Source organism: Paraburkholderia sp. BR14374, from assembly GCF_040948685.1.
In the GTDB taxonomy this organism is placed as follows: Bacteria; Pseudomonadota; Gammaproteobacteria; order Burkholderiales; family Burkholderiaceae; genus Paraburkholderia; species Paraburkholderia youngii.
The window spans coordinates 1-56,194 of record NZ_JBFPKF010000026.1; the positions used below are offsets into that span (position 1 = coordinate 1).

The window sequence follows — 56,194 nt, forward strand, 5'->3', positions numbered from 1 at the left end:
CTTGCTCATGGTGGATGGTTTGTTGTTTGCTGGTTTCCGACTTCGACAATCAGATTCTCAGCTGAAACCTCCACCGCCTTCAATTCCCCGCCCCAGATCCCCCGTACACCACTTCCGACTTTAGCTCAGCGGAGTTCTTTTATCTCAACAAATTTGATAATCTTGACGAGCTGGAGGTCGGCATAAAGGACTATATCTGGTACTACAACCATGACCGTATCAAGCTAAAACTGCAGGGCATGAGCCCCGTAAAATATCGGACTCAATTCCGTCAGGCGTAGCCATCTAACCGTCCAACTTCTGGGAGTCAGTCCAAATTGGTGGACGCCTATGCTCCTCGCTCCTGGCGATCACTGCCAGACGCTAAAGATGGACCGCTTACGTTTAATCTGCTTCGGGTCCGGGTAGAGGAACCCATCCTGCTCGCCCATTCGTTTGAAACGGGGGGAACTCGGCCCGCTTGTCAAAGAAGTTGGTGTAGACGTGCTCAAGGTCCTTCAAGGCCTGCTGGAGCAGATGGACTGGCGCATCGTTGAGCCACGGTGCTTCCGCGCCGTTGCGCCACTCCGTGAGCAGCTTGCACAGGCCGGCGTAGCCGAGCTTCTTATCGCCGCCCTTGTGGCGTTCGACCTGCAACGCCAACGCCTCGTTATAGACGAACCGGCACGCGCCCGCCAACACGCGCATATTGCGTTGCGTTTCGCCGTTGGGCATCGGTTCGAACTTGAAGGCCTAGAGTCGTTGCATGGCTCAAGCGTATCAGAACCGAAGCGTTGTCAAGGACGCCTTTGGCGTCCGCGCTTTCCTTCCCCGCCGTGAACGACGAGGCTTCACGCGCATCTGGGCCAATTTCGTTCAATCTGCCAAGCCTTTAGAGAGCCCGCATCTGCGCAACAATGCGCCAACCGAAGCCCCGTTCGAATCGCCGCGACATATCGGTACCGAGCGCTTAATCAGTGCCTCGCGGTATGCCGCCCCACCCTCGCCTCCCTCCTCAATCCCTAACGCCCCCGACCGATTTCCCCGTTGGTCGCCACCATCAAGGCATTGACGCTTCGCGCATCCGCCGTATGCATGAATTCCACTAAGTTGGCGATCTCTCTGTGTCGGGCCCATGGGCGGCCTGCGAAGTGTCTTGTTTCGTCATACCGCCTTCCATCATTGACAGAAGTCCTCTCGGACAGCCAGCCGCGCAGAATCCGGCAAGCTACAAATTACGTAATGTTCACTACGTCCGACGCGTCCGTGCGGCGAAGGCCCCGTCCGAGCGACAGCTCTTAGTCTTTTTGCCGATCATATTGAGGACCCAGCCGTGAAACAATTGCGGTCAAAGCCGCAAGAGCGCTGACAGACGGGGCTTGGGAGCTGCCAGAAATTGTTCGGCAATGTTTCACAGAGGCGGCGCGCAATTCTGCCGCGGGAATTTCGAGTTTCCAACTAAGCCTCAGGCAACATGACGGCAACTCCTTAGTTATGCCAGGGATTTTGCTTTGCGCCGCCCGAGGGCACATTCTGCATCGACACCGAGAGTTCGCGAGAGTGGATGAGCGAGCGCGTCGACGAGATACTGCGTCTAGCGCGGCGTGCCGCCGCAGACCCACCATCTCGCGCTTACGAGCTCGTCTCGAGAACTGCTTGTACGTATTCGCCATCCTCCTTGGCCTGAAGGCCGGAGATTCCTGCGGCGCTACGCGTGACAAGCATCATGCGTCATCGCTTCGGCCGGGTTCCAGTTTCCCAGAGCGACCGGACTGCCGCATCTCTCTACAGATTAGCCGGGGCATGTCCAGCTCTTCGCTGCTGAAAGCGTTCCGCCGCGGCGCGGCATGTTGATTGTGTCAGCCATATCGACAGGGTTCCCTGTGGCCGTACGCAATACAAGCGGAATTTCGCCCATGTGTTGCGGTTATTTGCTGAGACGTGTCCGCCGGAGGGATGCGTCTCGCTTTTCTGCTCGGCACGGAAGCGAGCCAGCCACCCTCTCAGTCGTGCTTTTGCTCAAGTTGACGCGGAACGTCGCCCCAGTCCTACTCGAGAATCACTGTGTTCAGGACAGAGTTGGCCTGTATGTTCTGACCAAATACCCAAGCGTGCCCGCAGTCGACTTCGCCATGCTGCGCGTCTACAGGTCCTCCATAGCAAGCGCTGCGCAAGCGCGAGACGTCTCTAGTACCGCCTGATCCGTTGAGCGCCTCAAGACGCGAAACATCGGAGAACGCGGCAAACCGGTCAATGCCCAGTAAGCCGATGGTTGATGTCGCTTGCGGATCATGCCGCTCGAGTCGCGCGGCGTTTGGAACACCCAGTGGCTGACCGGAACGTTGCCCTGTGCACCTTCCATGATGCGACTCTTGGAACTCCGCGGCGCACCCTGAAATCGACCCGGCTCTGTTTTGGTGGGTAGGGGAAGCCGTCGTAGTGGCCGCGCTTCGTGATCTGCGTGAGCGCCACACTTCTCGCAGAAGCGGGCGCAACCACGCGCCTGATCATTCAGGCTCTGTTGCAGGGGTGAACGGGGCCTCGGCCGACGATGCCGCTTCTTCGCTATCGCGCCATGGGGCTAGTCCTTTGCACATCCCCGCGTGGCCAGCCTAGCGTCTGACCGGCTACATCAGCACGTCGTTATTGACGGACCGGCTAGGACCGGAAATGCGACAGAGGAAGCACTTGCGGCCACCTTTGGCATCAGTTCGATCGGTGCGCCTGAAGTTCGTTGCATGCAGGCAACCGTATCGGTGTTGACACAATGTCAAGACGCCTTTCGCGTCCGCGCTTTCTTCTCTCGCCGCAAACGGCGGGGCTTTGCCCGCGTCCGGCCAAACTGGATCTGTTGTCAGCGGCGAAGATCACGAATGGTGGCAACCGATGCAATGATGCTCGCCACCGTTCAGGAGCAGGCAAGAGCCGACGCTTAAGTCGCTTCCCGTTGCATCCAACGATCGCTTGCAGCGAAGGCAGCGTGGCTTATGCCCTCATGTGGGGCCTTCGCCCGGCGCGGTTATGCCGCGACGCGGGCCTTCGACCGCACATGCTGCGCTGTGTAAATCAATATTGACGGCGAGAGAGTGCCCGAAAAAACACGTGTCCCAACTTGGGACACTCGCTCGGCAAAAAGGATCGTCGCTGCCACCTTCAGTCCGCGACAAATAAAGTTCCGAATCTAGGGGATATGATCTCCCAAATTGCTGAGCCTTTCTACGACGGGGGACGCGTGTCCCAAGTTGGGACACGCGCACAGCCAGAAGTTGAGGAGGGATCGCCAAAAAAAGTGCCCTCTTGGGGCACCTTTATCTTACTCAGCACTGCTGTTGCTGCCCGAAAAAAGCTCAGCGATGAGCATCCGTATCTGCCTCTCTTTTTCGTCCGTAAGCATTCCGGCTCGAATCTTCACGGTAAATCCTACAGCATCTTTCGTAATCGACCCGGCCTGGTTCTTTCCCGCAAAAATTTTCTCGATGCTACGGTCACTGACACTACGCGATCCATTGTCACCGCTTTGGATGGCTTGCTTGATTGTTCTCGCCAGTTTCGATTGATCGAGTTCCCCAGCCACCACTCTTGCCCATACCTCTCGCGCCACTTCGACCGTTTTTGGGTTCTGGTCCCGCAAGACCGAAACGAGGCCCTCTGCGGCACTCGCCCCCAGGAGTCTCGGCTGTATATCTAGATCCTTGACCACAAAGTCTGGAAGATCCGAAAAAGCGAGGAAGCGATACAGCTCCGAACGAGATATACCCAGACCTTCCGCCATACGCTTCCGGTTGGGAAACTCTTTCTCGGTGCTACGAATAGAGCGAGCGATCTCATAGTCGGACAGGTCGTCGCGCACGACGTTTTCCACAAGGGCTAACATCGCCATCTCTTCATCCGAAAGATCGATGATGACAGCCTTGATCGTCTCTTTCCCGATCATCTTGTGGGCACGCCAACGCCTCTCGCCAGCAACAATCTGATGGCCGGGCGCCGCCCGTCGAACTACGATTGGTTGAACCAGCCCCGCTTCCCGAATCGATTCGGCGAGTTGCGCCATCTTGGCTTCGTTGAACACCTTCCGTGGCTGCCACGGGTTAGGAACGATGTCCGCAACGGCTACGTCCGACGCGGTGCCTGCCTTCTCAAGTTCGACTATTCGCTGTTGTGCCTGAGCTAACGCTCCTGCCATCCCAGGGGCGGTTCGCGGGCTGGTGGGTTTTTCTTGCTGCTGGTCAAGCTTGATGTCTTTCGCTGCCCGGACCTCAGCAGTCTTGCTCATCATGCGCTCACGCAAGTTGCTCATTGTCCGGCCCTCCATTGCGCAACATACTGATCATCGATCCACTTGCAGTAGTCCAGCAGCGGTTGCTTTACCCGGGCCAAAGTCTTCGCAACAGCATCAGAACGCGATAGGTCGAAGACCGTCGAGAAGGCTAACGCGCCGTTGCTCATAACGGAACTGGCCGGAACCTCCGTTGTATTAAGCCAGTCCCCATATGCACGTTGAGACCAGGAGCGGACAACCGGCGCTGATGATGTTGTTCCATAGTCGACTCGAGACAGGAGGACAGAGATGAAGTCGTACGTTTTATCGACCTCATGCTCCACGAACCCATGCGCGACTTCGGCGAACAGAGACCAGAAAGATACCGAGGAGATAAAGTCCAAGCTCTCCGGAACCAATGGCATAACCATCGAATCTGCCGCCATCAGGCCATTAAGGGTCATGTACGAAAGAGACGGGGCGGTGTCCAGAATGATGTAGTCGTATTGGGCCCGCAGCGGTTCAACTCCCTTGCGAAGAACAGACCAGAATTCGAAGCCTGGGTTTGTCTGTTGCGCCGTAGGAAGATGAAACTCCGCGTCATGAAGGTAATTGTGTGCAGGGATAACGTCGAGGCCATCCCAATATGTACTTTGAACCTTCGCGGCGAGTCCGCCTTCGATGTTCGGGTCGTAGATGAAAGGGAGGACCGTGTCCTCCCACGTCACGTCCTTTTCCGCATACAAGCCGCAGAGTTCCGAGAGGGACGCCTGCGGATCGAGGTCAATGACAAGGACTTTGCGACCGCGCAGGCTCAAACCTTGCGCCAGGCACATGGTCGTAGTGGTTTTACAGGAGCCCCCTTTGAAGTTCGCAGTGATCAACACGCGGCCACGATGCTCACGAGTGCCGGTGACGAGCGGAGTCTGGTAGATGTCAGATACTTGCTGTACCCACGTGCGAACATCTTTAAGAGAGAAGATGCGCGCCCTGCCTGTGCCGTGCGCCATGCCGGGCGGAAGCTCCCCACCTTCCTTAGTCGCCAGATAATTAATCTTCTGGCGGTCGATACCGCACAGCTCTGCCAACTCCCCAATCGTGAAGACGGGAGGGTTCTTGCGAGGTCGCGGAGCCAGAATCTGGTCGCGTAGTTCATTCGCCATGACTGACAGACGCTCAGCGAACTCACCGAGATTGGAGAGCTTCACGCGCCTGTCTATCCCAGGCAATTCGCTCAAGTTCATTTTGCAGTTCCTATGTTTTGTCTAGGTGAGCTGATTTCTTCACGCTCACCATCGATTTCTACGGTTATTGGTGGATCACGCGTCGAACCATAGAATACTCATCCCACTGCAGAATTGCCATTGAAATCTGACTGGAACAGCGAGTTCAATCGTCGCCAACGTTTATTTCCTTTTATTTCAACTACTTACCCGGTCTTATTAGCGGAAGACTGTAACGGAAAATCGCCAAAGGGAGAGACGACTAACGGGCCCGGAGTCGAAAAATAAAACCCGCCAACACAGAACGCCTCACCTTATCCGGACTCAAAAGCCGCCAAATTTCGGCCCTCATTTGTGCGCCACACAATTCGCCTCACCTTCGCTGAAGGCCACGCCGACGACGTTTTTGTCAAAGATCCCTAGTCTCTGCGTCAGCCCAATCCCACTTTCCCATTTACAAACGCAGACTGCATCGCTCCGCGGCAGCTTGTTCGTCGCGCACATTCGGCCCGCCGTGGTTAGTGTTTACAAAATAAACAAAAACCACAAACAACTAACGTAAAGCAGACTTTCTTTAAAAAACAGGGAGTTAGATACCCGAGGTGAGGCGAATTGTGTCAAAGGTGCTGTTAATTGAGAGCTAGGGTGAGGCGTTTACCACCCCAAGGTGAACCAAATTGAGCAGCAAGGTGAGGCGATTTGGCGCGAGGGTGAGGCGAATTGTGGCGAGGGGCGGGTGAAAGGTGAGGTGTTCTGTGTGGACCGCCGAGCAAGGTGAGGTGATCTGTGTTGACTTCGCACCTTCCCATCGGTACCGTACCGCTCCAGATATCCTTGACCGCAACCTTGGAGGCCGCATGACAACTGCAGGGCAAGTAGCCACATCTCGGCAACTGGCCTTGGCTTTGTTCGACGACGCAACCGGTCAGGATCTACCGGTCGACACAGCGCGATCCGATATTGGCTTCGCGCGAAAGAACGTCCTTATTCGAATTATCGATTTAGGCGTCGCAGCGCGACGTCTGATCGATGCGGCGTATTTCATCGTTGCTCAGGACGAACAGGTGCGTAGCCTCTATGACGTTGAGCTGGATTACTTCAAATGGCTTATGCGTTACTCGAGTCGCAACAACACCCATCTCGAGCAAGTCATCACAGAAGCCCAACGAGCATTGATCCAGGCGACCACTGCTCCGGACGCCGATGGCGAAAAGCCCTTTGGCTCAGTACAACTGATCGGACGCATCTCGTACTCTGGCGGCCGCTTCCAATTTCGAGTACCTCCGGATCTCATAGACATCATTCGTGGTCCAGGCAAGTCGCATTGGCTCAGCCTGCGTATTACGTCACTCTTCACCCTCAGCTACGCACGGGTCATGTACGACCACTTGCTTCCATACGCCGATGACGGAGAAACGGATTGGCTTACGCTCGATGAATTGCGTTTGTGGCAAGGGGCAATGGGTGCCAAGGCAAACGAGTTCAAGTACTTCAAACGAGACTGGCTAGTACCTGCTATTGAGCAGATCAACGAGGTCTCCGACCTGAGGCTTTCATACGAGACGCGCAACGAGCAGGGGTCTCGGAAAATCGGTCGCCTGAAGTTCCGCATTGAGCGCAAAGAGATGGCTGAGCGCATCCTTCATACTCACGAGCAGGCGCAAGCGATCTATCAAACGTTGAAGCAGGAGTTCGGGCTATCCAGCGCTCAACTCAACCAGATCGCGGCATCGCGCGACACCTACAACGATGAACGATTGGAGCAGGCAATCGAGCGCACGCGCTTCAGCTTGAAACTGGGTAAGGTGTCGAAGAGTCCGGCGGGATTCTTCATGAAGGCACTGAAGGAGGGGTGGATCATCTCCGACGCTGAGCGTCAGATGGTAGAGATCCAGGAAACGTTGGCGCTGACAGAACAACGCGAAGTCGAAGTGAAAGAAAAGGCTGTCAATCGGGCGGCGTTGCGGATCGCCGCCCAGGATGTGTATGCTCAGGACCGTAGAGTCGAAGAAGTCCGGCGCGGATGGGAAGCTTATGAAGCAGCGACACCTCGACAGCGAGAGGACTGGCGACGGACCTATAAGGTAACGCCCGCCGGCAAACTCACTTTGCGTCGACTGGGCATCGATCCAACCAGCGATTTGGCTGAACCGACGATCCAGAAGTACCCCGACCTAAAAGACGGATTCGCCGGCTACGTATTCAACAGGTCAAGGTCTGGCAAGTCTCGCTAGTCTCAGTTCGATACTTGTAACGCATGTTGGCCGCAGAACGTCCTGTGTTTCCGCCGGCGTCTTTCCTGTGCGAATTTTGCGGACATGCATTCCGACCAGGCGATGAAAACGACGAAGCTCAACGGACACGTCGTCCCCGACCGGCGGCCTATCAGATAAGTTGCAACACTCCAATCAAAACCGCGTTGATTGCCCTCTCAAGACGCGGAAGATCCGACGAAATGCTGGTCAACTGCGGCGAGTACAGCCTGATGTAACCTTCCTCTTTATGGCGTGTGAGCCTCACGACCTGTTGTCGGATCGGCGCCAGAAACCCAGTAGCCAGGCCCGCGAGTATCTCGTGCACCTTGAGGTCGGAACGGGCGCCAAAGCTCACGGCGCGCGCTATCAAGAGTATACGCCCAGTCCGCTTTTCAATCTTCGCGAGTGTTTCCACGGATTCAAAGGAAATGCGATGTGCGTCGCCAAAAGTGTGGATAACTTCGTCTGGGACTTTTGCTGCGCGCAGCAACCGACTGACGTGTGGTTTCGAAATGCCCAAGGCTGAAGCCAATTCAGACTGCGATCGCCAAATTTCCCGATTCAAAAACGAGCGGCAAAGCCGCCCGAACATGATGATCGATGTCTTCCGTTGGCGCAGGCTGTTGTATTGGGCGAGAGCCTCTCGCTGAAGAAGCGTAAGTGAATCTGTCTGCATAATGGATCTTTCCAAAATGAGTTCAGGCTAACCCGGACGCTCGAATGTCAAGGAACCTCAAGCATCAACCGGGCGATCACATGTCGCGATTGAGGAACTTGGCATTTTGAATTGGACGTCGCCAAAACTTCCGTCAGCCGGCTGACACCGAAAGCTCGACATTCTCGTTTTAAATCAATGACGTGACTGTGCGGTTCCATGTAACCCATGTAAACAGCCACGATCCTATTCGATACGCTCGCAGTCGTTGCCCCGAAAGCTACCCCAAAATCGTCATCATTTCGGCTTAAGCCCGTTAGCCGGCTGACGCGACCCATCGCCGAGCCCCACAGCCCAGAAAGCGCCCACAAATCGCACCTCTTTTGCATGAGTTGCTTCCCATGCGGACTGATTCAATGGAGTCGGTCCAAATGGAACGAGCGTCATGCCTCTTTTCCGCAGCAAAAAGCAGATAGCACTGTCTACCGCCCCTGGGGGCTATTCCGAAGATGATCCCGAGAAGATCATCTTCGATAACGGCTCGCGCCTGCGCGTTGAAGCGAACCACTGGAAGACCTTCTGCTTCATCCTCGTGTTCATTGCTGGCGGCGCAATCTACACCCGAAATCCAGCGCCGTCCGTCGTGAAGGCCTATGGTGTGGCGGGGGACGCGAACGGCCATGCTGTCGTTACCCAGCTGACGGCATACAAGCCAGACGATCAGGCTATCCGCACCTCGCTTCGTGAGACCGTCGAGCGATGGTTCACGATCGAGCCGGTCCTCACCGATGACATCCAGACCTCGCGCATGGCTCGCAACATCAACGGCGTGAAGGCCATGATGGTCGGCAATGCTCGCAACCAGTTCGGCGACTGGGTCAAGACGGATGCACCGTTCCAGCAGATCACGCTCAACCCGAAGCTGGTGCGTGAAGTGCGCGTGACCAACGTCGCGATGCTCGAAGACTCGACCGCGGTGGTGGAGTTCACAACAAGCACGACGCAATCGCCGACTGACAAGCCGGTGGTGCAGAAGTACGCGCTGACGTTCCGCTACCAGATCATTCCCCCGACTTCGGAAGACGCGCTCGGTACGAACCCGTTCGGCGTTTTCTATCCGTTGTTCTCCATCCAGAAAACGCAATGATGATCGACTCCCGCACGCTCGCCTCGTGGGTCGCGGCTCTTGCCTGCGTCACGGTGGTCTGCTCGCCAGTGTCTGCTGCAGGGAAGGGCAGCCCGGCTCCGTCCGCACCCTTCGATATCGCTACTGCGATTGGCGATCCCATGAGCCCGGTGAATCCCTATAACGCCGGTACCGACCCGATCACCATGCCGGGTGACGCCCGCATGGCGGTGTTCCCCTATAGCCGCGACCAGATCTACCGCATCATGACTGCGCCGCTCAAGACGACAACGATCGAGCTGGCGCGCGGAGAAGTGCTGGCGACTGAGCCCGCGCTTGGCGATTCAATCCGGTGGATCGTGGATACCGACGGGTCGAACCACGTATTCATCAAGCCGGTCAAGCCGGGTCTTGTCAACACGCTGCACCTCACGACCAACCAGCGCGAGTACGACATGACACTCGTCTCGTCGCCGATGGGTGGCCTCTTCTATCAGACCGTGCGGTTCAACTATCCCGGTTCACTGATGGCCAAGGTACGCGCGCGCGAGGATGGCAACGCTGACGCGACCGATGCGGGGCAGGGTGGACCCAATGCCAATGGTTCCGGTCCGCTTGGTGTATCGCCCGACAAGCTGAACTTCGACTACACGGTTTCGGGTTCGGCGCCGTTCCGGCCGGAGACGGTATTCGATGATGGCAAGTCGGTGTGGCTGCGCCTGCCTGCGAATGCGCCTTTTGCAGTGCCGATCGTGAAGGATCATGGAGACAACGTCAGCCCCAACTTCATCCGTCGTGGGCAATACATCGTCGTGCAGGAAGTGCCCGAGGAGATCGTCCTGCGCGCTGCGAACGACCAGGTCACGATCAGGCGCGGTCGTCCCGGCATCTTCGGCTTCTGAGAGCACGCGCACATGACAGGGCTAAACGGACAGCCGACGGGCGCGCAGGCGCAGATCGTCAAGGGGAAGTCGCCACGCAACGCGCTCATCAGCGCGGGCGCAGTCGCGGCCGTCGTCATTGCGGCACTGGGCTTTTACTATCAGGTCAAGGAGAGCGCGAAGGCCGACGACGAGGCGAAACTTGCAAAGAAGGCCAAACAGGCAGAAGTGGTCGACAGGTCGAACAGCACCCGGGACGTCGACAAGATCATTGAGGATCAGCAATCGGCTGCACGACGGATTGCGGCGTCCGAGGCGAGAGCCGCCGCGTTGCCGCGCGCTGCTTCGGCTGCAGCGCCCAGCCTCGCGCCAGGTCTGACCGCGGATAACTTCGTCGCTGACCAGCGCACCCGCGAACTCAAGACGCAGGCGGATACCGACGCAATTTACGCGTCGGCGATCTTCCGTCCCGGCGTCAAGGTCAAGGATTCCGGGACCACGCAGGCGACCTTGCCACCGGGCATCCTCACGCCGCAGCAGATTGCCGCGCGACAGGCATCCGCCCAGCAGGCTTCCACCGGTGCAGCCGGTGCACAGGTTGCCGCAGCGCTGGCGGCAGCGGGCATTGGTCCGGAGGCCGGGCGTGGCGCCGTTTCATCGACGCAGGACCGCGACACGGCGTTTATCAGGACCGCAGCAGGGCAATCCGGCAACGGCGAGGATTTTTCCCGCGGCGGCTTCGTTGGACAGGCGCACGGTTGCGTGCTTTCGCCGCCGCACCATATTCCCGTGCTCTCCATCGAGGGGCTGAATTCCGATCGTCCCGGCACCGCTGCGCTCATGGTGGAAAAGGACGTCTACGACAGCATTCGCGGTGACTGCCTGATGATCCCGAAGGGCACGATGATCACCGCGCCCTACAGTTCGGATATCCAGCCCGGCCAACAGACCATTCTTGTGGCGGCAACCGAAATGCGGCTGCCCAACGGCAAGCATGTGCCGCTCTACGGCGGGCAGGGTGCGGATGCCGATGGATCGGCAGGGTTCTCCGGTGGCGTCAACAGCCACTTCCTGAAGATCTTCGGCACGTCGTTCCTCACGGCGATCCTTCTGGGCGCATTCGACAAGGGCGGCACGTCGTCGACCACCACTGGCCCGCTCGGCGTCACGCAGGTAGGCACGACGGCCGGACAGGTCGCGGCGCAGACGTCGCAGTCTGTTCTCGATCGCTACAAGAACATCCCGCCCACGATCACGACGGGCCCGGGCGAGCGCCGCTTCATGATCAAGGTCAATCGCGACATCTACATGGAGCCGTACCGCGGTGACTAGGCGCCTCGTCATCCTCTCGCTGGCGGCGCTTTCGATAACAGGCCGCGCGGCGACCATCGAGAACGTCATCAGCCCGACGAGCGTCGTGCTGACGCAGGCAGGCGCACGCTCGGTCGCGAACTTCGATGGCAAACCCGTTTTCTACTGCGGGCCGAAAGCGTTCGAATCGTGGGCCGCACCACTCGTCGGCCAGCCGGTGCGCAGCAATCCCGAGACCGGTATGACGGTGTCTGTCGATGCGCGCGAGGTTCCGCTCGAGCGTCTGCTGGTGAAGAAGGGCTGGCTGCAACCTGTCGTGCTTGATGACGACGCACAGGCTGCGATCGCGGAAGGTCGCGGCGGCTGGGCGTGCGCAGGCGCGACGGCGCCGTTCGAGCTGATGCACGCGAGCGTCGATCCGAAGGTGCTGGCGGGCATCGCGCTCAATGAGTCCGCCTTCGATGGCCGGGCATGGCCATGGACCCTGAACGTCGCGGGGCAGGGCTATTTCTTCAGGTCCCGCGAGGACGCATACCGCGTGATCCAGTCGCTGATTGCCAGTGGACGGTGCGACTTCGACGTAGGCCTCATGCAGGTGAACTGGTGCTGGCATGCGCGGCGCTTCGCTTCGCCGTGGGAAGCCCTGGCGCCGGCGACCAGCATCCGTGTTGCTGAGGACATTCTCAACGAGAACTACAGCAAGACGCGGTCGGTTGCGAAAGCAATTGCGTATTACCACAGCGCCAATCCGGCTCCGGGGCAGGCGTATCTCGCGCGTTTCGCGCGGCACCTCAACCAGATCCAGGCCGGCCTATGAAGCTCAACGTTTCCCGAATTGCTCTTGCCTGTCTCGCGCTGTTCGGCGCTATCACGGCACATGCGGCGAACACTGACCCATTCGATTTCGATTACGAGATTGCAGGCGGTATCGCAGAACGTCCTGCGCTCATCTTCAACGACGGATCGAAGACCTACATCCAGCCTCGCGCGGGCCAGGTTATTTCCGCGGTCGGTGGCCACGCTGAAGGCCCCTATGTCGTGGTCGACGGCACGCCCGAAACGGTCACGTACACGGTGGCCGGCCGGCAGGCCAGCGCGCGCTGGACGAAGGCGAACACGTTCATCGGCGGCGGAGCGCGTGGCGCGCTCGCGGCTTTGCGTGACGATCAGCCCGCTGGTTTTGATGGCTTCACCAATCGCCTCGTCCTCATCGGCACGCATGGTGCGCTCGAACCGGTCCGCGCGCTCAAGGCAAGCATGCCCGTGGCCAGCTTCGTGAAGGCGTTGGCTCCGCAGGGCTGGACCGGGTCTGCACAGAAGGATGTGGACATCACGGATGCAAGCGCCTTTGCCACGCGTGCGGGCGAGAACTGGATGCAGGCGCTCGATCGCCTGATGACGCAAACCGGACTGTATGCGGACGTCGACTTCACGTCGCGACACATCCGCCTGCACCGCGATGCGCCGAAGTCAGGCGCGCTCAATTATGCCGCTGGCGAGAAACCGCAAGCCGATGCCGTTGTGCAGACGGTGGCTGCAAAACCAGAGGAAGCGGCACCGGCCGCTGCGCCCGCATCCCTGCTGGCCGAATACTTTGGCGCGCAGGCGATCCGCGACGGCGACGACACGCATACACAGATCCGCTTCGCGTCGAAGCCGACCGGGGAGCTGACGTTCCGAACGCCCGAAGGCCGTTCGCTGCATCCGAAGTGGGATGCCGGGACCAACGTGATGACCATCGAGCGCGCCGAGCGCATGGTCGCGTCGGACGGCACGAAGACGGTCGAGCTCGCGCGTTCCGCGGGGACTGTCTATGAATTCGACACCACCAGCCCGGCGCATCTCGAGGCCGTGTTCGACCGCGACGGCCAAACGTATTTCAAGTTCGCCGCGTCGGTAGTGCAGATCCATGTAACAGACGTGAAGCACCTGGGTTCCGGCGAGCAGAAGGGCCGGTACTACATGTTCAACGGTACGGCCGAGCAGTTCATCGTCACCGCGGATGGCAATACCGTGAATGTCACCCGTCGCCACGACGTGAAGTATTTCGAGCGTCCTGTGCCCGGTTCTCCTGCCGCGCCGACGGCGCCCGCAACGGCGGTGGCGAAATCGTGATGCACGGTGCGCGCATTTCCATTGTTTCCGTGGTCAGCGCGGTGCTGCTTGGCAGTGCCTCCGTTGCGCGGGCTGACTGCCTTGATGACGCTGCTGCCTACCGGCACGTCAGCGCACAACTGGTCCGCGCGATCGCACAGCACGAATCCGGCATGCGGCCGAACGCAGTGAACGTGAACAGCAACGGGACCGAAGACATCGGCCTCATGCAGATCAACTCATCGTGGCTACCCAGGCTTGCCCGGTATGGCATTCGCCGGGAGCACCTTTTCAACGCCTGCGTGAACGCCTACGTCGGTACGTGGATTCTGGCCTCGAACATCAAACAGTTCGGGCCGACCTGGAAGGCCGTGGGTGCCTATAACGCGGTTTCGACCCAGAAGCAGCTGATCTATGCCAACGCAATCTATCGCCGCCTGCAGCGGCAGGGGCAATAACGAATGAACGTGACCATCGAACGCAATGAACGGGTGCGCGTGATCGCGCGTATCCTGGCTGCACTGGCGCTAGTGGGCGCATCAGGCTGGAGCCACGCCGCAATCGACCCGGACCAGTCGCACGTCGCGGCCCCCGCCGGCGACGGATGGCAGATCCTCGCGGCAGTCCCGTCTACTCGCGCGACAGCTGCGATTTCTGCACCAGCACCCGCGCCCGCGCCGGCACTCGCACCAGCACCAGCACCAGCACCCGCAGTGGTTGCTGCACCCGTTGCGCGGACGGCATTGGATGCCTCGTCCTCACATACCGCAACAGGTGTTGCCTCGGTGGTTCTGCCGGGCACACCGACAGCACCGGCCGCCACGATGACGCTTTCGCTCTCGCCGCAGGACCTCAATCTGCGCAACGCGCTCGACCGCTGGTTGCAGACGCAGGGCTGGCAACTTGCGTGGAAGGTCGATGACGATCTGCCGCTCGAATTCAATGCGACTTTCTCTGGCGACTTCACGACCGTTCTCACGCAGGTCATGCAGGCGACCAATCACATGCGCGTGCCCACGCGCATCTGCCGTCACACGAACAACGTCATCCGCGTCATCGCGCGCGCGGCCAACTGCCAGGACTAACACCATGCGTCACGGATCCATTATCAAAACTGTCGTTGCCGTCGCCTGCTCGCTGACGATCGCGGGTTGCGCGGTCAATCAGAGCGACATCAACGCGTCCTACGACGCGGCTCATCGCACCGGGAGCGACGCGATGGCCAATCTGCCTGGTTCGATGGCGCTGGTGGAAGACGTGCAAACGGCGTTCCTCGGCGACCGGCTCGTGCCCGTCGCGTATGAAGCGACGCTGCCCGCCACCTTCCGCGAGAAGAAGGTGACGATGCCTGCGAACATCGGTATCAGGCAGATTTCGACGCTCATCTCCGGCGCAACGGGTTATCCCGTCCATCTGAGCCCCGACGTGTTCGTGCCGCGCAGTTCGCTGGTACCACGCGACACCGATTCTTCAGGCGGCAAGGGCAGCACGACAGGAAACGGCAATGGCTATGAAGAGCCTGTCTACGGCCAGGTTTTCACGGGCTATGCCGGCGCGTACCTGACCCGCATGACCCAGGACCTCGGTCTCGACTGGTCGTTCGACGGCTCGACCATCAACATCACGCGCTTTGTCACGCGCATGTACCAGATCGCCGCGATCCCGGGCAAGGTGTCGATCAAGTCGACCATGTCGAAGGGCATGGACACCTCGACGGGCAACCAGGCGAACGGTACCGGTGGATCGGGCGGCAATACGGGCTCATTCGCGGCCCAGACCTCAACGGGGCGGGAAGGGGATTTCGACCAGATCAAGGCAATCAAGGATGCGCTCGACAAGCTGCGCTCGCCAATGGGTCGCGTGACCGTAAATCCGCAGAGCCGTCTCGTGATGGTCTACGACACGCGTGAGGCGGCAGACCGCATGGGCAAACTGCTCGCGCAGGAAAACGCCGTCTCGACGCGTCAGGTGATGCTGCGCGTGCGCACGCTGCAGATCGCGCTGAACAACGGCAGTCAGGCGGGCGTGAATGCCGACGTGGTGTTCAACTATATCCAGGGTGGTCTTGCCAAGTATGCGGTCAGCTTCACGTCGCCCACATCGCTCTCATCGGGCGGCGGCACGGTCGGCCTGTCGGTGCTGCAAGCTAACGCGCCGTTCTCGGGCACGAACGCTGTCATCAATGCGCTGAACCAGTATGGCCGCACGGTGCAGGACAGCACGCAGACGAAGATGACGCTCAACGGCCTGCCCGTTTCGATCGCCTCGTTCCAGAGCGACGACTATCTGCGCTCGACATCGCCGTCTGCGGGGAGCCTCACGGCCACGTCCGGGGGCGTGCCGGGTCTCACGCCGGGGACCGTGACCACGGGTGACTTCGTCAACATCCTGCCAGCGGTCAACGACCACAACCAGATCATCCTCTCGTACTGGGCCGACAGTTCGAAGCTCAATGGCCCGTTCACGTCGGCGTCGGTCGGCTCTGGCCAGACGCTGCAACAGATCCAGCTGGCGCACACGACAGGCAGCAAGGAGGACCAGACGATCGCGCTGTCTGACGGCCAGACGGTGGTGCTGTACGGTCAGATGACCGACCTTGCGAACAGCACCACGAATGGTGGTATCGCGGGTATCACGGGTCTGTGGAACAAGTCGAAGACCTTCCAGGTGATCATGCTGACGGCTACGGTCGTCCCGTCGATGTGAGCACGGGCATGCACATTACCGATCCGCTGCCGCGCGAAAAGAACGCGCGTCTGGTCTTCGGACTGGACTGGCGCGCGTATCCGGCCAAACAGATGCGCGCCGAGCGCCGTCGTTACGCCGATGATTTCGGCGCGACGCACTACATCGAATACAAGGTCGGCAAGGACGCCATCGGTGGTTTCTGCGCACCTGAGACGGGTGAGATCAAGGGCGCGCGACTGTATTCGGGAGCGGCGCGGATCGCCCAGCACGAACGTGTGAAGGGAAGGGCTGCCGTACTCGTCATGCTGCAGGATGACCAGCGCGTGCACGTCGTCTTCGTGGTGCGGGGTGTCGTACGCAGCGACGAGGTTCTCACGGTACCGAAGGCGCACGAAAGGCGTCTGACGATCGAGCAGGAATGCCTGCGGTTGAATCTGGCGCTGACCACGCTCGGCTCCGGCCAGGCCGTGGGAGACGTGGACGAGAGCTTCGGCGCGGCCGCGCTGCTTGACGATCGCAAGACTGGCCGCATCGCGAAAGTACCGGTCAACCTGCCGACACTCGTGCCGGTGCTGGTGATTGCCGCGGCCGTTGTATTCGGTGGCATCCAGCTGCTGGACCTGCTCAATCCTCCTGCACCGCCTGCGCCAAAAGAGCCGTCGCTCGAAGATCGATATGAGGCGCTTGTGCGTCAGACCTTCGCGGCAAAGATGCCGCGCGCCAATCTGCTCGCGCCAGCGCTTCTTTCCACCCTTGGCAATAGCGAATCCGTCGTGGCGGGATGGGTCTTCGAGAAGGCCGTGTGCGCGACGCAGGGCTATTGCTCGTTGACCCTTCGCCGGTATGGCGGCAGTTTCGACGACCTCCGCCAGGCGGCGCCCGAAGCGATGCGTCCGCTGCGCTTTGACGCGGATGGTCTGCACGCCGGAGCGCGCGGTCCGCTGGTGCCGGGCGTCGCGTTCGTGACAGCCAGTGACAGGAAGGCATGGCCGACGGAGCAGGGACTGATCGACGCCCTGCAGACACCACCGCAGAAGCTTTCGACCAAACCATTCGAGCTGATCAGCTACGGTTACACGGTTCACATCGAACCTGCGAAGCCGTTACTCGCGATCCCGCCGGGCGCAACCGGCCCGCGGCCCACGCAGATGATTCGTGTCGGCACATGGGAGATCAACGGCTTTCGCTGGCAATCGCCGTTGCTCGCGAAGCTGCCATCGAACATGACGCTCGACTCCATGACGGTGGAGTTGAAGCTGAACGAACAGGGTGCAACAGGGAAGGCGAACGGCGGTGCAGGCGACCAGGGCGGAATCCATTTCACAGCGAAGGGCAAATACTATGTACTCGAATAAACGGCTGACGGCGATTGCCAGTGCATTGACGCTGATCACCGGTGCTGCGCAGGCGCAACAGACGAAGCCGGCTTCGCCGCACATGCAGACAGCGAGCGTGCGCGTACCGTCAGCCAATCTTGACATGGGTTCGCCCGCGTCGCCAGGCGCTGCTTCGGCCTCCGCGGCTTCTCAACCGGTTTCGCAACCCGTCTCGCAACCTGTTTCGCAACCGGCAGCGCAGACGTTACCTGCTCCCGCTGCGCCGCACCTGTCGATCGATGAGATCGACCAGATTACCCGTTCGAAAATTGCACGGCAGCTTGCCGGCGATGGCGGGCCGCAGGGTACTGCTGTCACGCTCAACGCGCCTGCGCCTGCGCCTGCGCCTTCGACAGCGCCAGTCACTGCGCAGGTCATCAGGGCGACACCGCCGGCTTCCCACACAGAACCGGTGCGATTCGTTGGCGCTTTCAGCGATACGAGCGGAACGTCGGTGCTGTACGACTACCGCAACGCCTCCTATCCCGCGCATGTTGGCGTGAAGCTGCTCAATGGCTGGACCGTGAAGCGGGTTGATGGATTCGTCGTCACTGTCACCGATGGCAAGCGTACCTGGACCGAAACCATCAGCGGCGGCACGGCCAATACGTCCGACAACGCGCAGCAGCCGGGCAGTCCGACGCGAACGCTGAGTGACTTGGGTGGTCCGCTGCCTTCCTCCTTTCCTCTTTCTGCGGTCGCACGATAAACGATGAGCCTCTTCAACGGTATTGAAAAAGACGAGCCGTCTTCGCGCGGCATTCTTGGACGGTTCCGCGCGCTGCGCGCCGGGTTCACTGACGAATCCCCGGCATCGATGCCTATCGCCGGTGCAGACCGCAAGGAGGACACGAATCGCGAGCCGCGATTCGTGCGAAAGGACAGGCCGCTCAAGGCAGAGCCAGTGGACGCGAAGCCGGGGCAGCCGATGACGCTCGGCATGAGGCTGAGAATGGCGGACGTCACCGACGTCGATGCCAATGACAGCAACGCGCACGAGGCGGTCGGTGTCGATCCTGCACAGCCGGAAGCACCCCCTCACGCGGCGCGAGTTGAACCGACGATTGACGACGCAGCGGAAGCGCAACAGACCTCTCAGAACGTCGCTGGAACGACACGGGACGTTGGTCCCGAATCAGCGATGGCGGCCGACATGATGGAGCGTCCCTTTGCTGAGCCCACCGGGCAGCGGACCGAAGGGCATGACGTTGCACCGCAGGCAATGCCGCCGACACAGCCCGCCGACGGGTTGCACGAGGTGCACGAACTCCATGCTCAAGCGGACGTGGTGTCGCAGCAGGCCGGGTTCCTGCCGTCGGGCCTGCCGCAACTCGTGGCCGCAGATGCACTGGCTTTCAAGCGCATCCTCAGCGAGCGCGGCCAGGATGCGACGCTGCGCATTACCGATGCGGCGCGCCGTGAATTTGTGGCGGTCGAAGTGCAGGCCGGCATGGCAATCGTCGTCACGACGCGAACGTTTCATGAGTCCGCGCTTTATCCGACGTATGTCATGGATCTCGAGCGCGCCGACATCAAGGTGCATGAGGAGATGATCGCAACGGACGCCGTGATCGCGGCGATCTACGCGAGAGAGCGCAACCGGTCAGCGGCCGTCCTCCCGGAGAGTTCGCGTGCGATCGGCACGTTCCGCGATGTGACCGAAGCCGCGCACGCGTATGGCGCCGGTGATATCCACTTCGAATACCGCGACTTCAACGACGATGTCGAAGTCCGGTTCCGCGTGAACGGCGACCTCTACACGTACCGCAAGCTGCCCAAGGCGCTGGTGCGTCGCGCGCTGTCTGCCGCCTACCAGGATCTCGTCGCGCGCAACACCAACTCCGGCGAGACGTTCCAGCCCACGGCGTCGCAGTCGGCAATGATCCCGCTCGTTGTGCAGTCCGACATCGTCAATATCCGCTGGCAGAGTTCACCGCTCGTTGGCGGTTTTGATGTGGGCCTGCGCCTGCTCGACGGTAATTTCCGCAATCTCAAGGTACTGATGCCGGAACAGATGGGGCTGCAGACGTCCCAGTTGCGCATCATCCAGGCGCTGGGCAACGTTAGCGGCGGGGTCACGGTCCTCACCGGTGAGACTGGCTCGGCCAAGTCCACGTTGCTGCGCGCGATGTCCTTCATGCTCGCGTCGCGCGACCTTCGCAAGCAGTTCGCAGTCAATGAGCCGTCCGAGTATCCGCAGCCGTGGCTCTCGGACGTTTCGATTCCGCGTCGTCCCGATGAGACCGACGAAGAAGCGAACCGCAAGTGCGCCGAGGTGATCCGCACGCTGATGCGTATGGACCCGGACGATGTGACGGTCGGGGAAATCCGGGACCGTGTCGTCGCCGGGCTGGTCGCGGAGCTCGCGCTCACCGGGCATCCGGTGCGGACCACGCTTCACGCGGACAGCGCGATCGGTGCCTTCATGCGTCTCGCCGGTGGGCGCCTGCAGTTGCCGATGGACGAAGTGTCCTCCGAGAAGTTCATCAATGCTGTGGCAAACCAGAAGCTGATCCCCCTGCTGTGTCCGCACTGCAAGGTGCCCGCACGTGACGTGATGCCCGCAGCGCAGATTGAAACGCTCGAACGCAAGTTTGGCCTGGACACCTCGAAGATGGCGTGCCGCGACGAAGGCGGTTGCGAACACTGCCGCCTGAAGGGACTCTTCACGCGCGCGGGCAAGGTAGCGGCCGGCACGAAGGGGCAGACTCTTGCAATGGAGATCTTCCGGCCAACGATGGAGTTTCTGGACCGCGTTGCCGAACGCGACTGGCGCGGCGCTGAGCGGGTATGGCGATCGGCGCGCACGACCGGCTTTGACAGCGACGACATGACGGGCAAGACGATCTACGAGCACGCGCTCTACAAGGCGTCGCAAGGGATCATCGATCCGCGCTTCATCGACACGGCGATGCGTCCGTTTGACGAATACCGGATTTTCGCTGACCGTGACGGGAGGCTGCCGTCATGATCCGGGGACTGATTCATACGCTCTTCATGGCGCTGCCGCAGAAGGAGCGCATGCGCATCGCCAGATGGCGCTTCCAGAAGGTGCGCGAGACCTTCTATCGAGAGACACGTCTGGACGTGGCGGCCAAGGGGCTGCGCAATCGCGAGACGCTGCTCGAGCGGCTGACAACCCTCGAAAAGCGTCATCGCTCGCGCAGGTGGCTAACGTGGCCGGTGTTCAATGCGGTGGCGAAGCGCATGGTCGCGGGCGACGACTTTGCCGCCGCGCTCAAGCCGTTCATTCCGAGCCAGGAACACGCGCTTCTCGATATCGCCGGTACGTCGACGCGCGAAGACGCCGCGGTGCGCGGCCTGGAGCTGGCAGAAATGGCTGCGCACGCCGAAGGTGTGCTCGCGTCGACGACGTCGCTGGAAATGGCCTATCCGGCATTCCTGATCGTCTATCTCTACATGTTCTGCATGCTGTTCGGCGGAGAAATCTTCCCGGCCGTTGCGGACACGAAGCCGGTCGATCAATGGCTGCCGGTAGGGCAGACGCTCTATGCGATCGACACATTCTGCTACGAGTACTGGTGGCTGAGCGCCGCAATCGCCGCGGGTCTGGTGTCGTTGTATTTCTGGACGCTCCAGCGCTGGACCGGACACTTCCGCAACCGCGTCGATGCATTGCCGCTGATGTGGCGCAACCGCCGCGACCTGCGTGCTGCGCTGCTCATCGTGTCGCTTGCCGGTCTCTTCGATTCGAACCTCGTGCTGCGGGCGGCGCTCGACCGGCTTGCGAAGACCGCCGACCCGTGGCTCAGGTGGCACATCGACCGCATGAGCCGGCGGCTCACGCAACGCCCCGATGAACCGATGCGGGCGCTCGACACCGGCATCTTCTCCGAGGTGGTGATCGACACCATCGCCGACGCTGCGGGGCGCGACCAGTTCGTCCAGGCCATCAAGAATCTGGGCCGAACATCGCTGGACCGCGTCGTCGCCACCGTGCGCCGCAATGCACGTATCACGCATTACGTGCTGCTCGGCTTCGCTGTCACGCTGTTTTTTGTGCTTGGCATCGGATCGTACGCTGCGACCGGCGCTGCGAGCTTCGATTCTTCCCCGACTACATCAGCTGTATCCAATTGACCGAGGCATGGAAAAAATGAACAAGAACCCGATCCACAATCAGACCCAGGAACAACGCAAGGCCGCGATCCTGCGCATGGGCCGTCGGCGCAAACAGTCCGGCGAGCTGTCGATCATCGAAGGCGCTGCCGTGATGGCGGGTGCCGCGCTGCTGGCACTCATCGTATATGAGGGTCGCAGCTTCGTGATGGATCGTATCCACGCCCATCAGTTCAAGAGCGAGTCGCAACTCTTCCGCAGCGGTATTCAGGACGCGACGGCGAGCGACACGGATTTTTCGGCCGAGTCGCTACTCACGCTGGCGCAGAATCACGCGTTCGATTCGGCAGGCAGCCGGGTGAACAAGACGGCCGGCACGCTGACCGGCATCTTCGGTGGCCCGGTGACAGCTGCGGTCGCCACCATTGCCACGACCGACGATGCGATGGTGCTCACCTATCCGGTTCCGGCGACGGTCTGTTCGCTCGCGGTGGGCGCCGTGGCAGGCGCCTATACCAAGGTGACCGTCAACGGGACGACCGTCTCCGATCCCAATACGACCTTTAGCCAGACGACTGCGGGGACGGCGTGCAGTTCAAGTGGCGCGACGGCAAGCATTGCGATGTACGCGACGCACAACAACTAAGGATAGTCGCCCATGTTCAGCATCGTTGAGATGGTGGTCGTGCTGGTGGCCGCTGCGCTGATGACGACCGTCGCGATCAAGGAAGACGCCGCGAAACGGCGCGCGCAGGTCATGACGGCCGAAGGCCAGAACGAGGCGGTCATTAACTCGGCGTTATCTGACTGGGTGACCAACAATTACGCGACGCTGATTGGAGGGGGGCCTGTCGCGGTGGTAGCCAACCCGCCGACGCTCAATGACCTCTTTACGCAGGGGAACCTGAAACAGCCCCACGCGCCAGGGCCGTTCTGGGGCGGGTCGTACGTGATCAGCATGAGTGTCGGGCCTGCAACCTGTACGGCGAGCGCCGGTGGTCGATCTCCTCGCGGGATATGTTCAGCACCTCGCTGAAGCCGCTGTCGTGCCGCAACATCAGCTTCAGGTGGTCGACCAGATTGAAGTTCGTCACCTGAATGACTTCGTTGAGCCAGTCCGGGACGTAGAGCCGCTCGACCGCGCGGTAGTTATCTTTGTTTTCCATCATTTATTTTTTTCTCTCTTGTATCCAGCGGCCGACAATCAGGCTGCGCGTGCAGCAGCCTGCAGCTCCCCGTGAAACTTGCCGACGAGATCGGCCAGCGCCGTGAACAGACCGGCGAAGGCCTTATGCGCGCCCTCTGCGGTGACCAGCAGCTGTGCGCTGTGGTAGTCCTGCATGAAATCGCCGAATTTCTGGAGGAGCTCGAGACGGCCTGTGCTGCGCACATGCTCTTCGATGTGCCGACGTGGTACTGCCTGAACATCGGTCTGCTGCGTCAGTTCGTTGTGCCGGAAGGTCTGGGTATTCGCGTCGTGCACATTTTTGTCGACTTCGACGCTGTCGATCCAAAGACCGGCAAATCTGTCGGCGTTGCAGGTGGCGTTGAGCTCGCGAAGCGTCTGAGAGCCGAAGGGTTCACGGCCATCGTTCACCGGCCGCGTGTACGCGGAACCGACTTCGCTGACGAGTGGGTTGCACGGTGCGCGAATGCGGTGCCGTCGACGGAGAACTGTTGCGGCGGTGTGAAGGCTGCTCAACTCGCAGCGGCATTGCAGTAAGCGCGGCTTTCGCCGCACCTCTTTTATCTTGCCCGGTGGGGATATTTCCCACCGGGGAATATCTCGTCGGGCTATTTTTCTGGAGAAGAAAATGCGCTCGTTTCAAGCACTTGTCGGTGGTTTTGCGATCGTTGCTACGAACGGTGCCGAAGGCGGCCGTCAGCCGGTCGTCAAGTCCGAGGCAGTGGCGTTCGATGTGATCGACCGGAAGGCCGCAGGAAAAACGCAATACGCCAGCCGCGATCAGACCTTTACCGAGGCGTGGGATTTCTGCACACGCCGTCTTGCTATCGTTGCAGCCAAGCGGCCGCATTGAATACAACCCCTGAAACGACGCGGCTCCCCAAAAGGGGAGCCGCTTTTTTTTCGCCTGCGCGTTTCGCCAATTTCAGGATTTCAGGATGGCCAGGCATACCACCACAACGATAGCGAAGACCTTCCACAGCCGCCAGATTTCGCTCGACCAGATCGCGCCAGCCGCACCCGTCATCAGCAGTATGACGCACAGGTTCATGTCCACCACGTGCTTGCTCGCGAGCATCGCGGCGAACCACCACAGCGCGACCGACGCAACAAATATGATCGCGCGGCGTGCGAAGAACGGCAGTCCCATGAACCTGCTGTAATACGAAGTCGGACGTTCGATCGGGTCCATTACTGAGCACCCTTCTTCCGGTTCGTGTACCAAACGAGCACATCGTAGCTGTACCAGCCTGCGATGCCCGTGGCCGCGGCCGTTGCGAAAAACAGCCATGTACGCAGCTCGCCGAGCGGCAGGCCGCCTCGGACGATTTCGATCAGTTCCAGCATACAACCTCCAGTTAATGTTGCACCGGTGCAAGGCGCGGCGCGCGATGAACACACCGATGCGATACGCAACCACTACGGCATCTAGGACATCCATTAACCCCGTGGGGCACGCCCCTCGGGGCATGCCTCGTCTATTTTTCGGACCTTGGGCATGAGCAAAAACGCCGCACAACGTAAGCACGATCTGACCGCGGATTCTTGCCAGAAAGAGCTGGTGAAACTGATCCAGTCGTTCTCATACGGGCATCATCTTCATACGGTGTTTTCCGACTTCGTCGAGTTGAGTGCGCTGGCGATCAGCAACAGTGTGGACCGTGCGCAGTTCGATGCCCGCGAGAAGCGCTACCTTGATATCGTCGGCAAGTACAAAAAGGAGGAAGTCGCGAAATTCCCGCAAATGCTTGGCCTTCTCGTTGAGTCGTTCGAGCTGCGTGTGGCGATGATCGGCAAGCCAACGTCAGGCGCTCAATTGATTGGCGGTGGCCTGACGGACGTTCTCGGCGAGACCTACATGATGCTGGGGCTCGGAAACGACAGGGCAGGCCAGTTCTTCACGCCTTACACCGTCTCCCGGATGATGTCGATGATGCTGATGGGCGATTGCGGTGCCGAAGTTCAACGGCGCGGCTTCATCCGGCTTCAGGAGCCCGCATGTGGCGCTGGTGGCATGGTGATCGCTGCGGCGGAATCGTTGCATGCTGCCGGCCACAACTATCAGCAGGTGATGCACGCGACCTGTATCGACATTGATCCGTGTTGCGTCCACATGGCCTATGTGCAACTCTCGCTGCTGCATATCCCCGCCACCGTGGTACATGGCAACGCGCTGTCGATGGAGGTATGGGGCACGTGGTACACGCCTGCGCACGTGCTGGGCGGCTGGACCTTCAGGCTGCGACGGAGGGTCGAGGCAGAACTGCTTCGCGATGCTGTCGCGCTCGAGCACGACGAGCCAGTCGAAGAGATCGCAGTAGCTGCCCGCCACGATGCGGGTGGCGATGCGGTCGCAACCGGAATGGATGAACCCGATGTCGCTGTACTGGAACGGGCAAACGGCAACGCCGCAGACATTTCTCCTGTTCGTGAGGCAACCTCTCTGGCGGAACTGTTCGAGCAGTCGCTTGCGAGTGGCACGCGCGAGCGCTCGGTGTTCGATACGATCGACCAGTTGACGCTCTTTTGAAACGAAGGCCCACCCGAGAACGGTGGGCCTTTTTTCTTAGCGATATGCAATTGTGAAGCTTTCCGCTGAAACGGCGGCGGATCGTGACGGTATCTTTGATGAACCTACCGCGTCTCTGACGCATCGACCCAGCCGGCTCGCCCGGCATCGTTCATCTTTGACCCCATCGGGAACCACTCCCGATAGGGAGCAGGTTCCCCTTTCTGGAGAACCTGCAATGCAACAACTTACTGCACCCCTGAAGCGCATCAAGCTTGGTCGTAACCCGCGTACGTACTTCGATCCGAAGGCGATGGCGGAACTGACCGAGTCGATTCGCGCGCATGGAGTCGACACGCCGATCATCGTTCGCCCCGTTGTCGAAGACGACTTCGACTTCGAGGTAATCGCGGGTGGTCGGCGCTATCGCGGCGCCATGGACGCTCACGGTGAAGACTTCCCGATGCCCATCGTTGTAAAGGACGTCGATGAAGTCGAAGCGCGCCGTATTGCGCTCACCGAAAACATCCAGCGCCACAACCTCTCTCCTGCCGAAGAAGCCGTCGATGCCGCCGAGCTGCTCGGACTGCATGGCGGCGACCGCGACGTGACTGCCAAGCTCCTTGGATGGTCACGCTCGACACTGGACAGCCGCCTTGCGCTGCTGAACTGTTCGAAGGCGGTGCTCGACGCGCTGAGCGAGCGGAAAATCAACATCGCTCACGCTGAACTGCTGGCGGCCCTCTCGAAAGAGAATCAGGACAAGGTGCTGCCTGTCGTTGTCGCTGAGAAGCGGTCGGCCGCTGATGTGCGCAATCTGGTGGAATCGGCGTCGTGCGCGTTGGCTTCTGCCATCTTCGACAGGACGGACTGTGCGGGGTGCCCGCACAACTCTTCAACGCAGGCACAGATGTTTGGCGAAGCGATCGGTACGGGAAACTGTACCAACCGGACCTGCTTCAACGAGAAGACGGAGAAGCAGCTTGAAGTGACAGCGGCAGGCCTGCGTGACGAGTTCCAGACCGTGCGTATCGTGCGTGCCGGGGACAACAACACGCGCGTGCAACTGGCTGTGGAAGGCGCGAACGGCGTTGGTCTCGAACAGGCGAAAGCCTGTCACGGTTGCGCAAATTACGGCGCAGCAGTGAGTGGCCTTCCGGATTCGATTGGTAAGGTCTATCGCGGCCAGTGCTTCGACACCGTCTGCAACATGAAGAAGGTGGCGGCTCGCATCCAGGCGGAGAAGGCTGCATCGCAGCCGGCAAAGCCCGACAGTGCAAAGTCCGCACCAGCAGCCAAAAGCGCAAGTGCGGGCAGCAAGTCAGCCACTGCTCCGGCGTCCACGAACCCCTCGGTGACGGTCATTGCCGAGTCCGAGAAGGTGAAGGCCTATCGCGTGAAGCTGTGGCGCAAGGCCTTGCGCGCCGATATCGGCATGAATCATGAACTGGCCCGCCAGTATCTGATTGCAGTCGTGCTGAGCGGTCATGCACGTCAGGTCGACGATGCTGCGTTCCGCAAGTTCTTCGAGCGGATTGTTGGCAGCGAGGCACCCGTGTCCAACCTGCCCAAGGCGATCGACGCCGTGCAGGCAGCGAAGGAAAGCTCACAGGCGGACCTGATGATTGCAATGCTGTTCGCCGCAATCGAAGGTCTGGATGTGACGTATCTGACGCAACTGTGCAAGTCGCACAAGCTGGATCTGAAAAAGCACTGGAAACTCGACAAGGAGTTTCTGGAGCTGATCACGAAGTCCGAGATGATGGTGCTGGCCGACGAGATCGGCATCCGCGCCGCGCTGGGCGACAACTTCAAAAAGGTCTTCGCGAAATCGAAGCCGGAAGTCATCGAGGCGCTCCTCAAGGTCGAAGGTTTCGACTACGAGGGCAAGCTGCCGAAGGTGCTGAAGTTCTGAAATCGCGGGGCGCGTTCTGCGTCCCGTCTCCCCTCTATATGTATACGCCGCCATCGCGCGGCGTCTCTCTTCTTTCGAGGTATTCAATGTTTCAACAACTTGAAGCGCTGGTGCGAGCCAGCGGCAAGCTGCAACTTACGCTGAAGATGGACAACGAACGCGTGGCGGTAGTGGTGGTGCCGCAAGGCGAGGGCAAGGACGCTGCGCTGCGCCAGCCGCTGGTGCTTACTGGTACGGCGGCCGAGCTCGACGAGGGCTTCGCTGCGGCGATCGGTTCGTACTCGACGGCTCATGCGTCGCTGTCCGAACAGGTCGCGGCAACCACCGCGATCCTGCAGGAAGCGGAGAAGAGCCAGGCGTCCAAAGCGCAGAAGTCTCTCGCAAAGGGCGGTAAGACGGCACCGGCGAAAGCCGGTCATTCAACCCACGTTTCTGGTCTATCTCACCGACATGGATGGAGCATTTCCGATCGATGAACCGTCCTATCCCGTCCTGTGGGCATCGACCGTGCCGCTCCGGCGCGCGAAGAAGGCACCGTTTGGGGAAATGATGGAAGTGATCTGCTGACAGGCGATGTCTGCCACGTGTTCTGAACCCAAGCCCGGCGAATTTCGCCGGGCTATTTTTTTGTCCGCGATAACGCCGGCGGTCGGGCCGCTATCGGCCCAACTACGGTCATTCGATGCCGCTGAACGATTCGTTGAAAATCACGGGCGCGGAACGTTGCAAACCAGGCCGCGACATTCAGACTTGGAGGAGGAAGAGGAATACAAGGCGGTGGTTACCGACCGCCGTCCTGCACTGCAGAATTTGCTACAGGGTCGTTCTTGTCTTGACTGCATTCAGTCCGAAGCACTGGGGATCGCGTCAGGGGTAGAGGTTCCAGTGTGCCCCGTGCTGCATTGGGGAGTCTTGCGGCGCCACGACCATGCGCGGCACCTGGGAGAGGTCGATGCCCTGCACTCGGAGGTTGTCCACTGTCTCGTCGAGTTCGAAGAGCATGGAGGCGCGCTGATGGGCCTGTAGCCGGTGGAACCGGACCAGCGCGACAGGCGCTCCGTCAAAATCGAAGTCTGGCATGCCGGAGAGAAGCTTCTCGGTCCGGCGGCGCTCTACGTCGGGGCCTTCCATCGTTTCGGCGGCCAGGTGGATGATCGACGGTTTATCACGAGGCACCTGCTTCACGGCGTCTGAGAGCAGCTTCTTGATGTCTTTCGCCTTTTTGTCGATCGACACCTCGGAGTCGAAGTTCCGTGTGAAGCCGCACGCAAACGCGACCTCCTCGACGTACATGCCGAGTTCCGACACTTCGCAGCCGTTCACGTGCCCGCGCTTGATCATCGGTAGGAGCGTGACCGATGCGTCTTCAGGCGCCCAGTCGCCGCCGATCACCTGCGTCAGCATGGGCGAGTTAGCCTTCACGCTAAACTCTCGCATATGCCGGCGAACTCCCGCTTGGTCGATAAGGCGAGCCTTGATCGTCGCCTGCTCGTTGTCCATCAGAACTCGTTCACCCAAGCCGATCGGCAGCGACGATTGCCAGAGGTCAAGCAGGAAGTCGTCGGGCAGTTCGGCCGGATCGACGTGGAACGTCCCCTTGAACCACACCCACTGACGCTTCTCGAGCAGGACATGCCGGCCAGCGTCCCACAGGCGCAGAAATTGGTTGCGCTCCTTCTCCGAGTAATCAGTTGTGCGGACCATGCGTTTGCATTCGACGAAAAACTCTTGGTCTCCGCGCACGATACGCATGTCTGGAGTCTTATCCTGACCTTCTTCGATGAACGTCACGTCCCAACCTTCTTTGGCGTAGGCAAGCGCCACCAGTACCTCGAAGAGAAGCCCGTCGGGCTGCTTGCGGTGCTCCTTCAACAATTCGTCCAGCTTGCGCTCGATCCCGACCACACGGTGCGCGTGCTGCCACCTGGCACCGAGGCCGGCGAAGAACGGAAGGATGCGCTGCGACTGGCTCACATCCGTGCAGAGCGGATCGTTAATCGCCTGGTCGCACAAAAAAAGGTACCAGCCCATTTCGTCCTCGCGCACGCGCACAGACTGAGCCTCCGCGAGCTTGGTACCGTTCACGCGACCCTTCAGGTGATCGAGCACCGCAGCGCGGCGCTGCTGCCAGTGCTCGGGCGTCATACGGTCCATGAACGGCTTGAGTCCGGCTTTCAGCGCTTGCCGTGTGGGGTCGTCGTCGTCCGCCATGCCCATGGCTTCGGCGAGTTCGCGTTTATTCCGCTTAATCGCTTCCGCTTCGCGTTGTTCGCGGGAACCCCGCCGACGTGCCTCGCCCATGCTCTTCTCCTTCTTGGTACGGGGGATTGTACGAGAATCGAGGTCGAGAACGGTCGGCTCCGCGCACACCTTAACGTCCGCTCCGAGTCTCAACGGGACGTTTTCACGAAGCACGAGCGGATGCCCATGATTTCACGCGGTTGGCTTCAGCCGAAAAGGTCCGGCTGCCGCGGATCGGTCTCCGCGGTGGCGACCACGGGGGCAGGCGCCGGCTTCGGCTCGATCCGAAAGAAGTCCGGGCTCACACCGGCGTTTCTGGCGGCGCGTAGCCAGTCGGGCATGTTGCGCAGCCCGTTCCATTCATTGCCGCGCGCATCGCGATAAAGCGGCGGGTGCTCGACGTCATGCTGGATTGACTCAGCGAGTGCTTCAAGCGTAATGCCGAACTCGTTCATGCGTCGGCGAAGCCAGATGATCAGCCTGTCGCGGGCCTCGCCGTCAGCGATTTTTCCCCTCATGTCCTGTGGCCCGAATTCTGGTTGTCCCGGTTGATGCCTAGGTCGCTAGGCGCGCCTGCGGGCCGTCTGCTCAAATGTCTCGCCCGCGCGAAAACGATCCAGCCTGTCGCTAGCGTCAGCGATCGCGGCGACTGGCGCGCGCCGAAGCTGATGGTCGTATGTGCTCACGATCGTCGCGAACTGCGCAAATCCGTCATCGTCGAGCATCCACACGCCGGTGTCCCGGCCGCGGTCGAATGCCGACCCGATCACCTCTTCTGCGTCCTGCATCTGTTCGACCGTCGCCGAGCCGTATCCGGCTTCCGCGAGCAGCCGCACAACGATCATGGCCTGGCACAGCGTCTGGGCAGCGTTCAGGTTGCCCTGGCCTCGTCGCATCGCGTCGAGGGCTATGTGCACCTGTAAGGAAAGTTCGTCCGCCTGGGCGCGCGGCATCGGCAACAGCAGAGTTTTCGAGCGGCGGGCGCGAACGGCCTGCGGGCTTGTGTAAAACGGAATTGTTCTTGCCATCGATGATTGATGATTGGAAAGGCAATTGCGCCGCAGACATATACCACAATTTCCCGCTGCGGTTAATCCGAAAGCTATACGTTTTTCTTGAGCTTTCCGGGTTAAACCCGTTAGCCGGCTGACGGGAACGAGCAACGCGCGATGCAGCGCCGCGTGGTTCAAGGCATCCATCGTCTGCGACATCGAGCACGACACTTTCCCCGAAAGCTCGCGGATTTGATCGTTCTTTCAGTCTGCTTCAGGTTCCGGCCGGACGGAACAATAGCAGGCATGTCCGAGGCTACCGACAATCCCCTGCTCAAACTGCGCCCGCTCGAGGAGAGCGCGGTCCGCATGTTTTTCGAGTCCCTGCGTCCATTGCGCGAGTGCTTTGAGGCGCCCGACGTTGCTGAAATCATGATCAACGATTTCAACAACATCTGGATCGAGCGCCGCGGCAAGATGCATCGGCTTGACCTCACGCTTAACGAGGCGGTGCTTGACGGCGCGATCAGCGCGCTGGCGGCATCGGTCGACAAGTCGGCGGTCGCTGGCACCGCGCAGGGGATCATCAACGCAGGCCACAAGAATCTGCGTATCGCATCGGTGATGCGGCCCACCGCGATCGACGGCAATGCGCTTTCGATCCGCAAGCACCGCGACAAGCACCTGTCGCTTAGCGACTACGTGAACATGGGCGCGTTCTCGCTCACGAACGCCCGCAAGGAAAAGGAACTCGATCTCTTCCCTCCGGGCATCCAGGACGATGCTTTGCGCGAGGCGCTGAGCGCGATGGTGCGGGCACGCCGCAACGTACTCGTCGCCGGCGGCACGTCGTCGGGCAAAACCACCCTGCTCAACGCGCTCAATGCCGAGATTCCTGAAGACGAACGCGTCATCACGGTCGAGGACACGATGGAACTGAAGCTGACCGCGCCCAATCGCGTGCGGCTGCTCTCAAACCCCGACAAGGGTGTCACGACCCAGCTGCTCGTCGCCCTGTGCCTGCGCTTCCGGCCCGACCGGATCATCGTCGGCGAAGTCCGAAGCGGCGAGGCCTACGACTTCATCCAGGCGCTGAGTACGGGGCACGACGGCGGCATGGGTTCGATCCATGCCAACGACGCGCGTGGCGGGCTGAGCCGCCTCGAAAGTCTCGCCATGCTCGGGGTGCCGCCGGGCAGCCGGTGGGAACTGGCGGACATGCGCAAGGCGGTGGCCGACTGCTTCCACTACGTCATTCATCTTCGCCGCACAGGCGAGCTGCGTCACGTTTCTGAAATCCTCGAAATCAAGGGTTTCAGGGACGGCGACTACGTTCTCAACCGCGTTTTCTAACCCATCGGAGTGCCGTTTATGAAGAAGTACCCGTCTGATTTTCTCGCTACCGCGCGCGAGCGCACGCGAGCGCTGAGCCGACTGATCTGGACGCGCTTCCTGACGCGTCGGGAGCTGCGTTCGACTCTGGTGGGCGCCTCGCTCGCCGCATTGGCGCCGTTCGCGTCGGCCACCGACCTGACCGACCTCGGTTCCGCGACGGACGTCATCTGTCTGATCTCGGCCTATATCAGCGGTCCCTGGCTGTACGGCATCGGCATCGTGCTGATCATCGTCGGCGCCGTCGCGATCGGCAACTCGGAAAGCACCATCGGCAAGGTCATTTCGACCGTCTTCGTTGGTCTCGGCCTCGCGGCGTGCGCAATTCCGATCGTGAAGAACCATCTCCACGTCACCTACACCTGCACCTGAGTTCACATGCGTAAGCCCACCCGCGTCAGCCGTTCGCTTTCGCTGCCTCGCCAGATGGGCGGGGCAGATCGCGGACTCGCGATCGCCAACGGCACGATGACCATGCTGCTCTGCTACACCAGCATGACGCCAACCTTCCTCGTCGTTGGGATCGCGGTGCACTGGCTGCTGCGCTGGAAAAGCTCGAAAGATCCGTGGTGGAAGCAGGTCATGCTCGTCTACAACCGCTACGCGGACGTGTATGAGCCCCTGCCAACCGCGAAGTTTTCGGCCCGGTTCAAACGTCCCTATGGATTTGATCAGGACCTGCCATGCTGAAGAAGAGCCTGAAACGCCGCTCGATCCAGGAGATCGCCCCTTGGGCGACGATGGTCACGCCCGAGCTGATCCTCGACAAGGACGGGTCGCTGCTGACCGTCTATACGTTCGAAGGCGTGGACGCCGACAGCCCAAACGCCTCCGATATTTCGGCCGCGCGCGACAACCTTGATCACGCCTGCAAGAATTTCGACCACCGGATTACGGCGTGGTGGAAGCTCTCGCACCGGCGCGTCAAGGGAGACATCGGCGGGACTTTCGATTCCTCGATGGACGCGCGTGTCGACGAAATCAATCGCGCTCATGTCGCGAGCGGCCGGTATTTCCGCAACACGCATTCGCTCGCGCTCGCCTTCACGCCCGAGACCGGCGTCAACAAGATCTTCGAGAAGGTCGCGTATCATATGACGGTGGGCGGCAAATCGATGCCGCTCGCGATCTTCGAGACGATCAAGGACTCGGTGCTTGCGCGCAGTGCCTTCGCCTTTGATATCGAGCGGCTGACGTCTGACATCAAGCGGTTCGAAGGCGTGATCGACGCGTTCAAGGGCGGTGTCACGCGCCTGAGGATGAACCGTCTGCAGTTGCAGAACGCGCTCGCCTTTCTCCATCAGGCGGCCAACCCGTCGGTGCCGCCGCGGCGCGTGCGGTATCCGGTCACGATGCTGGACACGCACCTGACCGAGAGCGAAGTCACGATCGGTGCCGACACGCTGATGTTCGAATCGGCGCACGGCAATCGGTACGCGAAGATCATCGCGGTCAAGGAGTGGATGGGCTTTCAGGAAGCGGCGCTCGACGTGCTCGCCGAAGTCGACGCCGAACTGGATGTGTGCGTGATGTTCCGCTTTCTGGACACAACGAAGGCGAGCGCGTACATCGAGAAGATCCGCAAGTTTTACAAGGTCGCAGCGTTCAACCCCTGGTCGATCCTCAAGGCCTATTTCTCCAAGGAGGAGCAGAAAAACGACGAAGGCCGCGAGCGTCTCGCTGATGAAGCGGAAAAGGCGCTGGCGAAGCTCGTCGCGGACGGGCAGCAGTATGGCTTTGCGAACGTTTCGGTGATCGTCTATGGCGATACGGTCGAGGAATGCGACGATGCCACGCGCGAAGTGATCGGCCGCATCGGCAACGCTGGCTTTGGCGTGATCCTCGAGCGGGACAATCTGTTTGCCGCCTGGCAGACGACCCTGCCGGGCCGGTGGGACCAGCAGAGGCGATTGCAGTTTGTCGAAACGCCGGCGGTGTCCGACATCGCCCCGGTGCGCAGCGTCTCGGAAGGCGACACGGTCAATGCGTGGCTCACGCAGCAGTCCGGCGAGAAGACCGGGCCGCTCACGATGCTGCCAACGCGTCACAAGACGCTGCAGCGTGTGAGTCTGCACCATCCGGGCGGCAAGTCGCACGCGCTCGTGATTGGCCCGATTGGCGCGGGCAAGTCGATCTTCCTGAATTTCCTCGTCTCCCAGACCGGGCGCCACAAGGCGCGGCGAATCCGGTTCGACAAGGACCGCTCGACCCGCATCCCGACCCTGCTCGCGGGCGGACGGTTCGTCGACGCAACGGGGCGCTTTGAGGCCGGGACCTCGGTCAATCCGCTTTCGCTGCTGCACGATTCAAAGCACTTCCCGTACGTCGCCGAGTGGGTGCAGATGGCGATCGAGGACGATGACTTCCGATGCTCGCCGCAACAGCAGCGCACGATTTTCGAGAAAGTCACGGTCCTGGGTACGGGCTACCCGCGAGACCTCTGGACACTGTCCAACCTGAACGCGCTTCTGCCGATCGAGCTGCGCGAGCGGCTCGCCGTCTGGACCCAGGGCGAAAAGAACGGCCGGTTTTTCGACCACATCGACGACGCCTTCTCGCTGTCCGACGACATCTCGATCGAGATGGGCGACCTGTTCCAGAACTATCCGGTGGCCGCGGCGCTGTTCATGGATTACGCGTTCTACCGTATCGCGCAATGGCTTGACGGCAAGCGCTACACGGTCATCGAAGTGGAGGAGGCGGGCTTCTTCTTCCAGTATCCGCGCTTCTACCAGCGGCTGGAAATCTGGGCAGTCACCATCCGCAAGCTGAATGCGACGCTACTGCTCGCGACGCAGTCGCTTTCCCAGGTGGCCCGCATCCCGAACTTTGAAATTCTCAAAGAGAACATTCCCAACATCTTCTATCTGCCCAACAAGGATGCAAAGAACAACCTGCATCTGTATCGCGACCTGTTCGGGCTGACGGAACATCAGATCGACATGCTGGCCAACGCCGTGCCGAACCGCGATTACCTGTGGGTGACGCCGGACCAGACCCGCATGCTGCAGGCGAGCTTTCCGAAGGAAACGCTCGCGGTGCTGCGCTCGGACGGCCGCGCGCAGGCAGTGCTCGACAGGCACTACACGTCCGGCGCACCGGACTGGCGCGAGGCCTACGTGCGCGAAATGCTGACCCTCGACTAGGAAACCCACGATGAAAATGATCCTTGGCCGCCTGACGCTCGCCGCAGGCCTGATGCTCGGTATGTCGCACGCTGCGTACGCCGTGCTGCCCGTCATTGACGCGTCCAATCTCGCGCAGAACATCATCACTGCGGCGAAGGCCGTGAAGACCGAGATCTATCAGGACAGCAACATCGTCTATCAGTACCAGATGATGGCAAACCAGCTGCTGCAGGCGACGAACCTCGACCCGTCTGCCATGAAGGCGCAGTATGACCAGATTACCGGCGACATCAGCAAGTTCACGCAGCTCAAAAGCACCCTGACCGAGATGTACGGTGACCTCAACGAGGGCAGTCAGTGGATCAACCACGTGCAGACGCTGATTTCCCGCTCGGGCAAGTCGAATGACCAGTGGTTCTCCGACATGGCAACGCTCTACAACCAGCGTGACAGTGAGGCCACGCGCCTCTTTCAGACAGGCAATGACGTCATGGTGCATGCCCAGACGCTGGCCAAACGCCGCCAGGAACTGCAGTCGCAGATGTCGCTCACGCCGACGCAACAGGCAACCGCTGAGATGACGACGCATTATCTGGACATCGTATCGAGCCAGATGAGTGACCTGATCCAGATGACGGCCGGCAAACAGCAGCAGGATGCACAGAAGCAGTCGATTGCCAACGAGGATGACAAGAACCGCTCAGCCGCCGCGAAAAGCTTCCTGGATCAACAGGACGCAGAACGCGCGTCCTATGGCTTCTGATGCGGGCAGGGCTGAACATGCTTCGCTATCTGAACCGGCTTTTTCTGACGGTGCTGGTGCCGCTGTGTGTGTTCGCGTGTCCAGGGGTTGCGATCGCAGACGAACCTACGACCCTGCCGGACGGCACCGTGGTGCCCGCTTCCAACACGCCCAGTCCGTCGAGCTCGGGTGCCACGGCTGCGTCGCTCGTCAAGCCAGGAGAACTCGGGCAGGCCAATAAGAACGCGATGGCGACGCTCAACGCGATGTTTGCCTCGGTGGTCAATGCCGCCGCTGATGCAAGCCAGAGCATCAGCCACGAATCGGACAAGTTCGCCAGTGGCCTTGCGGTCATCACCATCGTGCTGGCCGCGATCCGCTTCGCTGCCACGAAGGACCCCGTCATGGCGTGGGTCGCGCTGTTCGAGGAACTGGGGATGCTCGGCATTTTTGCCTCCTTCTACATCGGATATGCGACCTGGGTGCCATCCTTCTACAAGTGGTTCGTGACACTGTCGTCCGAGATTGCCGGTGGCACGACCATGGGCAGTTCGGTCAGCATCATCGGCAATGCCGCCAGCCAGCTTTTCGACTCGGTCATCAAGGCTTTCAAGGGTGCCGCATGGACCGAGTACATCTCGGTGCTGATCGGCGTTATTCCGCTCCTGCTTGCGTGGCTCGTCCTGTCGATTACGGCGATCGTCTTCGTGTTCTACATCAACGTGGGGCAGTTGCAGTTCGCGTGCGGCGCGGTGATGGGCCAGATCGCCTTTGCGCTCGGATTTTCGTCATTCACACGGAGCTACTTCAAGTCATGGCTCGACTTCATGATCACCGCGGGCATGTATATGGTCGTGGCCGCCATCATGATGAAGCTCGTCACGGGTACTCTCGTCAACGCAGTCAAGGACGCGGCCAGCGCGGGACTGACCACTTCACTGTCGGCCGGCTACGTATTTGACCTCGCGTTTTTCGTGTTCCTGGTGTCGTTCGAGATTCCCAAAATCGCCGGAATGTTCGGGGGCGGGACGGGCGCAACCGGCGGGGCGCTGGCCAAACTCGCGAAGCCGCTGCTATGACCGCGCATACGCCTATGACCGGGGACGCGCTGCTCGGCGAGTATCAGCGTCGCGTGGACCTGATTGCGCAGTGTGCGAACGAAGCCAGCCAGAGCGAGCTGGAGCGCAAGTGGCTCGCCGTTCTGCGCGCCTGCGCGTCGTGGTTCTCGTCGTTGCCGTTGAGCCCGGATCTGTACCGCGAACCGGGCGGCGCCTTCCGCGCCACGATCGAGACCGCGTTCTACGCCATGCGGCTCGCTGGCGGCCAGAAGTTCGGCACCAATCTGCCTTCAGAAAAGCGCAGGCGCATCGAGTCGCAGTACAACTATGCGGTGTTTCTGGCCGCCGTGTGCTCGCGGCTCGATGAACCGTACCGGCACTTCGCCAGTGAGCGTGCCAGCGACCGTGTCCTGTGGAATCCGCCGGTTCACGGAGCATTCGGCCCTTGGCTGGCCGGATCGTCATATCGCCTCGCGCGGCGCGAAAACCCGCTGCCGGTCGAACGGATGCGTACCGGCATGCTGGCCCAGATGCTGGTGGGCTCCGAACTGCTCGCCGGTCTCGACGCCGAAGTGCTCGCCGAACTCTTTGGCGCAATCAATCCGAACATGCGGCCGATCGAGGCCGAATCGCTGCTGCACAAGGTGGTCCGCCAGGGCGTGAGCACGGCCGACGAGTTTGACCGCAAGGCGCAGCGTGGTGTATTCGCACCGGTGCAGTTTGCTGTGCCATCGGCCGTCCACGTCGCGGCCGAGCTGGAGCCAGTGTCATCGCCGGGAGCACCGGTACCAGGTGCGAGCGCGGCAGCACCACACAATCCGCCCCCAACGTCGGCTTCCCCCGGTCCGACGGAAGCGCAGGCGGCGGCTGTTGTGACACCGGCAGGCATGACCGTCGAACCGTCGACGGGCGAAATTCTGTCCGCCACGCCTGCGGATACGCCAGTTGTGCCGTCGCGGGCACCAGTGTCCGCCGCGGTCGATCCGACCGCCATGCGCCCACTATCAACGACGGCGAGTCAACCGAAGGCGTCGAACGCGTCGGCGTTCGATGAAGTCCTCAAGGGCGTGCCCGGGTCCGTGCGCGAATTTTTTCAGGCACTCAGTGAAGACGTCGCCAGTGGCAAGGCGGCCGTGCAATGGACCGAAAAGGGGCTGGTCGTGCCCAAGCGGCTGATCGGCAGCTACGGCATCGCCGCCAGCACCCTTGTTGAACACATGCGCAAGCGCAGCCTGATGGTCGCCGATGCGCCAACCGAAGTCACCCTCGCGCCGCGCGCGGGACAACTCATACTCGCGAGCCCAGCGTGACCAGCTACATCAACCATTTCAGGCCAATCTACGAAGTTCGCGCAGCGGTGTTCTGGCTGGCGGCGATCGTGCTGTTGCCCATCTCGGGCATGCCCTATGGCTGGGCGTTCGCACTGGTCGCAATTGCGTTTCTGGCGCTGCGTTCCATGCAGATCTGGCGCGCACTGACTTTCCGCATGGCTATCTCGACCAAATGGCTGACGACGCTCGAGGTGCGAAAGCTCCTTCAGATCCAGAAGCGGATGCGCACCGAAGCGAATTCGATGTATCTCGGCATCGGCTACGAGTGGACGCAGAAGCATTGCCAGATCGCACATGACATCCTGCGCATGCCGACGACCGATATTCCTGGTCTGCCGCGCTGGCTCAACAGGACGAAAACCGGCCGCCGGATCGAAGAAGCCATCGAGGGCATGTTCGCGCCGAAAGACAGCATCCGCGATCGCATGCCGCAGGGTTCGTCGTGGATTCACGGCATGGAGCCGAAAAAGGCGCTGGTGCCGTTTCACTACAAGGCGATGGGCGGTCACACCCTGGTTGGCGGCACGACGGGCGCCGGCAAGACCCGCACCTATGAGGTTATCTCCACCCAGGTCATTCACCTCGGCGACGTGCTCATCATCGTCGACCCGAAGAACGACGCCGAGTGGAAGCGGCGCGTCGAGAAGGAATGCCAGCGCGCAGGCCGGAAGTTCCTGTACTTCAACCAGGCGAAGCCGTCCGAGTCGATCCGGCTGAACCCGATCGAAAACTGGTCGCAGCCGTCGGAAATCCCGAGCCGGATCGCCCAGCTGATGGAGGAGGGGCCGTTCCGGGACTTCGCTTTCCTGTTCATCGACCGTGCCGTGAAGGGCGAGCTCTACATCGGCGACAAGCCGACCCTGCGCTCGATCCTCAAGTATGCGCAGTCGGGCATCACGTCGCTGCTCGAAAAGGCGTTAAAGCGCTTCTTCGTTGAACAGAATCTGCTCGACTGGGAGCAACAGGTCGCCACCGAAACGACCCGGCAGGGTCAGCGCAACAATGCCGCCACGCTCGTCGACGGGATGATCGGGCTTTACAACGCCCAGTTCGCGTCGCAGGAGCGAGGCAACGAAGCGATCGACGGGCTGATAGCCACGCACGTGCACGACCGCGAGCACTACATGCGCATCATCGCCTCGGCGCTGCCGCTGCTGCAGATGCTCGCCACGGGCGAGACGGGCCTGATGCTCGCGCCCAAGGCGGATGACTTCGACGACGAGCGCGAAATCTGGGATATCGACAAGGTCATCAAGCAGAAGGCCGTCCTGTACATGGGCCTCGATTCGTTGTCGAACAACATCGTGCAGAAAGCGATCGCGTCGATGATCCTGTCGGACGTGGCCGCGGTGTGCGGGTCCATCTATAACTTCTACGATTCGCCGCCCGAAGTGGTGCTGATCATCGACGAGATTGCAGAAGCGATCAACGAGCAGGTGATCCAGATTCTCAACAAGGGGCGCGGCGCTGGCTTCAAGGCGTTCGTCGCATTCCAGGCGCGAGCGGACCTGGAAGCGCGGCTCGGAAACGCCGCCAAAATGCTGCAGGTTTTGGGCAATCTGAACAACCAGATCATCCTAAGATTGGAAGACAGCGATACCGCGCAGTGGTTTTCCGACAAGGTCGGCGAGACCGCGATTCGCAACCTGACGCTCACAGGCAGTACGAGCACGGGCAGCGAAGCGCATATCGGTGAATTTACCGGGTCCGTTTCACGTTCGCTTCAACTGGAGAAGGTTCCGCTGATCCCAACCCGTCTGATTCACGGCCTGCCCAACCTGCAGTACTTCATGCGCATTTCGGGTGCCGCCGTCTATCAGGGCCGTATTCCCATCCTTCAAGGCTGAAAACCTACGCATGTCTGCCGTATTCAAAAAAATCATCCGCGAACACAAGCTGTCCTCCCGCCTGATTCCCGTCTTCACGGTGGCGCCGGAGCTTGAACTCGCCTGCGCCCGCGTGGCCGATTTCATCGGGGAGAAGTTCATGGGCGAGAGTGAGCCGCTCGTCAAGGAGATGCTGGACTGCGGGCTCGCCGCCTACAAGCGCACCCGCAAGACGGGCAACCCGCACATCGCATTCATGCAGGGGCTATTCTCCCGCGCTCACCTGCTGTACGCGCGCCGTTACGTGGCGATTGACGGCGAGCGCTATCACGTCTGGCCGCCGATGTTCGAGCCGGTGACCACGTTCGAGGCACGCTACGGCAAGCTTGAAACAGGCATGTTCGACGAGCGCTGCCCCGAATCGGTCACGCAGCGCTCGGCCGCCTTCCAGCTGGCCGCGCGCGCGCTGACGGGCGAAAACTTCCGACTCTATTTCGAGGACTACGATGTCGCTCACGCCTTTTCTGATAGCGAAGCTATCGAGGGTTGAACCGGACGTCGTGCGCCGTGCGATGTCGACGGCCAGCGCGATCGACGAGATTGAAGGCGGGCGACCGGCCGAGTTCTCGCGCGGTCCGAACGCGATGGCGTTCGCACTGGCGCTCTTTGTGGCGCGGCGGCCTGTGCATTTCTATCTTGGCCTCGCGGGGCTCGTTGGCTTTCCGGTCTACCTTCTGGTGCGGATCGGGTCATTCCTGATCGGGTGGATGCACATCCATGGCCAGTAGCCGGTTCGTCTCCCACGTCAAGTGGTGGTTCTTCTTCGTGCCGTTGCTTGCCGTGTTCATCATGCCGGCCATTCCTGAGCCGTCGCTGTTCTTGGTGCCGCCCGGGGAAGCGGAGTCGGTCGCAGCGATTCTCGGTGCAGAGAGGGCCGACGAAGTGGTCGAGAAGACCAACGAACGGTTCAAGGCGTGGTTCGTGCAAACGGGTCTGGTCCGCGCAACCATCGACGCGACGGGAGGCGGCGATATTGGCGATGGGGGAGTGTCCGAGTTCGCCCACACCTGGGTCCACAACTTCTGGCGCGAGCTGTACCGGCTGGTGTACCGCGCGAGCGTCATGAAGCTCTGGATTTTCGGCACGCTGATCTTCTGCGTCGCGGCGTTCTTCGACGGCGCGATGCGTCGCAAGATCAAGGCATCAGCGGCGGGCTTCGCCAGTCCACTGTCGTTTCACCTGGCAGGCCATGGCATCCTGCTGGTGTTCGGTGTTGCCTTTGCGGTCCTCGTCGCCCCGATTCCGGTGCTCGCTCCGTGCTGGATCGCCATCGCCGCGGTTCTCGGTGCGCTTCTGTGGCACGCGGCGTCGTCCTACCAGTGATCGGCCAGCCCGAAAGCTATATGGAAAACCGCATCATTTCAGGTTAAGGCCGTCAGCCGGCTGACGGCCGCGGTCGCGCGGCGAATCGCGCCGGGTGTCCCATGACGGACCCGGAAGAGACTGTCGCGGAAAGCCACAGGGGACGCCCGTGCGTTCAGCCGACATCTGATCCACTTATGCCACAATTGCCGTCGAATCTAAAGCTGAAGGCGAAGGGCTGGGCCGCCGCCAAGGCATAGCATCCGGTGGAACCATGCTCAAACACGATGTTCAAGCGGTCTTGGATACTTACTATGCAGGGGCGCTTGCCGCGGCCAAGTCCGGCTTGATTCAACATTTTCACGAGTTGTCGGCGCCGTTTCTCCTTAGCGTGTCGCAGGCTTACCTCGATGCGCCCGTCCGCGTCATGTTCATTGGGAAGGAAACTAACGGTTGGTGTGGCAAGCTGGGAGCCTTCTACGAGCGTCCGGACAGGATCGACATCGCGAAGGCTCGCTATGAGAATCAACACGCCTGTGGCACCGGTAATAGTGAGTTATTGCGGCAGTGGAAGCGGTTCGCTGATGCGTTCGCAGGAGGCGATCGAGCGGCTGTTTGCTGGAACAACCTGATGAAGATGGACTGGCACCGCCCGAAGCGCGGCTACTCTCGGACCTCGATCGGGCATTCTGCTCATTTGTTTGATTTTTCGGTGGCGGCCGGCAAGTTTGAAATCGAACTGCTTAAGCCAGATCTAATCATCTTCGGTAGCGGCCACACGTACGACCGCGCCTTGAAAGCTGTGCTTCCGGAGCGTGAGACTGTGAAGGTTGAGCCAAAGGCTCTTTGGCACTTCCGGTCGAATGGCATCGAGTGTTTTAGGACATTCCACCCAGGTGCGCGGGATAAGCACGTCAAAGAGTACTACCGGAGGATTATTGACACCGCTTCGAGCGCGTTTGCGGAGCGCCTACCGATGCCGAAAGCTTCGGCATAGGCTGCCTTTGTCTCGACATTCTTCCGCACGGTCGTGCGGCGTGTCGGCGCTGTGGTGACGAGACGGGACGCGGCCCATATGTGGGCTTCTCGTGCTCACGCGCCTTCTAATCGCTTGAACAACTCTTTGTGTTGATAGTAGATAGCGGCAAGTCGCGACCGATAGTCATCTTCCAAATATCCCTTCGTTCCAGCTGCAGGCTTGCCGGTCGCATGACACCGTGCTTGTTGCCTCTGAACAAGCCTTATCCGTACACGCTGCTTCATGATTCATGCGATGTGGTGGGGGGCGGCTGGTCGATTGTCCGCGATTTGTGGCCCCGTGTCGAATGGCCGCTCCTGGGCCGGCCATAGACGATCGGTCTGCCCCTCCGCCCGCTGTGGGGACCGCCGCTCCATCCGGTTCAAAAAGGCGAATGCCCCGTCCGTTGCGCCGCGGCCTACGCAACTCAAAAACTCCGTCCGGCTCATCAACTGGTCAGAAAGATGCTTCAAATCACACATGTTTTGACGGCCCGGGCGGGATGAGGCTCGCAACAATAGGGACATGCCGCGCGCGTGCGCGTGCACCTTTCCAAAGGACACCCTACATGAGCACCATCTCCGAAGAGACGAATCCTGAAGCCCTGAGCCAGCCGTCGGCGACCGACATTCCTGCAGCAGCGGAAAACCCGGCTACCGGTGCTGATGCCGCAAGTGCGTCGGCGGCAAACCAGAATGCGACGACGGATGGCGCGGACGGCGGCGAGGTCGAACTCGAGCTGCAACAGATGGAAGACGCGGCAAACACCCTTCAGAAGGAAGGGATGATCAGCGAGTCAGAAGCCGAGGAAAAGCGTGAGCAGGTCGCCCGAGCGCGCAAGCTGTTCCGCGAGCTGTCTCCGGCCGAGCGCGCAGCGATCGTGCGACGCCGCCGGGAAATCGGCCGTGAACTGATGGCGCGCCAGCTTTCCGGCGCGGCAGTAGTGACCGCGACAGTGCGGCTCAATCACACCCGCCTGAAGCCGCTGTTCGAACAGTGGTGGCCGTACCTGAACCGCATGAGCATCAACATGCAGCGCTTTGGCCGCTCGACGTTTGGCGCTGAGGATCAGGGCACGGTCACTTCCTGGCTCGAGAAGCAGGTTGCCGAACTCGAAGCGTATGTCGATGAACAGCTTGGCGTGGCCACGGACTTCCGCGAGAAGACCGAGCAGAAACTGCGCGACCAGGGTGACATCGTGTTCGCGCCGACGGTGACGAAGCCGTCGCTTGCCATCGAGGTCGAGGCGTATTCTCGTTTCTCAATGCGTCTGCTGTCGCTGCTGATGAAGTTCGACAAGGTGATGGACAACTTCGATTTTCTCGTCTGGAACGGCATTCGCGACCAGTCGGACGTCGACGAGGAAACGGCGCGTTTCCTGCGCAAGTTTCATCCGGTTGGCGTGCGTGGGTATATGACCCACCTGCGCCTGATGACGACGGTCCGCGGCCGCTAGGCGCGACGCAATCATGCTTGACGGCCTGAATCCCCAGCAGCGCGAGGTTGCCGAGCACCGCCGGCACTGCGTCGCGATCGCGTGTCCGGGCGCGGGCAAGACGAAGACGATTGCCGCCAAGGCCGCGCTCCTCCTGTCGCAGCCTGGCGCGATCGTCGGTGCCGTCACGTTCAGCAAGGACGCTGCGGTGGAACTGCGCGATCGCATCCTGGCGCTCGCGGGCGCCCAGGCAAAGAATCGGCTCATCGCCGGCACCTTCCACTCGCTGGCGTTCCGGCAGTTGGGCCAGCCCGGCGGAAAACGGCGGGACATCGCATCCGATGGCGATCGCATGGGCCTGATTACCCGTGTCATCGCCGAACTCGGCCTCGAATGGAAGCCGGAAGAAGTCGTGCCCGTGATCGAGCGGATCAAGACCAATTTTGGTCGTGTCGAGGCCGGCACCGCCGATGCGCAACTCTACGAGGCCTATCAGGCAGCGCTCGAGCGCAACGGCAAGATCGACTTCCAGGACATGCTGCGTCTCGCGGTTGCAGGCATGGAGGCGGGCGATATCAAACCGTACCGCTTCACGGATCTGCTCGTTGACGAGTTTCAGGACACTGACCCGTTGCAGTACCGGTGGGTCGAGCTTCATGCGAAAGCGGGGGCACAGGTGACGGTCGTGGGTGACGATGACCAGAGCATCTATGGCTTCCGCGCCGCGCTCGGCTTTCGCGGGATGGAGAGCTTCGCCGCATCCTTCAATGCGCAGCGGGTCGTGCTGGGCAGCAATTACCGGTGCCGCAGCGAAATCCTCTCGGCCGCCGACCGGGTGATCCGCCATAACGCCGATCGCATTCCAAAGGTGCTGCAGGCCGAACGCGGCGCCGGCGGCTCGGTCGCGACGAAGCGGTCCGACGACGAATATGCAGACGCCATTGCCGCGGTCGAATTCCTGCAACCGCTGCTCGCGTCCGGCAAGTCGTGCGCCATTCTTGCACGCACGAACCGTATCCTTGATCCGATCGAAGCGGTTTGCCGCTCGCACGGCGTCCCGTACTTCCGTGCGTCCGGCAGTTCGGTACTGAACCGGCCGCAGGGCGCGCTCATGTGCAATCTGCTCGAAATCGTCGAAGGCCGCAAGCAGAACGGGCTTGATGCGGTCCTGGGCTACATGGGAATGAATTCTGCGCACCTGGGCTCATTGCACCGCGACATGGGCTCGGCGCTTGTACAACGGCAGAAAAAGGATCTGGTCGCGCTAGGTCTGCCCGAAGAGACGGCCACCGCCTACCGCGCGTTCATGAAGCGCCTGGGCGAATGGCAACTGATGTGTGAGCGCCAGTTCTATTCGCTTGCGCTCGATGGCGTGCTGGAACTGATGATGACCTATGCGAAGGCCGATCCGGCGATTCGCGCAATCCAGGGCACGTACGACGTGCTGTCGCGACTGAACGGCACGTTCGCCGAGCGGATCGAATATCTCAAACGGGACAACAACAAGCCCGCAGACGGCGCGCTCGTGCTGACCACGATGCACAGTTCGAAAGGGCTGGAGTGGGACCACGTCTGGATCACGCGCGCCGAAGAGGGTGTCGTACCGGACGAGAAAAGCACCGAATCGGAGGAGCGGCGCCTGTTCTACGTCGCGATGACACGGGCGCGCGACAGCCTTGTCATCGCCACGATCAAGAAGAATCCCGTGTCGCGATTCGTCATCGAATCGGAAGCACGCTGATCAATATCTGGAGTTTCCATGCTCGATCGACTGCTCCGCAGGCTTGTGCCTGTCCCATCCCTCATGCCTGTTGACGCCGCCTCGCAGGTCGTCGTGCCAGCGGTTGCGCCGCATCGACACCGGGCATCGGCCTTTGAGTTCGACAGGGCAAGTCTCGATGCCCTCTGCTATTCGTACAGCGACGGCAACTTCTCCTACCTCGCCGTCGGACGCGATGACTGGGCGCCGCTCGCCGTCGCAGGCTTTTCGCTCGTGAGCCAGCCGCAATGCCGTACATGGCTGAACGAGAACCTGCGCTCACGAGTCTGGGTCGGAACGGACGCGCTGGAATCCTGGCACGCGGAGAACAGGCCGGTGTTCGCAAAAGTTGGCGCGCGACCCGACCGGCAGTTCGTGTCGCCGATGAATCTGGCGATGGTGACGGACATCGGGGAGGATCAGGTCCCGTTACTGGAGGCCAGCGAGATCGCGGAGCTGTTCGCGTTGGCGTGGCAGCGTGCCCGTGTCGCGTCGCCGTTTTTCTTTCTGGCCAATTCGGCGCAGTATGCCGCGTTGCTGGGTCACCACGCACTTCGCTTCGCCTCTGAGGCGAACGAGCACGCACTCGAAAGAGCCATCGACTGGCTCGCGACCTGGTTTGAGGCACGCGGCCTGGCGGTTGATCGGGAGCGGTCTCTCATCAACCTGCCGGGCTATCGTGCGCTTTTCCATAGGGCTCCTGCACCGCTATGACGTGGACGCGGACGTGGTCCGGCGCACATGCAAAAAAATAGGGCGCTTCCCTGACGGGAGCGCCCTTTGTTCTATCGTGGCCCGGTAATTACAGGTCCGCGTGGTGAAGTTTTAGCGCGAGGCGATAATGTGCGTCGCCGAGCGGCACGTCGATAGTCTGGCCATCTGCGACCACCACGTTGCGTTTTTCGACGATGAGACCCTTCGTATTCACGACCTCGGAACGACAGTCGGCTGGACCGTCTTCGGACTTGCCGACGAATTCCGTGTCCTGAACGCTGACCGAAACCATCGCCTTGTTCCCGTCGACCATGGCCGGTGCGATAAACAGGGCGCGGCCGACAAAGGCGCTCTCGCTCCTAAGAGTGGTCGTGTTGCCGTCCTTCGTGCAATGACCGTAGGCGATGTTCTCGCCGTTCGAAATGACAAAGGGGGCTTTACCATTGTTGCCAATGACCGATGTGCCAGTCACGATCTGAACGCCGTCCTTGTAGAGCGCTGCGTCCAGCTGTTCACGAACGGGTGCTGTTTCGGCCTGGGCACTGGCCATCAATGCGCCGGCAATGAGGAAAGGACCGAAGACCTTGCTGATACTGTGCATCCTTCATTCTCCTGGTTGAAAATATTTGTACGCTCTCGCATCAGGCACTGGATGCGGCGCGTGCTAACTGTTGAACGTTGCTTGCCGCGTTCTCTATTGTCAGATCGCTCTTGCGCTTGACCTGCCCTTCGAGGGACGCACGCGGGCCGAGACGGATCGTCCCGTAGTAGTAGACGTTCCCTATCACGCGACCGTTAATCTCGAGGATGCCGCGCGCGTGCACGTCGCCTTCAACCGTGCCGTCGATCCGGACGTGCTCGCCCTGAACCTGCCCCTTGACCATGCCGCCCTGACCGACGTGCAGCAGGCCGGTATTGGAGACCACGTCACCATCGACGATGCCAAAAAGGCTCAGACCGTGATCGAGAATCACGCTGCCGTGAACCGACAGGCCCGCGCAAAGCAGGGTGACGTTGGGACCTTGTGTTTTCATGGGGGCTGGCTCCTAGAACAGTTGAACGTCGCCGGATTTCGCGGCGGGCGCTTTCGACGGGGCGGGCGTTGTGGTCGACGGCGCAGCGGGCTCGTCGTTCGCCGTCGGCTGGTGACGGGTGAGGTGGTGCAATGGCCGCAAGGCTGGCCTGGCCGGTCCATGCGACTGCTCCGCCGGAGCCGCGGCCGCCGTTGTGGTCGGAGTCGCGGTTGTGGGTGTCGGCGCGCTCTGCGATGGCGATGGCGCCGGTGCCGGTGCCTGAGCCTGCGATGTGACCGCCAGCGGGGCTGTCTGTGCCGGCGCAGTCGGGCGTTGCGCGTGGATCGGCGAGGCCGCGGCGCGCTGTTCCGGATTGGTGGATTGGGTGGCCGCGCGAAGATCGGTTCCCGCAGCCGCGGCCGGCATTGCGAGCGAACGTGCGTCGACGCTCGCGAGGCCGGACGGTCCGGTTGCCTTTGGAACTTCGAGGTCACTCGCGGTCAATGGCTTCGCGGGCGCCGCATTGATCGGCATCGTGCCGTCGCCCACGGATTGCGAAGTAGCAGGAACCTGAGCGGATGCCGGAGCCACGGCGATCGGCGCCGGATGAATATTCTCGCGCGTCGCGTGCCACACCCGCGCTGCACTCATCCCCGCCAGACCAGCAAGCGCGGCAATGGCCACAGCGATCAGGGCAGGGCGTCTTGCCGTGCGCAGCGCCGCGGTCATTGCGGCACCCTGGGAGCGTAGGGATTTGCCGCCTTCGGGTGCCGGTGGCGCCGGCATCGCGGCGGTGTGGCGGGTGATGTCGATGACGACGGGTTGTCCCGAATACTGGGCGTGAAGTGCCTGAATTTGCCGTAGATCCATATGTTCCTCACAGGGTGACAAGTTGAGCGTACCCATGCGGCCACGAAGTCAAGTGGGCCGCGATCTGAAGTAGGCGTGAGAGGTCGAAGCAGTCAGCTTTCGCGGCGCTGGCCGTCGAAGTCGTACTGGTCGTTGTCGGGCATGCACACCTGTACGATGTGTTTGAGCCGGCGCTCCGCGTTCGCGAGAATGTTTGCGCGATCCTGGTCCGTGATCTTTCGCTCGATCATCCGCTCGGTGGATCGCACAAAGATCCGGTCATACTGCGTCAGGCATCGCACCAGCAGACCAGCGAGCGGACGCGTGACAGTCAGTTCGATCAGTTCGTGCGGCATTTCGAGCCGACGCGCTTCGTGGCGGGCCAGCCATTCATCGGTCTTGCCGAGCCAGTTCGAGGTGTCGCGCAACGCCTTCTCCAGAGCCTTGACCTTGCCTCCGCGCGCGACGGCAATCTTCGACGCGCAGAAGTTGTAGTCGGACCTGATGTAGTTTCGGGCGAACTGCGAGCTGTACCGAAGCACCGTTTTCGCATCGGTCTCCGGATTGATCCGCTCAATGCGGCCGTCGCTCGTCAGGCGTTCGATGGGCTTCAGGCCGCTACCGGATGCTGACGGGGGTGCCTCGGAAGCAGGTGTGGCAACACTGAGCGCTGGACGACCGGTGTTGCCTTCCGGCTGCCGGTCGGGCTCGGGGGAAAGTTCAAGGACTGCGGCCATGGTCTATTCGGATGTGGTCTCTCTCACCGTCCATTGTCAACGCGAGTCCTCTGACGAATTCAGGCAAAAGCTATGCCGTTTTCGTGATCTTTCGGGGGATTTGCGGCAGCGTTTTGGGCAATACTGACTCTACTTCTCGCGTCCCTGACGCATCGACACTGACCCGGCTAGCCCGGAGTCCATCTTCTGTCCAAGTCGTGCCCTGCGCATGCTCCGACCAGCCGGCAACTGGTGTGGAATCTTCTGCTGATGAGCGCCTAGCCCGCGTTCCCCATTCATTCAGTCATAAAACTCGTTGCCGGCCGCATTCACTTGCGCCGCGACATCGTTCGGACCCGGATCATTCGGGTGTTCTCTCTCCAGAGCCCGTCTGGGTAGAACGATCGTAGTCGACTGAACCGTGATCCTGCGGCGGAATGAATTTTCCGAAAATGGGCTGTTGCGCAGCGTGACCATGCTGCGCGGGAACGACCTAACGTTCCCGACTGTGAGCCTCACGGCTCCCTGAGCGCCACGACCCCAGAAGGGTTGTGGCGCTCGGGTCATTTCATCCGAATCCCGAAGCGCGCTCCTCTGACCGAGGAACGCGCTTTTTTTTCGTCCTTCAGTTCCTGTCCCGTACGGAGGTCTTCCATGCTTCCCGACCGTCTTGACCAGCGCATTGCCCAGGCGATCAGCGACACGATCGCCCAGGAACGCGCATCTGCAGATACCGCATCGCCAGCATGGCGCACGCGGTGCGAGGTAGCACGGTTCGCGACGTTCAGCGATCCCGAGCGCCGCGTTTTTCTTTCACATGTTGCTGAACGCCGCGGCGAGGCGGCGGCGCACGAACTGGAGCAGTCGGCCAGCGAGCTGCGCACCAAAGCGATCTTTTTCCTTGCGAGAAAACACTCATGAACGCAGTTCCCAGCATGCTCAACGGCCCTGTGCGCAGTGTCGTTGAAGAACGGGCCTTGCGCCCGCCGGTGATCGGACACATTCGGCCCGGCATCAAGGTGCTCACATCGAAAGCCCGAGCCAACAGTCGCGCCGTTGACATCTACAACGACATGGTTGCGGCGGGTGATTCGTTCGACACGATCGGCAAGGTGATCGAATCGAAGTGCAACCTGAAAAACGCGCTCGCGCCGAAAAACACACCGTATTTCACGTGTCGCCGCTCGGACTTCACCAATCCCGACGTCGCCGACGAAATCCTCAGGCTGTATGGCGAGGATCGTGGCGAGGGAATCAAGCTCTACCGCTTTCCGGTGCTGTTCGCGTTCAACGACTGGATGCAGAACCTGCCCAACCAGATGGCCGTGTACGGCACCAATGGTCGCAAGTTCTTCTCGCAGTACGAACGCGATGGCATCCGCTATTGCATGACGTACGCGAAGATGGAGCGGGATCAGCGGGCGCAACGCGCGGTTCGGCACTTCGGCGGCCGCACGGTCATCCGGCGGCAGGATGAAGCGATTCCTGATGGCATCTGTGACCCCGAACAGTGTCCGCAGTATCAGGCGCGACATTGCAACCTGTCAGCGAGTTTCATCTTCGCTGTGCCGGACATCAAGGGGCTGGGCCTCATCGAGTTGCCGACGAATTCGATCTACGTGCTTCAGAAGGCTTATTCGGCCATGCAGACCGTGCAGCTTGCCAGAGGCAAACTGACCGGGACGCGATTCTGGATCACGAAGCGCGAGTTCGACATCACGCGCATCAACGAAAACGGCGAAGCGGTTCGGGCAAAGCAGCTGCTCACCGTTCTCGACGCCGACATCGACATCGGTGCGCTGCTCGACGGCGCCGATGATGCGGTGCCGGCAATCGAAGCGGCTGGCCAGGCTGTCGCACTGCTCGAGGCCGGTGGCAACGTTGTTCCCCTTGGCGGTGGCTTTCCAGTCGCCGTTGCTGATGAGGGAACACGCGGTGAGAGCTCTGTCGACCACAGCGACCCGATGGCAGACCAACAGGCATCCGGGCAGCAACAGCCGGTACAGGTTGCAAGCGGTGCCGAACCGGGTCATGCATCGAACCCGCCGTCATCGCAAACTGACGCCAGCGCGGACGATGCAGTCGAAACGCTCGCCGACAAGCTGGACCGTATGTCGGACCTGCTGAAGCGTCTCGGGTTAGGCGCGGAAAACCGGAAGGAAGATTTCCGGGTCTTTGCGCACACCACCTATGGACGTGGATGGGTCGAGCGGCCACAGGATGTCGACAGCATGAACGAGCGTCTGGAGAAGGCACTGACCGATCGCGCTGCACTCGATCGCGAGATCGCAGCGACCAGGCAGACGACGTTCTTCGACTGACCGCTTTCATCCCTTTCCACAACCTTCCTGCCAGCCCTTCGGGGCTGGCTCTCTCCATACCCGTAGCGAGAACATTTCAGCAAGCTGGTGTTTGCTCAAGTGTTTTCGACCGCGCATTTGCGCATCGAAGCCATGCCGCTAGATGCGGCCATTTCCCTGTTATTCACAAAGGAGTTCGTCCGATGCGCACGATCGGGAATTACACCGCGTTTTTCGGCGCGGACGATGTATTGAGCAATTGGCATCCGTGCCGTTTCACCTACCACGGTGTCTCTTTCACGTGTGTCGAACAGTTCATGATGTACGCGAAGGCAAAGCTGTTTGATGACGAGACGTCCGCCGCGAAGATTCTCGCGGCGACTGATCCGATGACACAGAAGAAGCTCGGCCGCAAGGTCGCCAACTTCGATCTGGATATATGGGTCGCGCGGCGCGAATCGATCGTCTTCGTTGGCTGCCGCGAGAAATTTGCGCAAAGCCATGAGCTACGGTCCGTGTTGCTGGCGACGGCGCCGACGGTGCTGGTTGAGGCCAGTCCCTATGACCGTATCTGGGGCGTCGGCCTTGGCGAACGTGACCCACGTCTGACCGATGAGTCGCAATGGCGCGGACAGAACCTCCTGGGCATCGCGCTCATGAAGGTTCGGGACGCACTCGCTGCGCACTGACGAAAAGCTCTTTTCTCCCTGCGTCCATCCGGGCGCGCATTCAAATATTGGCTGCCGTATGGCGGCCTTTTTCATTTCCGGAGGCGAAAGTGAAGTTCGCACATTTTTCTGACCTGCATTACGCGCCCGACAATCTGGCCGAGTCCGACCGTTGCTTCAGTTTTGCTGTTGGCAACGCGATCGACCGCGGCGCTCAGGTTGGCGTGATTTCCGGCGACTCGACCGATCACCGGCTGCATGCGCATGCGCCGTCGTTGCACGCGCTCGCGACCCAGATTCACCGGCTCGCCAACGCGATGCCTGTGCTCATGTTGCAGGGGACGTTCTCGCATGAGCCACCGGGCACGCTCGATAACTTCGCCCTCATGGGCGGCGTTCATCAGATCCATGTCGCGGATCGCGTATCTCAGGTCGCGCTCGTCGATGGGCGTTTCTGGGCATCGAAGGGGCCAGTCTTCTCGGATGACGAACTGCGTCAGTTCATCGGCGTCATGCCCGAAGTGGTGTTCACCTGCCTGCCCACGGTCAACAAGGGCCAACTGGCTGCGAGCGTTGGCGCGCTCGAGGCCGGTACGGGACTGGGCGATGTGCTCGCCGCATATCTGGCGGCGGCGGGCCGGGTGAACAGGCAGCTTTGCGCAGCGGGGATTCGCACGGTGGGTGTCTCGCACGGTACGGTCAACGGCTGCACGACCGAGCACGGCGTCACGATGGCGGGATTCGATCATGAGTTCTCCCTCACGGCGTTGTTCGAAGCCGAATGCGATGGCTTCATGCTGGGCCATATTCACAAGGAGCAGCAGTGGGAGCGCGATGGCAGGCTGGTTGCGTATCCGGGCTCGATTGGCCGGTTTCACTACGGTGAAGAGGGCGACAAGGGCTATCTGTCGTGGGACGTTGAACCGGGCAGCGCGTCAGCAACGCTCGTCGCAACGCCTTCGCGACAGATGATCTGCATGGACTTCGACGGGCCACCGGACATGGCAAAGCTTCAGGAGCTCGCTGGGGACGCGACCGACAAGTTCGTGCGTGTGCGCTGGCAGGTGGACGAAGAGCATCGTCAGGTAGTCGATCGGGAAGCGATCAAGGCGCTGTTTTCTGGCGCCGCGGGGCTGAAGGTCGAGTCGCGCGTATTGCCGGTGGTTCGCAGCCGTGCCCAGGGCATCAGTCTGGAAACGACCGTCGAGGGGAAGCTCGCACGCTGGTGCGAACTGGCCAGCGTGGACGCCAGCCCGCTTCAGGACCGGTTGCAGCTGCTCGCCTCCGGCGACGTGGAAGCGATCGCGGCCGGTGTGCTCGCCAGTCTTGCTTCCGGGCCCGAATCGCAGCCCGAATCGCAGCCTGAATCGCAGCCTGAATCGCCGCCTGAATCGCCGCCTGAAGTGCCGGCGCTCGCCACGGTGCTCACGCATCCCGCCGCATCGCTGGAGACGACGGACGAAGTCACCGCCGCCCCGGTCGGGACTGACACGAAGGCGACCGTTACACCCGCGGCGCTCGACTGGCTCAACGACGATCTGTTTGCGGCCTAGCCGCCATGGTGAGAGTGGCCCGTATGGCACTCTCGCGCGGAACACAGCTGTGTTCCGGAAGCCCGCCCGCTACGACAGGACCGCGGGCTTCCGGAACAAGGTTCACCCGCGTCCCTGACGCATCGATCGCAGTCTGCTGCATCCAATTTTTCTATAACCCTGGCGGGGATTCATCCCCTCAGGGATGCACTCCGCCCATCTTCTGTGGAGTGTCATCATGTTTGGTCTTTATCCCGCCGGCACCCAATGGGTCCGGCATTTCACTGCAAACCGCTCGCCGCGCGAAATCCAGAAGGTCCTCACCGACCACGCGGGTTATCGCGCGAGCATCTTTCATCGTCCCTTTGGAGAACATCGCGGCGCTGTCATTGCCCAGTCGGACCGCTTCCTGATCCTGACTGCTGCCGTCAACGCGGCAACGGCGGATCTGGCCGTTGTACCCGACGTGCAGTTGCAAAACCTGCTGTGGTCGTTCAACACGGGCTATGCAAACCAGTGGGGCTCACGCGAGTTGCTCGCGCTCACGGGCGTCGACAACTGGGACGCGCTTATCCGGCGTACCAGCGCGGCCTATGCCGCCGTCTGCAGGACCGTTGGCGAAGTCGTCGACGGGTCACTGGAAAAAAGGGCGGCGGAAGAGGCCGCCCGAGTGGCCGCCCAGGCGGCTGCGAAGGCTGCTGAACCGCCTGCGCACGTGCCTGATCCGATCGTTGGAAGGATGTTTTCCAACGACGATGACGCGCCGTGGTTGCCATCGGACTATCTGTACGATGCGCCGCTTCAGGAGGTGCCGACATGCGCCCACTGAAACTGACGCTGACGGGCTTTATTGGTGTTCGTGACAGCATGAAGCGCGACACCATCACGCTCGATCTCGAATCGCTTCCGGCAGGCCTCATCGCGTTGACCGGTCCGAACGGTGCGGGAAAGTCCACGATCATGGATAACCTCCATCCGTACCGGATCATGCCGTCGCGGGCCGCGAAAGTGTCGGTGGATGCGTTCTCTTACTGGGACCACGTCTACGGCGCGCACGCGCTCAAGGAGTTCGAATGGGAGCATGGCGGTGTGCGGTACCGCTCGTCATTCGCATTCCGCAAGCCCGGCAAGACGGGCAAGGCTGAGTACTACCTGGCCTGGCGCGACGCGGACGGAAACTGGCAGCCCATGCAGACAGGTGACGGTACTGTCTCTGATGGCAAGGCGGAGACCTATGACCTGTGCGTCGAGTCGGTGTGTGGCTCGCTGGAGTCGTTCTTTACCAGCGTCTTTGCTGCGCAGAACCGGCGTCCGCTCGCCTCGTATGGTGCGACCGAGATCAAGGCACTGCTCGCGGAACTGCTGCATATCGATGACCTGCGCACGCTGTCGGCGAAAGCCGCCGACGTCGCGAAGGTGCTCGGTCGTGCGCTTGACTCCACGCAACAGCAACTCGTTGCGCTTGGATCCAAACGCGATCGCGTCGCGCAGATCGATCAGGCCATCGTTTCCGATGCACAGTCCGTCACCGCAACTCGCGAGAGCCGGGAGACGCTGAACGCAAAGGTGGCCACCCTGACCGACCAGCGCGCCGTTCTCGCTGCAAGGCAGACGGCCAATGCCGGTGCGCAGGCCCGCCTGCGGGAACTCGGTACGCGGCGAAGCCAGATTTCGTCGGCCTTGCAGGTCCTTGTGACAGACGCGAGCGCCGACGAACGGCGCCTGAACCAGCGGCGCGCTTCGTTGCGCTCGTCCATCGCGGAACACAACGCAGTGATTGCGCAACGTGAAGCGATTCTGGGCGCCGCCTCGGCACGTGATACCGCCCAGGCACGTATCGCGGGCGAGGAGGCGCGTGTCGAGCCGATCCAGAGGGAGATTGCTGCCCTCGAGGAGAAGCAGCTTGCGCTGACCGCGGCAACTTCCCGTCTGAACGGTCTGGAGTCGGAAGGGACGTCGAAGATGACGCTTCTGAAGTCGCTGGAACAGCAGGCGAGTGTGATCAGTACCGTGCCCTGTGCCGGTCATGAGATGCACAACACCTGTCCCTTGCTTGCGCAGGCCCGTCAGGCGGACGTACAGGTTCAGGAGCACCGCATTTCGCTCACGAATCTGCGTGCGACGTTTCGTGCCAAACGCGATGAGGTCGCGCTGCTGACGCCTCAGGTGCAGCATCTTGCGGGCAGGCGGGCGGAGTTGAAGGCGGTCAATGATGCGATCGCGGCCGCGCGCCGCGACCTTCAGAAAGCTGTCGATCTCGCCGCACGCAAGCCGCTGCTCGATGCCGCAACCGGGGGTCTGGGCAAAGCCAGTGAAGAACTGGCCGCGCTCGAGGCCGAGGAAGCAACGCTGCGTGCACGCCGCGAGGCGCAGCAGGCCCGTCTGTCCGAGGAAGCGAAGGAACTGGACGCGGAAGTCGCACGCCTCGGCGTCGACGACGTGACCGGTGCCATCGCCGATATCGACCGGCAGCTAACGCAGTGCCGCGAAGCCATCACCGCGGCCGATGCCCGGATCGAATCACTGATCCGCTCGCAGACGACGCGTGAGGTCGAGCGACAGGCGATCGCAAAGGAGCTTGC

Annotated in this window: 54 protein-coding genes and 3 pseudogenes (1 of these 57 cut by a window edge); 44 read left to right on the forward strand and 13 right to left on the reverse strand. The window is 61.1% G+C overall.

The genetic code is table 11. The annotated features are described in order from the left end of the window. Positions 1–128: 128 nt before the first annotated feature. Positions 129–281, forward strand: a pseudogene (locus AB3X86_RS33775) (IS3 family transposase); the annotation flags it as partial. Between the two features lie 103 nt (positions 282–384). Here the strand turns inward: AB3X86_RS33775 and AB3X86_RS33780 are convergent. The 3 genes from AB3X86_RS33780 to AB3X86_RS33790 form a co-directional block, all read right to left on the reverse strand. Further along, positions 385–714: a helix-turn-helix domain-containing protein gene (locus AB3X86_RS33780; protein ID WP_368599320.1), complete on the reverse strand. Its 330-nt coding sequence runs from the start codon at positions 712–714 to the stop codon at positions 385–387. 2,578 nt (positions 715–3,292) lie between these two features. Continuing rightward, entirely contained in the window at positions 3,293–4,276 is a 984-nt protein-coding gene (locus tag AB3X86_RS33785) for a ParB/RepB/Spo0J family partition protein (RefSeq protein ID WP_368599321.1), read from the reverse strand. Further along, positions 4,273–5,481: a ParA family protein gene (locus AB3X86_RS33790; protein ID WP_184228696.1), complete on the reverse strand. Its 1,209-nt coding sequence runs from the start codon at positions 5,479–5,481 to the stop codon at positions 4,273–4,275. Before AB3X86_RS33790 ends, AB3X86_RS33785 begins: the two co-directional genes overlap by 4 nt. An 836-nt stretch (positions 5,482–6,317) precedes the next feature. Here AB3X86_RS33790 and AB3X86_RS33795 point away from each other — a divergent pair. Continuing rightward, a complete protein-coding gene (locus tag AB3X86_RS33795; RefSeq protein WP_368599368.1) occupies positions 6,318–7,694 on the forward strand; it encodes a replication initiation protein in 1,377 nt (458 codons plus the stop codon). Between the two features lie 151 nt (positions 7,695–7,845). Here AB3X86_RS33795 and AB3X86_RS33800 read toward each other — a convergent pair whose 3' ends face one another. After that, a complete protein-coding gene (locus tag AB3X86_RS33800) occupies positions 7,846–8,391 on the reverse strand; it encodes a hypothetical protein (RefSeq protein ID WP_368586314.1) in 546 nt (181 codons plus the stop codon). Positions 8,392–8,815: 424 nt separating this feature from the next. Between AB3X86_RS33800 and AB3X86_RS33805 the strand changes: the two genes are divergently transcribed. The 17 genes and pseudogenes from AB3X86_RS33805 (at position 8,816) to AB3X86_RS33885 (ending at position 23,965) form a co-directional block, all read left to right on the forward strand. After that, positions 8,816–9,517, forward strand: a complete 702-nt coding sequence (locus AB3X86_RS33805; protein ID WP_368599322.1) for a type IV secretion system protein — start codon at positions 8,816–8,818, stop codon at positions 9,515–9,517. Continuing rightward, positions 9,514–10,398, forward strand: a complete 885-nt coding sequence (locus AB3X86_RS33810; protein WP_368599323.1) for a TrbG/VirB9 family P-type conjugative transfer protein — start codon at positions 9,514–9,516, stop codon at positions 10,396–10,398. The genes AB3X86_RS33805 and AB3X86_RS33810 overlap by 4 nt, the downstream gene beginning before the upstream one ends. A 12-nt stretch (positions 10,399–10,410) precedes the next feature. Further along, on the forward strand, positions 10,411–11,709 hold the full coding sequence (locus tag AB3X86_RS33815) for a TrbI/VirB10 family protein (protein WP_368599324.1): 1,299 nt from the start codon (positions 10,411–10,413) through the stop codon (positions 11,707–11,709). Continuing rightward, positions 11,702–12,505 (forward strand): transglycosylase SLT domain-containing protein, encoded by an 804-nt coding sequence (locus AB3X86_RS33820; protein ID WP_368599325.1) that lies wholly within the window; start codon positions 11,702–11,704, stop codon positions 12,503–12,505. Before AB3X86_RS33815 ends, AB3X86_RS33820 begins: the two co-directional genes overlap by 8 nt. Further along, complete coding sequence (locus AB3X86_RS33825; RefSeq protein WP_368599326.1) at positions 12,502–13,803, forward strand: TrbG/VirB9 family P-type conjugative transfer protein; 1,302 nt, start codon at positions 12,502–12,504, stop codon at positions 13,801–13,803. The genes AB3X86_RS33820 and AB3X86_RS33825 overlap by 4 nt, the downstream gene beginning before the upstream one ends. Then, positions 13,803–14,240: a lytic transglycosylase domain-containing protein gene (locus AB3X86_RS33830; protein WP_368599369.1), complete on the forward strand. Its 438-nt coding sequence runs from the start codon at positions 13,803–13,805 to the stop codon at positions 14,238–14,240. The genes AB3X86_RS33825 and AB3X86_RS33830 overlap by 1 nt, the downstream gene beginning before the upstream one ends. Positions 14,241–14,243: 3 nt before the next feature. Beyond that, positions 14,244–14,867: a toxin co-regulated pilus biosynthesis Q family protein gene (locus AB3X86_RS33835; protein ID WP_368599327.1), complete on the forward strand. Its 624-nt coding sequence runs from the start codon at positions 14,244–14,246 to the stop codon at positions 14,865–14,867. A 4-nt stretch (positions 14,868–14,871) separates the two neighbouring features. Further along, positions 14,872–16,488 (forward strand): type II secretory pathway protein, encoded by a 1,617-nt coding sequence (locus tag AB3X86_RS33840; RefSeq protein ID WP_368599328.1) that lies wholly within the window; start codon positions 14,872–14,874, stop codon positions 16,486–16,488. Positions 16,489–16,496: 8 nt separating this feature from the next. Further along, a complete protein-coding gene (locus AB3X86_RS33845) occupies positions 16,497–17,825 on the forward strand; it encodes a hypothetical protein (protein ID WP_368599329.1) in 1,329 nt (442 codons plus the stop codon). 25 nt (positions 17,826–17,850) lie between these two features. Next, complete coding sequence (locus AB3X86_RS33850; RefSeq protein WP_368599330.1) at positions 17,851–18,555, forward strand: hypothetical protein; 705 nt, start codon at positions 17,851–17,853, stop codon at positions 18,553–18,555. A 3-nt stretch (positions 18,556–18,558) separates the two neighbouring features. Continuing rightward, positions 18,559–20,817, forward strand: coding sequence for an ATPase, T2SS/T4P/T4SS family (locus tag AB3X86_RS33855; protein WP_368599331.1), 2,259 nt, complete (start codon positions 18,559–18,561; stop codon positions 20,815–20,817). Further along, positions 20,814–21,947 carry a type II secretion system protein gene (locus AB3X86_RS33860; protein ID WP_368599332.1) on the forward strand — a complete coding sequence of 378 codons (1,134 nt, stop codon included), beginning with the start codon at positions 20,814–20,816 and terminating at the stop codon, positions 21,945–21,947. Before AB3X86_RS33855 ends, AB3X86_RS33860 begins: the two co-directional genes overlap by 4 nt. A gap of 16 nt (positions 21,948–21,963) precedes the next feature. After that, positions 21,964–22,572, forward strand: a complete 609-nt coding sequence (locus AB3X86_RS33865) for a type 4 pilus major pilin (RefSeq protein ID WP_018432859.1) — start codon at positions 21,964–21,966, stop codon at positions 22,570–22,572. Between the two features lie 12 nt (positions 22,573–22,584). Then, positions 22,585–22,962 carry a hypothetical protein gene (locus AB3X86_RS33870; protein ID WP_368599333.1) on the forward strand — a complete coding sequence of 126 codons (378 nt, stop codon included), beginning with the start codon at positions 22,585–22,587 and terminating at the stop codon, positions 22,960–22,962. Continuing rightward, complete coding sequence (locus AB3X86_RS33875) at positions 22,922–23,167, forward strand: hypothetical protein (protein WP_368599334.1); 246 nt, start codon at positions 22,922–22,924, stop codon at positions 23,165–23,167. The genes AB3X86_RS33870 and AB3X86_RS33875 overlap by 41 nt, the downstream gene beginning before the upstream one ends. A gap of 119 nt (positions 23,168–23,286) precedes the next feature. After that, a pseudogene (locus AB3X86_RS33880) lies at positions 23,287–23,649 on the forward strand (toprim domain-containing protein); the annotation flags it as partial. 91 nt (positions 23,650–23,740) lie between these two features. Beyond that, positions 23,741–23,965, forward strand: coding sequence for a hypothetical protein (locus tag AB3X86_RS33885; RefSeq protein ID WP_368599335.1), 225 nt, complete (start codon positions 23,741–23,743; stop codon positions 23,963–23,965). Positions 23,966–24,037: 72 nt separating this feature from the next. Here the strand turns inward: AB3X86_RS33885 and AB3X86_RS33890 are convergent, their stop codons facing one another. Both AB3X86_RS33890 and AB3X86_RS33895 read right to left on the reverse strand, forming a co-directional pair. Next, positions 24,038–24,304, reverse strand: a complete 267-nt coding sequence (locus AB3X86_RS33890) for a hypothetical protein (RefSeq protein WP_368599336.1) — start codon at positions 24,302–24,304, stop codon at positions 24,038–24,040. Continuing rightward, complete coding sequence (locus tag AB3X86_RS33895) at positions 24,304–24,459, reverse strand: hypothetical protein (RefSeq protein ID WP_176382588.1); 156 nt, start codon at positions 24,457–24,459, stop codon at positions 24,304–24,306. The genes AB3X86_RS33890 and AB3X86_RS33895 overlap by 1 nt, the downstream gene beginning before the upstream one ends. A gap of 151 nt (positions 24,460–24,610) precedes the next feature. Here AB3X86_RS33895 and AB3X86_RS33900 point away from each other — a divergent pair, with 151 nt between their 5' ends. From AB3X86_RS33900 to AB3X86_RS33915, 4 genes and pseudogenes are all read left to right on the forward strand, one after another. Then, positions 24,611–25,642, forward strand: coding sequence for an N-6 DNA methylase (locus tag AB3X86_RS33900; RefSeq protein ID WP_368599337.1), 1,032 nt, complete (start codon positions 24,611–24,613; stop codon positions 25,640–25,642). 217 nt (positions 25,643–25,859) lie between these two features. Beyond that, positions 25,860–27,536, forward strand: coding sequence for a PRTRC system ParB family protein (locus AB3X86_RS33905; protein WP_368599338.1), 1,677 nt, complete (start codon positions 25,860–25,862; stop codon positions 27,534–27,536). Between the two features lie 86 nt (positions 27,537–27,622). Next, complete coding sequence (locus AB3X86_RS33910; RefSeq protein WP_368599339.1) at positions 27,623–28,012, forward strand: PRTRC system protein E; 390 nt, start codon at positions 27,623–27,625, stop codon at positions 28,010–28,012. Then, a pseudogene (locus tag AB3X86_RS33915) lies at positions 27,954–28,103 on the forward strand (VWA-like domain-containing protein); the annotation flags it as partial. The gene AB3X86_RS33910 and the pseudogene AB3X86_RS33915, both read left to right, overlap by 59 nt. Before the next feature lie 300 nt (positions 28,104–28,403). Here the strand turns inward: AB3X86_RS33915 and AB3X86_RS33920 are convergent. The 3 genes from AB3X86_RS33920 to AB3X86_RS33930 form a co-directional block, all read right to left on the reverse strand. After that, positions 28,404–29,837, reverse strand: coding sequence for a hypothetical protein (locus tag AB3X86_RS33920; protein ID WP_368599340.1), 1,434 nt, complete (start codon positions 29,835–29,837; stop codon positions 28,404–28,406). 146 nt (positions 29,838–29,983) lie between these two features. After that, on the reverse strand, positions 29,984–30,232 hold the full coding sequence (locus AB3X86_RS33925; protein WP_368599341.1) for a hypothetical protein: 249 nt from the start codon (positions 30,230–30,232) through the stop codon (positions 29,984–29,986). Positions 30,233–30,340: 108 nt separating this feature from the next. Continuing rightward, positions 30,341–30,805, reverse strand: a complete 465-nt coding sequence (locus AB3X86_RS33930) for a hypothetical protein (protein ID WP_368599342.1) — start codon at positions 30,803–30,805, stop codon at positions 30,341–30,343. A 270-nt stretch (positions 30,806–31,075) separates the two neighbouring features. Here AB3X86_RS33930 and AB3X86_RS33935 point away from each other — a divergent pair, with 270 nt between their 5' ends. The 15 genes from AB3X86_RS33935 to AB3X86_RS34005 all read left to right on the forward strand — a co-directional run bounded on the left by AB3X86_RS33935 (position 31,076) and on the right by AB3X86_RS34005 (position 46,534). Next, a complete protein-coding gene (locus tag AB3X86_RS33935; RefSeq protein ID WP_368599370.1) occupies positions 31,076–32,122 on the forward strand; it encodes a CpaF family protein in 1,047 nt (348 codons plus the stop codon). An 18-nt stretch (positions 32,123–32,140) separates the two neighbouring features. Then, positions 32,141–32,533: a conjugal transfer protein TrbC gene (locus AB3X86_RS33940; RefSeq protein ID WP_368599343.1), complete on the forward strand. Its 393-nt coding sequence runs from the start codon at positions 32,141–32,143 to the stop codon at positions 32,531–32,533. 6 nt (positions 32,534–32,539) lie between these two features. Beyond that, on the forward strand, positions 32,540–32,851 hold the full coding sequence (locus AB3X86_RS33945) for a VirB3 family type IV secretion system protein (RefSeq protein ID WP_018432932.1): 312 nt from the start codon (positions 32,540–32,542) through the stop codon (positions 32,849–32,851). After that, positions 32,845–35,307: a VirB4 family type IV secretion system protein gene (locus tag AB3X86_RS33950; protein WP_368599344.1), complete on the forward strand. Its 2,463-nt coding sequence runs from the start codon at positions 32,845–32,847 to the stop codon at positions 35,305–35,307. Before AB3X86_RS33945 ends, AB3X86_RS33950 begins: the two co-directional genes overlap by 7 nt. Before the next feature lie 10 nt (positions 35,308–35,317). Further along, entirely contained in the window at positions 35,318–36,052 is a 735-nt protein-coding gene (locus tag AB3X86_RS33955; protein WP_368599345.1) for a type VI secretion protein, read from the forward strand. A gap of 17 nt (positions 36,053–36,069) precedes the next feature. Next, entirely contained in the window at positions 36,070–37,110 is a 1,041-nt protein-coding gene (locus tag AB3X86_RS33960) for a type IV secretion system protein (RefSeq protein ID WP_368599346.1), read from the forward strand. Beyond that, the gene (locus AB3X86_RS33965) at positions 37,107–38,399 is read left to right on the forward strand and encodes a TraI domain-containing protein (protein WP_368599347.1); all 1,293 of its coding nucleotides are present in this window, start codon (positions 37,107–37,109) and stop codon (positions 38,397–38,399) included. Before AB3X86_RS33960 ends, AB3X86_RS33965 begins: the two co-directional genes overlap by 4 nt. After that, the gene (traD, locus tag AB3X86_RS33970; RefSeq protein ID WP_368599348.1) at positions 38,396–40,267 is read left to right on the forward strand and encodes a conjugative transfer system coupling protein TraD; all 1,872 of its coding nucleotides are present in this window, start codon (positions 38,396–38,398) and stop codon (positions 40,265–40,267) included. Before AB3X86_RS33965 ends, traD begins: the two co-directional genes overlap by 4 nt. 10 nt (positions 40,268–40,277) lie before the next feature. Further along, on the forward strand, positions 40,278–40,796 hold the full coding sequence (locus AB3X86_RS33975; protein WP_368599349.1) for a hypothetical protein: 519 nt from the start codon (positions 40,278–40,280) through the stop codon (positions 40,794–40,796). A gap of 22 nt (positions 40,797–40,818) precedes the next feature. Continuing rightward, positions 40,819–41,034, forward strand: a complete 216-nt coding sequence (locus AB3X86_RS33980; protein ID WP_255208946.1) for a hypothetical protein — start codon at positions 40,819–40,821, stop codon at positions 41,032–41,034. Next, positions 41,024–41,629: a DUF4400 domain-containing protein gene (locus AB3X86_RS33985; RefSeq protein ID WP_368599350.1), complete on the forward strand. Its 606-nt coding sequence runs from the start codon at positions 41,024–41,026 to the stop codon at positions 41,627–41,629. Before AB3X86_RS33980 ends, AB3X86_RS33985 begins: the two co-directional genes overlap by 11 nt. A 253-nt stretch (positions 41,630–41,882) precedes the next feature. Then, positions 41,883–42,605 carry a hypothetical protein gene (locus AB3X86_RS33990; protein ID WP_368599351.1) on the forward strand — a complete coding sequence of 241 codons (723 nt, stop codon included), beginning with the start codon at positions 41,883–41,885 and terminating at the stop codon, positions 42,603–42,605. A 589-nt stretch (positions 42,606–43,194) separates the two neighbouring features. Continuing rightward, positions 43,195–44,082 (forward strand): ATPase, encoded by an 888-nt coding sequence (locus AB3X86_RS33995; protein WP_368599371.1) that lies wholly within the window; start codon positions 43,195–43,197, stop codon positions 44,080–44,082. A 13-nt stretch (positions 44,083–44,095) separates the two neighbouring features. Beyond that, complete coding sequence (locus AB3X86_RS34000) at positions 44,096–45,802, forward strand: ATP-dependent helicase (RefSeq protein WP_368599352.1); 1,707 nt, start codon at positions 44,096–44,098, stop codon at positions 45,800–45,802. Positions 45,803–45,820: 18 nt separating this feature from the next. After that, positions 45,821–46,534: a hypothetical protein gene (locus AB3X86_RS34005; protein WP_368599353.1), complete on the forward strand. Its 714-nt coding sequence runs from the start codon at positions 45,821–45,823 to the stop codon at positions 46,532–46,534. Positions 46,535–46,622: 88 nt separating this feature from the next. Here the strand turns inward: AB3X86_RS34005 and AB3X86_RS34010 are convergent, their stop codons facing one another. From AB3X86_RS34010 to AB3X86_RS34025, 4 genes are read right to left on the reverse strand one after another with little or no spacing between them, the layout of a single operon-like run. Beyond that, a complete protein-coding gene (locus AB3X86_RS34010) occupies positions 46,623–47,135 on the reverse strand; it encodes a hypothetical protein (protein WP_184251896.1) in 513 nt (170 codons plus the stop codon). Between the two features lie 40 nt (positions 47,136–47,175). Further along, positions 47,176–47,568 (reverse strand): polymer-forming cytoskeletal protein, encoded by a 393-nt coding sequence (locus AB3X86_RS34015; RefSeq protein WP_184251897.1) that lies wholly within the window; start codon positions 47,566–47,568, stop codon positions 47,176–47,178. Between the two features lie 12 nt (positions 47,569–47,580). After that, a complete protein-coding gene (locus tag AB3X86_RS34020) occupies positions 47,581–48,453 on the reverse strand; it encodes a hypothetical protein (protein ID WP_368599354.1) in 873 nt (290 codons plus the stop codon). 56 nt (positions 48,454–48,509) lie between these two features. Beyond that, entirely contained in the window at positions 48,510–49,133 is a 624-nt protein-coding gene (locus tag AB3X86_RS34025; protein WP_013094720.1) for a hypothetical protein, read from the reverse strand. 633 nt (positions 49,134–49,766) lie between these two features. Here AB3X86_RS34025 and AB3X86_RS34030 point away from each other — a divergent pair. The 6 genes from AB3X86_RS34030 to AB3X86_RS34055 form a co-directional block, all read left to right on the forward strand. Beyond that, entirely contained in the window at positions 49,767–50,033 is a 267-nt protein-coding gene (locus tag AB3X86_RS34030; RefSeq protein WP_368599355.1) for a hypothetical protein, read from the forward strand. Next, a complete protein-coding gene (locus tag AB3X86_RS34035) occupies positions 50,030–51,433 on the forward strand; it encodes a hypothetical protein (RefSeq protein ID WP_368599356.1) in 1,404 nt (467 codons plus the stop codon). The genes AB3X86_RS34030 and AB3X86_RS34035 overlap by 4 nt, the downstream gene beginning before the upstream one ends. A gap of 182 nt (positions 51,434–51,615) precedes the next feature. After that, on the forward strand, positions 51,616–52,101 hold the full coding sequence (locus AB3X86_RS34040) for an NADAR family protein (protein ID WP_368599357.1): 486 nt from the start codon (positions 51,616–51,618) through the stop codon (positions 52,099–52,101). 89 nt (positions 52,102–52,190) lie between these two features. Continuing rightward, positions 52,191–53,633: an exonuclease SbcCD subunit D gene (locus AB3X86_RS34045; RefSeq protein WP_368599358.1), complete on the forward strand. Its 1,443-nt coding sequence runs from the start codon at positions 52,191–52,193 to the stop codon at positions 53,631–53,633. Positions 53,634–53,817: 184 nt separating this feature from the next. Beyond that, positions 53,818–54,441 (forward strand): hypothetical protein, encoded by a 624-nt coding sequence (locus AB3X86_RS34050; RefSeq protein ID WP_368599359.1) that lies wholly within the window; start codon positions 53,818–53,820, stop codon positions 54,439–54,441. After that, a protein-coding gene (locus tag AB3X86_RS34055) for an SMC family ATPase (RefSeq protein WP_368599360.1) crosses the window boundary here: on the forward strand, positions 54,429–56,194 show its 5' portion. Its footprint extends 556 nt past the window's final position; 1,766 of the gene's 2,322 nt are visible here — the first part of the coding sequence; the start codon lies at positions 54,429–54,431; the stop codon falls past the right edge of the window. Before AB3X86_RS34050 ends, AB3X86_RS34055 begins: the two co-directional genes overlap by 13 nt.

What these genes read in the sequence shown, in the direction of transcription:
- AB3X86_RS33795 (WP_368599368.1), top strand. Translation starts at nt 6,318, where the DNA reads ATGACAACTGCAGGGCAAGTAGCCACATCTCGGCAACTGGCCTTGGCT.
- AB3X86_RS33900 (WP_368599337.1), top strand. Translation starts at nt 24,611, where the DNA reads ATGAGCAAAAACGCCGCACAACGTAAGCACGATCTGACCGCGGATTCT.
- AB3X86_RS33980 (WP_255208946.1), top strand. Translation starts at nt 40,819, where the DNA reads ATGTCGACGGCCAGCGCGATCGACGAGATTGAAGGCGGGCGACCGGCC.
- AB3X86_RS33985 (WP_368599350.1), top strand. Translation starts at nt 41,024, where the DNA reads ATGGCCAGTAGCCGGTTCGTCTCCCACGTCAAGTGGTGGTTCTTCTTC.
- AB3X86_RS34040 (WP_368599357.1), top strand. Translation starts at nt 51,616, where the DNA reads ATGCGCACGATCGGGAATTACACCGCGTTTTTCGGCGCGGACGATGTA.
- AB3X86_RS33830 (WP_368599369.1), top strand. Translation starts at nt 13,803, where the DNA reads ATGCACGGTGCGCGCATTTCCATTGTTTCCGTGGTCAGCGCGGTGCTG.
- AB3X86_RS33800 (WP_368586314.1), bottom strand. Translation starts at nt 8,391, where the DNA reads ATGCAGACAGATTCACTTACGCTTCTTCAGCGAGAGGCTCTCGCCCAA.
- AB3X86_RS34010 (WP_184251896.1), bottom strand. Translation starts at nt 47,135, where the DNA reads ATGCACAGTATCAGCAAGGTCTTCGGTCCTTTCCTCATTGCCGGCGCA.
- AB3X86_RS34020 (WP_368599354.1), bottom strand. Translation starts at nt 48,453, where the DNA reads ATGGGTACGCTCAACTTGTCACCCTGTGAGGAACATATGGATCTACGG.
- AB3X86_RS33940 (WP_368599343.1), top strand. Translation starts at nt 32,141, where the DNA reads ATGAAGAAGTACCCGTCTGATTTTCTCGCTACCGCGCGCGAGCGCACG.
- AB3X86_RS33920 (WP_368599340.1), bottom strand. Translation starts at nt 29,837, where the DNA reads ATGGGCGAGGCACGTCGGCGGGGTTCCCGCGAACAACGCGAAGCGGAA.
- AB3X86_RS33890 (WP_368599336.1), bottom strand. Translation starts at nt 24,304, where the DNA reads ATGGACCCGATCGAACGTCCGACTTCGTATTACAGCAGGTTCATGGGA.
- AB3X86_RS34035 (WP_368599356.1), top strand. Translation starts at nt 50,030, where the DNA reads ATGAACGCAGTTCCCAGCATGCTCAACGGCCCTGTGCGCAGTGTCGTT.
- AB3X86_RS33790 (WP_184228696.1), bottom strand. Translation starts at nt 5,481, where the DNA reads ATGAACTTGAGCGAATTGCCTGGGATAGACAGGCGCGTGAAGCTCTCC.
- AB3X86_RS33845 (WP_368599329.1), top strand. Translation starts at nt 16,497, where the DNA reads ATGCACATTACCGATCCGCTGCCGCGCGAAAAGAACGCGCGTCTGGTC.
- AB3X86_RS33965 (WP_368599347.1), top strand. Translation starts at nt 37,107, where the DNA reads ATGACCGCGCATACGCCTATGACCGGGGACGCGCTGCTCGGCGAGTAT.
- AB3X86_RS33885 (WP_368599335.1), top strand. Translation starts at nt 23,741, where the DNA reads ATGCGCTCGTTTCAAGCACTTGTCGGTGGTTTTGCGATCGTTGCTACG.
- AB3X86_RS33935 (WP_368599370.1), top strand. Translation starts at nt 31,076, where the DNA reads ATGTCCGAGGCTACCGACAATCCCCTGCTCAAACTGCGCCCGCTCGAG.
- AB3X86_RS33810 (WP_368599323.1), top strand. Translation starts at nt 9,514, where the DNA reads ATGATGATCGACTCCCGCACGCTCGCCTCGTGGGTCGCGGCTCTTGCC.
- AB3X86_RS34050 (WP_368599359.1), top strand. Translation starts at nt 53,818, where the DNA reads ATGCACTCCGCCCATCTTCTGTGGAGTGTCATCATGTTTGGTCTTTAT.
- AB3X86_RS33855 (WP_368599331.1), top strand. Translation starts at nt 18,559, where the DNA reads ATGAGCCTCTTCAACGGTATTGAAAAAGACGAGCCGTCTTCGCGCGGC.
- AB3X86_RS33895 (WP_176382588.1), bottom strand. Translation starts at nt 24,459, where the DNA reads ATGCTGGAACTGATCGAAATCGTCCGAGGCGGCCTGCCGCTCGGCGAG.
- AB3X86_RS34015 (WP_184251897.1), bottom strand. Translation starts at nt 47,568, where the DNA reads ATGAAAACACAAGGTCCCAACGTCACCCTGCTTTGCGCGGGCCTGTCG.
- AB3X86_RS34000 (WP_368599352.1), top strand. Translation starts at nt 44,096, where the DNA reads ATGCTTGACGGCCTGAATCCCCAGCAGCGCGAGGTTGCCGAGCACCGC.
- AB3X86_RS33785 (WP_368599321.1), bottom strand. Translation starts at nt 4,276, where the DNA reads ATGAGCAACTTGCGTGAGCGCATGATGAGCAAGACTGCTGAGGTCCGG.
- AB3X86_RS33905 (WP_368599338.1), top strand. Translation starts at nt 25,860, where the DNA reads ATGCAACAACTTACTGCACCCCTGAAGCGCATCAAGCTTGGTCGTAAC.
- AB3X86_RS33835 (WP_368599327.1), top strand. Translation starts at nt 14,244, where the DNA reads ATGAACGTGACCATCGAACGCAATGAACGGGTGCGCGTGATCGCGCGT.
- AB3X86_RS34030 (WP_368599355.1), top strand. Translation starts at nt 49,767, where the DNA reads ATGCTTCCCGACCGTCTTGACCAGCGCATTGCCCAGGCGATCAGCGAC.
- AB3X86_RS33990 (WP_368599351.1), top strand. Translation starts at nt 41,883, where the DNA reads ATGCTCAAACACGATGTTCAAGCGGTCTTGGATACTTACTATGCAGGG.
- AB3X86_RS33860 (WP_368599332.1), top strand. Translation starts at nt 20,814, where the DNA reads ATGATCCGGGGACTGATTCATACGCTCTTCATGGCGCTGCCGCAGAAG.
- AB3X86_RS33825 (WP_368599326.1), top strand. Translation starts at nt 12,502, where the DNA reads ATGAAGCTCAACGTTTCCCGAATTGCTCTTGCCTGTCTCGCGCTGTTC.
- AB3X86_RS33780 (WP_368599320.1), bottom strand. Translation starts at nt 714, where the DNA reads ATGCCCAACGGCGAAACGCAACGCAATATGCGCGTGTTGGCGGGCGCG.
- AB3X86_RS33950 (WP_368599344.1), top strand. Translation starts at nt 32,845, where the DNA reads ATGCTGAAGAAGAGCCTGAAACGCCGCTCGATCCAGGAGATCGCCCCT.
- AB3X86_RS33975 (WP_368599349.1), top strand. Translation starts at nt 40,278, where the DNA reads ATGTCTGCCGTATTCAAAAAAATCATCCGCGAACACAAGCTGTCCTCC.
- AB3X86_RS33865 (WP_018432859.1), top strand. Translation starts at nt 21,964, where the DNA reads ATGAACAAGAACCCGATCCACAATCAGACCCAGGAACAACGCAAGGCC.
- AB3X86_RS34005 (WP_368599353.1), top strand. Translation starts at nt 45,821, where the DNA reads ATGCTCGATCGACTGCTCCGCAGGCTTGTGCCTGTCCCATCCCTCATG.
- AB3X86_RS33840 (WP_368599328.1), top strand. Translation starts at nt 14,872, where the DNA reads ATGCGTCACGGATCCATTATCAAAACTGTCGTTGCCGTCGCCTGCTCG.
- AB3X86_RS33910 (WP_368599339.1), top strand. Translation starts at nt 27,623, where the DNA reads ATGTTTCAACAACTTGAAGCGCTGGTGCGAGCCAGCGGCAAGCTGCAA.
- AB3X86_RS33870 (WP_368599333.1), top strand. Translation starts at nt 22,585, where the DNA reads ATGTTCAGCATCGTTGAGATGGTGGTCGTGCTGGTGGCCGCTGCGCTG.
- AB3X86_RS33960 (WP_368599346.1), top strand. Translation starts at nt 36,070, where the DNA reads ATGCTTCGCTATCTGAACCGGCTTTTTCTGACGGTGCTGGTGCCGCTG.
- AB3X86_RS33995 (WP_368599371.1), top strand. Translation starts at nt 43,195, where the DNA reads ATGAGCACCATCTCCGAAGAGACGAATCCTGAAGCCCTGAGCCAGCCG.
- AB3X86_RS33955 (WP_368599345.1), top strand. Translation starts at nt 35,318, where the DNA reads ATGAAAATGATCCTTGGCCGCCTGACGCTCGCCGCAGGCCTGATGCTC.
- AB3X86_RS33925 (WP_368599341.1), bottom strand. Translation starts at nt 30,232, where the DNA reads ATGAACGAGTTCGGCATTACGCTTGAAGCACTCGCTGAGTCAATCCAG.
- AB3X86_RS33945 (WP_018432932.1), top strand. Translation starts at nt 32,540, where the DNA reads ATGCGTAAGCCCACCCGCGTCAGCCGTTCGCTTTCGCTGCCTCGCCAG.
- AB3X86_RS33815 (WP_368599324.1), top strand. Translation starts at nt 10,411, where the DNA reads ATGACAGGGCTAAACGGACAGCCGACGGGCGCGCAGGCGCAGATCGTC.
- AB3X86_RS33805 (WP_368599322.1), top strand. Translation starts at nt 8,816, where the DNA reads ATGCCTCTTTTCCGCAGCAAAAAGCAGATAGCACTGTCTACCGCCCCT.
- AB3X86_RS34025 (WP_013094720.1), bottom strand. Translation starts at nt 49,133, where the DNA reads ATGGCCGCAGTCCTTGAACTTTCCCCCGAGCCCGACCGGCAGCCGGAA.
- AB3X86_RS33930 (WP_368599342.1), bottom strand. Translation starts at nt 30,805, where the DNA reads ATGGCAAGAACAATTCCGTTTTACACAAGCCCGCAGGCCGTTCGCGCC.